Annotated in this window: 35 protein-coding genes and 1 pseudogene; 21 read left to right on the top strand and 15 right to left on the bottom strand. The window is 30.8% G+C overall.

Annotated elements, in window-relative coordinates; genetic code table 11:
• Positions 1 to 1,430: 1,430 nt before the first annotated feature.
• Positions 1,431 to 2,771: a basic amino acid/polyamine antiporter gene (locus ERCISPPS3390_RS00180; RefSeq protein ID WP_197094856.1), complete on the top strand. Its 1,341-nt coding sequence runs from the start codon at positions 1,431 to 1,433 to the stop codon at positions 2,769 to 2,771.
• Positions 2,772 to 3,080: 309 nt separating this feature from the next.
• On the opposite strand, the gene prmB is transcribed toward ERCISPPS3390_RS00180, so the two are convergent.
• The gene (gene prmB, locus ERCISPPS3390_RS00175) at positions 3,081 to 4,013 is read right to left on the bottom strand and encodes a 50S ribosomal protein L3 N(5)-glutamine methyltransferase (RefSeq protein ID WP_197094855.1); all 933 of its coding nucleotides are present in this window, start codon (positions 4,011 to 4,013) and stop codon (positions 3,081 to 3,083) included.
• A gap of 1,034 nt (positions 4,014 to 5,047) precedes the next feature.
• On the opposite strand from prmB, the gene rsxA reads away from it, so the two are divergent.
• From rsxA to rsxG, 5 genes and pseudogenes are all read left to right on the top strand, one after another.
• On the top strand, positions 5,048 to 5,629 hold the full coding sequence (gene rsxA, locus ERCISPPS3390_RS00170) for an electron transport complex subunit RsxA (RefSeq protein WP_197094854.1): 582 nt from the start codon (positions 5,048 to 5,050) through the stop codon (positions 5,627 to 5,629).
• Entirely contained in the window at positions 5,629 to 6,216 is a 588-nt protein-coding gene (gene rsxB / locus ERCISPPS3390_RS00165) for an electron transport complex subunit RsxB (protein ID WP_197095380.1), read from the top strand. Before rsxA ends, rsxB begins: the two co-directional genes overlap by 1 nt.
• Positions 6,200 to 7,615: pseudogene (rsxC, locus tag ERCISPPS3390_RS00160) on the top strand (electron transport complex subunit RsxC); the annotation flags it as partial. The gene rsxB and the pseudogene rsxC, both read left to right, overlap by 17 nt.
• A gap of 433 nt (positions 7,616 to 8,048) precedes the next feature.
• Positions 8,049 to 9,122 carry an electron transport complex subunit RsxD gene (gene rsxD, locus ERCISPPS3390_RS00155; RefSeq protein WP_197094852.1) on the top strand — a complete coding sequence of 358 codons (1,074 nt, stop codon included), beginning with the start codon at positions 8,049 to 8,051 and terminating at the stop codon, positions 9,120 to 9,122.
• Positions 9,122 to 9,757, top strand: a complete 636-nt coding sequence (gene rsxG / locus ERCISPPS3390_RS00150) for an electron transport complex subunit RsxG (RefSeq protein WP_197094851.1) — start codon at positions 9,122 to 9,124, stop codon at positions 9,755 to 9,757. The genes rsxD and rsxG overlap by 1 nt, the downstream gene beginning before the upstream one ends.
• Positions 9,758 to 10,661: 904 nt before the next feature.
• Here rsxG and gntU read toward each other — a convergent pair.
• Both gntU and gntK read right to left on the bottom strand, forming a co-directional pair.
• Positions 10,662 to 12,002 carry a gluconate transporter gene (gntU, locus tag ERCISPPS3390_RS00145; protein WP_197094850.1) on the bottom strand — a complete coding sequence of 447 codons (1,341 nt, stop codon included), beginning with the start codon at positions 12,000 to 12,002 and terminating at the stop codon, positions 10,662 to 10,664.
• A complete protein-coding gene (gntK, locus tag ERCISPPS3390_RS00140) occupies positions 11,999 to 12,550 on the bottom strand; it encodes a gluconokinase (protein WP_197095379.1) in 552 nt (183 codons plus the stop codon). Before gntK ends, gntU begins: the two co-directional genes overlap by 4 nt.
• Before the next feature lie 2,051 nt (positions 12,551 to 14,601).
• Between gntK and atpB the strand changes: the two genes are divergently transcribed.
• From atpB to ERCISPPS3390_RS00100, 8 genes are all read left to right on the top strand, one after another.
• Positions 14,602 to 15,423, top strand: a complete 822-nt coding sequence (gene atpB, locus ERCISPPS3390_RS00135) for a F0F1 ATP synthase subunit A (RefSeq protein ID WP_197094849.1) — start codon at positions 14,602 to 14,604, stop codon at positions 15,421 to 15,423.
• Between the two features lie 68 nt (positions 15,424 to 15,491).
• Positions 15,492 to 15,734, top strand: a complete 243-nt coding sequence (atpE, locus tag ERCISPPS3390_RS00130) for a F0F1 ATP synthase subunit C (RefSeq protein WP_157990130.1) — start codon at positions 15,492 to 15,494, stop codon at positions 15,732 to 15,734.
• Between the two features lie 113 nt (positions 15,735 to 15,847).
• Positions 15,848 to 16,333 (top strand): F0F1 ATP synthase subunit B, encoded by a 486-nt coding sequence (atpF, locus tag ERCISPPS3390_RS00125; RefSeq protein ID WP_197095378.1) that lies wholly within the window; start codon positions 15,848 to 15,850, stop codon positions 16,331 to 16,333.
• On the top strand, positions 16,333 to 16,878 hold the full coding sequence (locus ERCISPPS3390_RS00120; RefSeq protein ID WP_197094848.1) for a F0F1 ATP synthase subunit delta: 546 nt from the start codon (positions 16,333 to 16,335) through the stop codon (positions 16,876 to 16,878). The genes atpF and ERCISPPS3390_RS00120 overlap by 1 nt, the downstream gene beginning before the upstream one ends.
• A 2-nt stretch (positions 16,879 to 16,880) precedes the next feature.
• Positions 16,881 to 18,422 carry a F0F1 ATP synthase subunit alpha gene (gene atpA / locus ERCISPPS3390_RS00115; protein ID WP_197094847.1) on the top strand — a complete coding sequence of 514 codons (1,542 nt, stop codon included), beginning with the start codon at positions 16,881 to 16,883 and terminating at the stop codon, positions 18,420 to 18,422.
• Between the two features lie 57 nt (positions 18,423 to 18,479).
• Positions 18,480 to 19,358, top strand: a complete 879-nt coding sequence (atpG, locus tag ERCISPPS3390_RS00110) for a F0F1 ATP synthase subunit gamma (protein ID WP_197094846.1) — start codon at positions 18,480 to 18,482, stop codon at positions 19,356 to 19,358.
• A gap of 148 nt (positions 19,359 to 19,506) precedes the next feature.
• Positions 19,507 to 20,892 (top strand): F0F1 ATP synthase subunit beta, encoded by a 1,386-nt coding sequence (atpD, locus tag ERCISPPS3390_RS00105; RefSeq protein ID WP_197094845.1) that lies wholly within the window; start codon positions 19,507 to 19,509, stop codon positions 20,890 to 20,892.
• 70 nt (positions 20,893 to 20,962) lie between these two features.
• Positions 20,963 to 21,376 carry a F0F1 ATP synthase subunit epsilon gene (locus ERCISPPS3390_RS00100; RefSeq protein WP_197094844.1) on the top strand — a complete coding sequence of 138 codons (414 nt, stop codon included), beginning with the start codon at positions 20,963 to 20,965 and terminating at the stop codon, positions 21,374 to 21,376.
• Between the two features lie 2,135 nt (positions 21,377 to 23,511).
• Here ERCISPPS3390_RS00100 and ansA read toward each other — a convergent pair.
• The 7 genes from ansA to rpiA form a co-directional block, all read right to left on the bottom strand.
• A complete protein-coding gene (ansA, locus tag ERCISPPS3390_RS00095) occupies positions 23,512 to 24,537 on the bottom strand; it encodes an asparaginase (RefSeq protein ID WP_197094843.1) in 1,026 nt (341 codons plus the stop codon).
• A 123-nt stretch (positions 24,538 to 24,660) separates the two neighbouring features.
• Positions 24,661 to 26,523 carry a signal peptide peptidase SppA gene (gene sppA, locus ERCISPPS3390_RS00090; protein WP_197094842.1) on the bottom strand — a complete coding sequence of 621 codons (1,863 nt, stop codon included), beginning with the start codon at positions 26,521 to 26,523 and terminating at the stop codon, positions 24,661 to 24,663.
• A gap of 2,469 nt (positions 26,524 to 28,992) precedes the next feature.
• On the bottom strand, positions 28,993 to 29,634 hold the full coding sequence (gene purN, locus ERCISPPS3390_RS00085) for a phosphoribosylglycinamide formyltransferase (RefSeq protein ID WP_197094841.1): 642 nt from the start codon (positions 29,632 to 29,634) through the stop codon (positions 28,993 to 28,995).
• Positions 29,631 to 30,668 (bottom strand): phosphoribosylformylglycinamidine cyclo-ligase, encoded by a 1,038-nt coding sequence (gene purM, locus ERCISPPS3390_RS00080; RefSeq protein ID WP_197094840.1) that lies wholly within the window; start codon positions 30,666 to 30,668, stop codon positions 29,631 to 29,633. The genes purN and purM overlap by 4 nt, the downstream gene beginning before the upstream one ends.
• Positions 30,669 to 30,961: 293 nt before the next feature.
• Entirely contained in the window at positions 30,962 to 33,754 is a 2,793-nt protein-coding gene (gene polA, locus ERCISPPS3390_RS00075) for a DNA polymerase I (RefSeq protein WP_197094839.1), read from the bottom strand.
• Positions 33,755 to 34,762: 1,008 nt separating this feature from the next.
• Positions 34,763 to 35,653 carry a prolipoprotein diacylglyceryl transferase gene (gene lgt / locus ERCISPPS3390_RS00070; RefSeq protein ID WP_197094838.1) on the bottom strand — a complete coding sequence of 297 codons (891 nt, stop codon included), beginning with the start codon at positions 35,651 to 35,653 and terminating at the stop codon, positions 34,763 to 34,765.
• Between the two features lie 243 nt (positions 35,654 to 35,896).
• Positions 35,897 to 36,574 (bottom strand): ribose-5-phosphate isomerase RpiA, encoded by a 678-nt coding sequence (gene rpiA, locus ERCISPPS3390_RS00065; RefSeq protein ID WP_197094837.1) that lies wholly within the window; start codon positions 36,572 to 36,574, stop codon positions 35,897 to 35,899.
• A 1,378-nt stretch (positions 36,575 to 37,952) separates the two neighbouring features.
• Here rpiA and tadA point away from each other — a divergent pair.
• The 7 genes from tadA (at position 37,953) to apaH (ending at position 47,836) form a co-directional block, all read left to right on the top strand.
• Positions 37,953 to 38,483, top strand: a complete 531-nt coding sequence (gene tadA / locus ERCISPPS3390_RS00060; RefSeq protein ID WP_197094836.1) for a tRNA adenosine(34) deaminase TadA — start codon at positions 37,953 to 37,955, stop codon at positions 38,481 to 38,483.
• A gap of 1,429 nt (positions 38,484 to 39,912) precedes the next feature.
• Positions 39,913 to 43,803: a phosphoribosylformylglycinamidine synthase gene (gene purL, locus ERCISPPS3390_RS00055; protein ID WP_197094835.1), complete on the top strand. Its 3,891-nt coding sequence runs from the start codon at positions 39,913 to 39,915 to the stop codon at positions 43,801 to 43,803.
• A gap of 258 nt (positions 43,804 to 44,061) precedes the next feature.
• Positions 44,062 to 44,331, top strand: a complete 270-nt coding sequence (gene rpsP / locus ERCISPPS3390_RS00050; protein ID WP_197095377.1) for a 30S ribosomal protein S16 — start codon at positions 44,062 to 44,064, stop codon at positions 44,329 to 44,331.
• Complete coding sequence (gene rimM, locus ERCISPPS3390_RS00045) at positions 44,328 to 44,879, top strand: ribosome maturation factor RimM (protein WP_197094834.1); 552 nt, start codon at positions 44,328 to 44,330, stop codon at positions 44,877 to 44,879. Before rpsP ends, rimM begins: the two co-directional genes overlap by 4 nt.
• Positions 44,880 to 44,926: 47 nt before the next feature.
• Positions 44,927 to 45,676 carry a tRNA (guanosine(37)-N1)-methyltransferase TrmD gene (gene trmD / locus ERCISPPS3390_RS00040; protein ID WP_197094833.1) on the top strand — a complete coding sequence of 250 codons (750 nt, stop codon included), beginning with the start codon at positions 44,927 to 44,929 and terminating at the stop codon, positions 45,674 to 45,676.
• A 54-nt stretch (positions 45,677 to 45,730) separates the two neighbouring features.
• Positions 45,731 to 46,078 (top strand): 50S ribosomal protein L19, encoded by a 348-nt coding sequence (rplS, locus tag ERCISPPS3390_RS00035; protein WP_197094832.1) that lies wholly within the window; start codon positions 45,731 to 45,733, stop codon positions 46,076 to 46,078.
• Positions 46,079 to 47,017: 939 nt separating this feature from the next.
• Positions 47,018 to 47,836, top strand: a complete 819-nt coding sequence (gene apaH, locus ERCISPPS3390_RS00030; RefSeq protein WP_197095376.1) for a bis(5'-nucleosyl)-tetraphosphatase (symmetrical) ApaH — start codon at positions 47,018 to 47,020, stop codon at positions 47,834 to 47,836.
• Between the two features lie 856 nt (positions 47,837 to 48,692).
• On the opposite strand, the gene rho is transcribed toward apaH, so the two are convergent.
• The 5 genes from rho to mnmG form a co-directional block, all read right to left on the bottom strand.
• Positions 48,693 to 49,952 carry a transcription termination factor Rho gene (rho, locus tag ERCISPPS3390_RS00025; protein WP_157988849.1) on the bottom strand — a complete coding sequence of 420 codons (1,260 nt, stop codon included), beginning with the start codon at positions 49,950 to 49,952 and terminating at the stop codon, positions 48,693 to 48,695.
• A gap of 349 nt (positions 49,953 to 50,301) precedes the next feature.
• Positions 50,302 to 50,661 (bottom strand): thioredoxin TrxA, encoded by a 360-nt coding sequence (gene trxA, locus ERCISPPS3390_RS00020; RefSeq protein WP_197094831.1) that lies wholly within the window; start codon positions 50,659 to 50,661, stop codon positions 50,302 to 50,304.
• A 345-nt stretch (positions 50,662 to 51,006) separates the two neighbouring features.
• Complete coding sequence (gene eno, locus ERCISPPS3390_RS00015; protein WP_197094830.1) at positions 51,007 to 52,305, bottom strand: phosphopyruvate hydratase; 1,299 nt, start codon at positions 52,303 to 52,305, stop codon at positions 51,007 to 51,009.
• A 171-nt stretch (positions 52,306 to 52,476) separates the two neighbouring features.
• Positions 52,477 to 54,114 (bottom strand): CTP synthase, encoded by a 1,638-nt coding sequence (locus tag ERCISPPS3390_RS00010; protein ID WP_197094829.1) that lies wholly within the window; start codon positions 54,112 to 54,114, stop codon positions 52,477 to 52,479.
• 1,334 nt (positions 54,115 to 55,448) lie between these two features.
• Positions 55,449 to 57,338, bottom strand: a complete 1,890-nt coding sequence (gene mnmG / locus ERCISPPS3390_RS00005) for a tRNA uridine-5-carboxymethylaminomethyl(34) synthesis enzyme MnmG (RefSeq protein ID WP_197094828.1) — start codon at positions 57,336 to 57,338, stop codon at positions 55,449 to 55,451.
• Positions 57,339 to 57,671 lie beyond the last annotated feature (333 nt).

The raw sequence follows: 57,671 nt of genomic DNA, 5'->3' as shown, positions 1-57,671 counted from the left end.
GTAAATATCACTTAATATGTAGCATACTTTATACATCCACAAAAATATTTTTAAAAATTACTATAAGTTTTTGCATATGTAAGAGTAAATTATTTTAATTAATCAATATTTATAAAAAACTTATAGTAAAAAATCTTAAATAAATACAAAAAAAGAATTATTATAAATAATCCTATTTTATCTATCAATGATTTTCTATCTTTTGCTTAAGATGGCAATACAAATTAAATATTTAACGTTCATGCCGCATCATAAAAAAATAAAATCCTATTTCTCTAAAGAACTGGAAATAAAAAGACTGTTTAGTTTTTGTAGCGACGTGAGATTCCAGACATCTTTAATCATAACAAAAAAAATAATATACTTTTGTTTGATTGTAGAATTCTATTCTTCTGTAAAATTATCCTACGTATATTCTTAATATTAGCTACAATAAAAGTTATTTATACTGTATGATGTCATCAGCATCTTTGCACTAGATGCTTTTAGCAATGTATCAATGTTTTATATGATGCTCGTTAATGTAATTAACTTTCTAACAATAACCTATCCAGACAATAGTTTATCGAATTAGAAATACTTGGTTTAAGAGAAATTCATGAATTATAAACGCTTTTATTTAAATATCTTTTATTTATATAAGATTTTAGACAAAAACACAGATATACACGTATCCAGTAACAGTGAAAATGTATGTTTTTACTCAAAAACCAGTATATACAATATTCACTAATTTTAAGTTTTTATCTTCAAATCTCAAATAATATATACTCATTACGATCTATGATAAATGATCTTATCTTCAGGACTCACGTACTATCTAAATTTATGATCGTAAGATAACATCTTCTTTACTCAGATCTGAGATATAATGAAAACTAATAAGTAGTTTAATTTTTAAGAAACCTTTTGTATATCTCCAGAAATAAATCACTAAAATTTAAAAATTTAAATAATAATACTTAGTATCAAATATAAATTATTTGCATCTGTAGAAAAAAAATAAACAAGTTTTACGATAACCTATTAAAATATATCAGATACTATCCGGATAGTTAACATGCTTATAGCACTCATACTGATTAAGATAAAAAAATCTTACAAAGATAGTATATTTTGCGAAAAATAATATTACCTATAACACATGCTATGTTTTTTAAAAACAACGTAATGGTTCAATCAAAGTTGAATCACATTATTCAAGAATTATTCTTTAATAGAATTATTGAAATAACTATATAAATAAATTTTTTTAATACTAAGTTACGAGCCCGTACAAATGATTTTGATGAGTATAATTTTGGATGAAAATTTTAGCTTAAGCTAAATATAAGAAATATATATTTATTTTTATATCATACGTTAGTAATGATATTAAACCATTATAAATAATAATTAATTAATATTATATTCTATATTTGAGGTATTTTTTGAGTAAAAATTTAAATTTAAGTGCGCTAACTGCACTTGTTCTCAGTTCAATGTTAGGGGCTGGTATTTTTAGCTTGCCACAAAATATGGCAGAAATTGCCAGCCCTGCTGCGTTACTTATAGCGTGGGGTATTACTGGGTGCGGTGTAATGCTACTAGCATTAACATTACTATTACTGAGTAGACTAAAACCTCATTTAGACGGTGGTATTTTTATATACGCTCAAGCAGGATTTGGAAAATTTATCGGATTCTGTTCTGCCTGGGGATATTGGTTATGTGCAGTAATTGCAAATGCCTCTTATTTAGTAATTGTCTGTTCTTCTATAAGTTTTTTTATTGACTCTCCAAATCACATTATATTTGGAAACGGTAATACATGGCAAGCCATATTAGCAGCCTCTTTTTTATTATGGCTGATTCATTCATTAGTTTTGCAAGGTATTAGAACAGCAGCCAGTATTAATCTTATTGCAACATTAGCTAAACTTGTGCCTCTCGGGTTATTTATTATTTTAGCAATCAGCGCTTTTAAATATCATTGTTTTTGTTTTGATTTTACTGGTTTATCGTTACAAAAATCACTATCTCAGCAGGTAAAAGACACCATGCTGATTACTTTATGGGTCTTTATTGGAATCGAGGGAGCAGTAGTTATGTCATCCCACGCGCGCAATAAACATGACATTGGGCGCGCTACAATGTTTGCCGTGCTTATAGCGTTGGTAATCTATTTACTAGTTAGTTTACTATCTTTAGGTGTGATCCCAAGAGAAGAATTAGCAAAAATGCAAAATCCTGCCATGGCTGGAATTATGAATCATTTATTAGGGAGCTGGGGCAGTATTATTATTATCACTGGTCTTATTCTCTCGGTATGTGGCGCATACCTTAGCTGGACTATCATGGCTTCAGAAGTACCTGTGATTGCTGCACAGCATGATTTGTGCCCAGTTCGCGCACTTGCAACTCAAAATTCTCCTAAGGCATCGAAACTTTCTTTATCTCTGACAAATATATGCGTACAGCTTGCTTTAATATTAATTTGGTTAACTCATTGTAATTATAACACATTGCTCAGCATCGCATCAGAAATGATACTAATGCCATATTTGTTAGTTAGTGCTTATCTTTTTAAAGTTTCACGTGAATTACATAAACCCTTTATAACTCTTATATCAATTGGCTCAGGCGCCTACGGAACCTGGTTAATATATGCATCAGGTATCTTAAATTTACTACTGTCGATGATGCTTTATATACCTGGAGTTCTAATTTTTATCATAACCAAGAAACTAAAAAAATATAGTAATTTTGATCCTAATAAACAATCTAAATGAACAATCTATACAATCTAACTCACCTCGTATAATATATATAGATTGCATTAATTAAGAATCTGAGACTTACAAAAAAATCTTAATTATATACTCTACAAACAATCTTTTAGTTTAATTAGTATAAAAATACTATATATCATGTATTGACTCTTTTGTATCAACTTTATTTCTAAATTAGATGATATATAAATCTAACTTAAGCTATATAATACCATTCATTCATTCATTCATTCATTCATTCATTAGGGAGTTTATCGCAAAAAAACAAGACAGTATCATCATTAATATAATTAAATTAATTTAATTATATTAATTTTCTATAATTTTTTCTTTATTCTTCATATTAATTATTTGATTTCTTGTAAGAAAAAACACCCCACCACCACCATTATCTAACTCAATCCAATTAAAAGGTATATCTGGGTTACTAGTAATCAAAGCATTCATGCTATTACCAACTTCACAAACAAGAATCCCATTTATATTTAAATATTGCGCCACATTATTTAAAATACGAAACAATAATGTTAGTCCATGATCACCACCCAAAAAACCAAGTATAGGTTCATGATGATATTCTTTAGGTAACTCTTTTATAATGTCAACATCCACATATGGTGGATTGGTCACAATTAAATCATATTGTTTTATAGGTAACTCATCAAATAAATCAGAATAAATAGGTGTCACACGTTTTTTCAAATCATACATATCAATATTTTTATTAGCTACAGCTAATGCATCTCTAGAAATATCTACCGCATCAACCGTTGCATGCGGAAATACTAAAGCACAAACAATAGCTATACAGCCACTACCGGTGCACATATCAAGAACACATTCAGGCTCCTTATTAAGGATTCCAGAAAATTTCTGAGTAATTAATTCAGCAATAGGAGAACGTGGAATCAGTACACGTTCATCAACATAAAACTCATAACCACAAAACCACGCCTTATTTGTTAAATAAGCAACAGGAATATGATCATTAATGCGATGCTCTACACGATCAACAATGCTCTGTCTTTCGCTATATGTCAGTCTAGCGGAAAATACAATATCTGAAATTTCTAAGGGTAAATAAAGCGTAGGAAAAATCAGCTGAATCGCCTCATCCCAGGGGTTATCAGTACCATGACCATAATGTAAATCAGCAGCAGCAAAACAACTAACTGACCATCGCAACATATCACCAATCGTTCGTAAGTCGTTAACTGCTTCATTAAGCATGCATTTTTTCATATACTCCTCCATCAAATATGATACACGAGCTCATATTATTAATCTAATCATATGAAAAAATCTTAATAATAATTAATGTCAGTGGCGATATTAAAAATAGTTAAAATTGATACTATCAGGAAACACTAATGTTATACATTATACAATATAAAATCGAGAAATAAATCCTTAGAGAGCTATGAATAATAAATTACAATCTACATACAACACACCAAATATGCGAGACAACTTATTAATCTCGCGAATCATATATATTACCAACCAATTAAGAAAGCACGTTCTCTAAAGTTTATCTGAGCATATATAAAACTATAGTGTATAGCATGACCATTGATTAGCCTTAATTAAAGCTGTCATTGTATGAATTATTGTCGATTCTATAATTTATCTCATTTTTTATCAAAAAAAACACATATCACACCTTAAATATCTTAATAATAATATTTTTGTAAAAGATTCAATAGCAATCAGCTCACTTAAAATATTAACAATGAATAAAATTCAATAGATATTTTTTTATATATGTCTTATTATGATACATAAAATTCAACAAAATACCCTTACAAAATCCGTGGCATAAAAAATACAATCAAATCAATTTGATGCCTAATATTTATACAAATAAAATCAAGAAATAACTCCAAGACACACAACTAAAATAGAACTCGTCTATCAAAGATTGACACATTAAGAAGTAATGACTTAAAAATAATTATTATTAATTGGTGGCTTTAATATAAAACCAAACAGTTTTTATATTATATTAAAAAATATCTTACAGTTGTCTTTGTATTTTCATACCAACTATATCTTTATATAAATTCATGGGTTTTCTCAAAACTAATTAATGATATATAAATAATTCATCCGTATGAATATTAATTGGATATTAGTGCCAGAGGCGTAAATATGACTCCTTTCTATTTTAATAAAAATCTTTTTAATACCAAAAAACATAATAGTTAGCCTGAATGAATCACTTTAGAAAAATATTATCTATCTAGTTGATTTAAATTGAGAGTAAAGTATACCTCATGACTGACTACTTATTACTTTTTATTAGTACAATCTTAGTTAATAATTTTGTATTGGTGAAATTTCTTGGTTTATGCCCTTTTATGGGAGTCTCTAAACAAATAGAGACTGCAATTAGTATGGGTCTTGCTACAACATTTGTCATGACCCTCGCCTCGATTGTATCTTGGGCAGTAAATCTGTTAATCTTACTACCACTGGATTTAATCTATTTACGGACCATGACATATATTCTTATTATTGCCGTTGTTGTGCAATTTACTGAAATGGTAATGCGTAAAACAAGCCCGCACCTTTATCAACTTTTAGGTATTTTTCTCCCATTGATTACCACCAACTGCGCCGTTCTTGGTGTACCTATTTTAAGTGTCCACCTTCATCATACTTTTATGCAGGCTGCTCTATATGGATTTAGCGCTTCTATTGGATTTTCACTAGTGATGATTTTATTTTCTGGTATACGAGAACGTTTAGCTCTAGCTGATACACCATCACCATTTAAAGGGGCATCTATTACTTTGATTACCGCAGGATTAATGGCCATGGCATTTATGGGTTTTACTGGACTAATTAAAACATGATCACTTCAATCTGCATATCCGTGGCTGTTTTAAGCACAATTAGTTTTATTTGCGGCTCCTTATTAGGATACACATCCTACCGTTTTGCAATAACAGAAAATATAATTGTTAACCAAATTGATAAAATTTTACCACAAAGCCAATGCGGACAATGCGGTTACCCGGGATGCCTGCCTTATGCAAATGCTATTGCAAAACAAGATAAAATAATCAATAAATGTATCCCTGGTGGGGAATACGTTATGTTAAAAATAGCTAAAATAATTAATATTGATCCACAACCATTAGATAATTCAGCTATAAGTAAACCCGAGCATACAATTGCATGGATTAATGAAGATAACTGTATTGGTTGCACTAAATGTATTCAAGTTTGTCCAGTTGATGCTATAATTGGAGCAAAAAAAACTATGCACACAGTGTTGAGTGAAATCTGTACGGGTTGTAATCTATGCCTTGCCACATGCCCAAAACACTGCATTGATATGAATATAGCATCTAATACTCTTAACACATCTTACCGGGATCAACCTAACAGCATTGTTGAGCGAACCATTTTGGTACAAAACCATGTTACGAATATTTAAGAAGAAAATTAAAAAAAACCAACTATGGGATTTTCACGGTGGAATTCATCCATTAGATATGAAAAGTCAGTCCAGTAATACTCCGATACAAAAAATACCTTTACCACCACAATTCATTTTACCTCTTCGACAACACATAGGACCTGAAGGTGAAGTTAATGTAAAAGAAGGTGACCAGGTCTTACGTGGTCAGGCGCTCACACATGGTAATGGCAGTATGTTGCCAGTACACGCACCTACTTCTGGTGTAATAACAAAAATTACACCACATGCAACAGCTCATGCATCTTTATTAGAAACGTGTATATTTATTACTCCAGATGGGCAGGATCAATGCTACCATAAAAAAAACTTTAAATATTACCGTGATATGGATCGTTCGCAAATATTAAAAATTATTCATGAATCTGGAATAGCTGGACTAGGCGGTGCGGGATTCCCAACTGCAATTAAACTAAAATCTGGATTAAAAAAAATAAACACATTAATTATTAACGCTGTCGAATGTGAACCATATATTACAGCCGATGATCAGTTGATACAAGATCATCCTCTAGAAGTTCTAGAAGGCGTTCGTATTTTAGCTTGGATTCTCCAAGCGCATCAAATTCTAATAGGTATCGAGGATAATAAACCAAAAGCCATTTTAGCATTAAAAAAAACACTACAACATAATATGAATCCATCCATCTCTATTCGTGTTATCCCCACTAAATACCCTTCGGGTAACGCTAAACACTTAATAAAAATACTAACAGGAAAAGAGGTTCCATATAATCAGCATTCTTCTGAAATGGGCGTATTTATTCAAAATGTTAGCACTGCCTTTGCAGTAAAACGAGCTATTATTAATGGAGAACCACTTACTGAACGCGTCATTACGTTAACCGGTTCATCTCTAAGTCGTCCTGGAAATCTATGGGCAAGATTAGGTACCCCAATTAATTATCTACTAAAGCATGCTGGTTTTAATCCTAAAGGTCAACAAATTATACTAATGGGTGGTGCCTTAATGGGTCTTCCTTTGCCAACAGACGTTATACCAGTAATTAAAATTACTAATTGTATTTTAGCTCCAGATTCTGAAGAAATTAAAATAAATAAAGTAGAACAAAGCTGTATTCGTTGTGGTATATGTTCTGATGTTTGTCCAGTATCCTTATTACCGCAACAACTATACTGGTTTATTCGAGGGGGTGATCACGAAAAAGCTCGTAAACACAACGTCATTGACTGTATTGAGTGTGGCGCGTGTTCATATGTTTGCCCAAGTAATATTCCACTTGTGCGATACTATCAAAAAGAAAAAGAAATTATTCGGAACCTTGATGCGGATAGTAAACGCTCTATTATTGCTAAAACTCGTTTTGAAAAACGAAAAAAGAGATTATCACAAAAAAATAAACCAATTAAAAACAATTCCCCTCAACTATAAATCACCAACATAATCCTCTCTTTTCACAACTCTCAGCAATAGCGACTAAAGTTACGCAGAATATAAATATCTAAAAATAACAGTTAATATCTAAAAAAATAAATATTATAACTGTTCTCTATATTATCTATATTCAACTAATACAAGGCTAATTTTTGCTAGACTTTTGAGAAACTAAGAATAGAATAATAGAAAAATTATTTCACCTAATGTATTTACAAGATATATCGAGCAACGATATGTACAATCATGCACTCAAATTCACGATAATCATGTAGAAAAAATGAAATTTCTTAATTCATATGAATCATCTATCATATGAATAAAAACATCTATATTTCACAAATCGGAATCAGAAAATCTATTCTACACCTAAAATATTGGAGTAATCGGTCATATGAGTGTTTGTATTACCACTTGCCGCAGGTGGAACAAAAACCACAACACTAATCGCATTATGCTTTTAGTCTTAATTGCAACGATACCAGGTTTAATTGCACAATATTACTTATGTGGTTGGGGTAATCTCATACAAATCTTTATTTCTATCAGCGTAGCTCTAATCGCTGAATCTATAATTTTATGCCTGCGTCACTACCCGATATTAAACACTTTGCAAGATAACTCAGCGCTACTTACTGCTGTATTACTAGGTGTCAGTATACCAGCGTTATCTCCTTGGTGGGTAATAACAATTGGTACGTTATTTGCGATAATAATCGCTAAACAATTATATGGAGGACTAGGAAATAACCCATTTAATCCAGCTATGGCTGCCTATATAATGCTACTAATATCTTTTCCAGTACAAATGACCACATGGTGTTCTCTGTATGGACTGAAAAATATTCAACCTAGTTTATCCAGAACTCTAGAAATAATCATCCATCCCAAAACACAGACTAATTTAATCCAAACAAAAAAAAAATCCATATATATTGATTCTATAACGCAGGCCACCCCCCTAGATCACTTTAAAACTAGCTTACATGAAGGGTTTTCAACAAACCAGATTCTTGCACAACCGATATATAATATCATGTCAATAAATAACCCTAGCTGGCAATGCATTAATGCTAGTTTTTTACTTGGAGGAATTTTCCTATTAATCACACGTATAATTCGTTGGCACATCCCTCTGGCATTTTTAACCTCTCTAACAATCTGTTCAAGCATAGGTTGGTTTTTCTCTTCCGATCACTTACTACCACCTTTGGTGCATTTATTTTCTGGCTCTACCATGTTGGGTGCATTTTTTATTGCTACCGACCCCGTTACTTCGGCAACTACTAATCATGGACGCTTAATTTATGCCGCGCTTATTGGATTTTTAACATGGCTAATTCGAAGTTATGGTGGTTATCCGGATGGATTAGCATTTGCAGTATTATTAGCAAATATGTGTGCACCTATAATTGATTATTACACAAAACCACGTGTTTTTGGACATTATCCAAAGAGAATAATATAATGCTAAACATCATTCGGAAAAATGGAGTAATCCTTGCTATATTTGCTGCCATCACTACAGGCTTAACGGCAATTATTCATGAAGTAACAAAACCTGCAATTCAAGATCAACGATCTTTAACACGACAAAATCTATTAGATCAAGTCCTTCCGTCAAAACTATATAATAATAATCTTCAATCATCATGTTATATCATCCGAAATCCAGAGCTAGGCGATAACATAGAACATCGATTATATATAGCGAAAAAAGATGAAAAACCTGTAGCGGTAGCGCTAGAAACTACCGCATCTAATGGTTACTCTGGTAATATTAAAATAATTGTAGGAGCTAACTTTAATGGTCTAATTTACGGAGCCCGAGTACTCGAACATCACGAAACGCCAGGGCTAGGTGATAAAATTGAATTACGCCTTTCTAATTGGATAAATAGCTTTCATGATAAAATAGTAGATAAGCATCATATTGCTAACTTTGCAGTAAAAAAAGATGGAGGAGATTTTGATCAATTTACCGGTGCTACAATTACTCCAAGAGCAGTAGTAAATGCAGTAAAAAATAATACATTATTTATTAAAACTTTACCAGAGACAATACCTCACCTCAAAAAATGTAATAAAAATACTGAAGAATAAAATCAATAAAAATTTTTCATTAACAATCACTAAAAATATCAACCTAATGTATAGTAAAATCAATCATGAACTATCAAAAAAAATAGATGTGTAATTTCAATCAGAAAAAACAAAAATCACTATTACTACTACATACTAACTATAAAAACATAATGCCAATACAAAATAAAATAATAACATACTCAATAAATCAAAATTTTCCACATACCTCTGACAATTGAATCAATAAAATAAATTTTTTACTATGCACAGACATGTGCTATATCAAATATATAAAATATATATCTGATATTAGAGAAATATTAGAGAAATTAAAAATTTTTATATAAACATTATAGCATTTATGTTGCTCTTATAGAGCATCTTAACTATATACAACATAAAAAAATTACAGTGATAAAATAAAATCATGGAAATTTTTTTTAAAATCACAAAAAATTATACAATAATCAAAAAGAATTATTTAATCTTAGTTAATAACGCGCACATAAAATAAAAACCACAATGCTATAAAATATAACAAATATAATAGTCTCAGTATATTCATGATATAGATTTTAGTAAGCCTGGTTTTGTGACTATATGCTTTTTTTACGAATACTTTTAGAGATAAAACTATATACATATAGCATACCCATAATCATTCCCCAATGTATTGATATTTATTAAAATGTTTCATATGATCTAATTATTACTTTATGGTAATACTTTTATCCTCTATATCTCATAACGATCTAATAACTATCTAATAACTAAACAGATTAACACAAAATCTACAACATAAAATCATCACAAGCTAAAAAATCAAGAAACGCTATTAATTATAGTAATCTATAAATTACATCATCGAGTTTATAGAATTAAATCTTCTCCTGCGAGATTTTAGAATTATCTTTTTAAGAAATTATGATAATAACTTGAACGCTATAATCCCAACCATCCCCCCAACACTTCCTAAAATGGTCTCCATTACTGTCCATGTCCTTAATGTTTGAGATTCTGTAGCAGAAGTAAAACGACTAAATAACCAAAAACCCGCATCATTCACATGGCTTAAAATAATTGAACCACCAGAAATACACATTGATAATGCTGCTAATTGCGCCCCGGAATAATGCAATGGATCAATAACAGGGGTTACTAAACTAACCACTGTTAAACAAGAAATAGTAGCAGACCCCTGAATGATCCTTATCACGCCAGCCAACACAAAACAGGCTACTGCAATTGGTAAATCTGATCCTATTAAGACACGCCCCAAAGTTGAACCAATACCGGAATCTACTAGAACCTGCTTAAACACGCCACCAGCACCAATAACTAGGAGAATAATACCTGCTGGATGAAGTGATGAGGTACAGATCTGCATAATTTTATCTTTATCGATACCACAAGGACGCGCTATACCATAAATAACTAGTAAACATGCAACAAGAATAGAAATAAATGGATGACCAATTAACTCTAAAAAATTATAAATACTCTCATTTGGGGAGACAAAACACTCTCCAATTGTTTTAACGCATACTAAAATTAGCGGACATAAAATTAACAACAAACTTATAGGAAACGATGGCAGATGATTACTTTTCAATTGAGTGACAGTCTCTTCATGAATTTTTTGAAATTGAACATATTTACTAATAAAACCACCAAACATAGGGCCTGCAATTAACATTCCTGGGATAGCTGCGCAGACTCCTAATAATATCATCCACCCAAAATCTGCATGCATTTGCAAAGCTAGCAGCATAGGCGCTGGACCAGGCAATAAAAAAGCAGAAGCAGCAGCCATCCCGGAAAATAAAGACAAAAGTAGTTTTGCTAAATTTTCTCCAGTGCGATGCCCAACCGCAAAAGCAATACCAATCAATAGAACTACTGCCACCTCAAAAAATAAAGGTAGAGCGCAAATTAATCCAGCAACACCTAATGCATAAGAAGCACTACGTTCACTAAAGATTTTTAATATAAAAAAAGCAATCTGATTTACTATACCCACTTCCTGAAGTATTTTTCCAAACATTGCCCCAAGCGCCACAATAATAGCAAGAAATCCGAGTGTGCCCCCCATTCCCTTTTGCATAGTGGCAGTAATATGTTCTAGTGGCATGCCAGAAGCAACACCTGCAAAGATAGAAACTAAGATTAGCGCTATAAAGGCATGCATGCGTTCTTTCATAACTAAAAATAACAAAAGAAATACCGAGCCAACTGCTGTTAATATCAGCGTTATTGTATTCATGAAGACTCTCCTATGTGAGATTGAATCACATTATCAATAATTTTGATAGTGGCATCTATAACACACTGCAATGATTGATTAACATTAACCAACCACACATCTTTTTCATCATTACCGGGATCTTCTAAAATCGCAAATTGTGTTATCAACATTTGAGACTGAAAAAAATGTCCTTTACGCGACTGAAGACGTTCTTGTATAGTCTCAAAATCCCCTTTAAGGTAAATAAATGATAGATTAGGATGATCCATTCGTAATATATTTCGATAACTCTTCTTAAGCGCAGAACATACAATAAGTGACAGTTTATTAGTACGTTGCATAGCAAATATCGCATGATTAATAGCTTTTAGCCATGGGTAACGATCTCTATCACTTAACGCATGCCCAGATGACATTTTTTCAATATTATCACGCGGATGCAAGAAATCTCCGTCTAAAACAGCAGCATGTAAATGATACGCAACTGCGTTAGCAATAGTAGACTTACCGCTACCGGATACACCCATGAATACAAAAACATGGTAAAAAGGAACAGAGTAATTCATCATTGTTACTCCATCATAAATTAGTAATGCATGGTTTTATGACTATAAAAATACAGTTATAATAAACATTAATACGCTTATAACGATCTAAAACGGTACCGCATAAATAAATTACTTACTATTATCTCTTGTATTATATAGTTATTCATGTTAAAAATTTTATTTTTAACATGAAACTAAAATTGCTTGAAATAATATATAATTTTTGCAGGTATTATTTTGATCTTAAAAAGTCACTAAAGCTGACAATATACAAAATTTTAGCGTTTTAATATTCAATAAACTTTATATGTTGTAATAATTAAAATAAAACCACTTCACTTCGATATCTTTCTCTCAACCATTAGCATTTTTGGCGATAATTAGTTTAGCGTCGAAAATTTTGAAAAAAAAAGATTCGGTAAATTTATCAATAGACTCAACTGATCTAATCTATTGAGATTTTTAAAAAATTAAAAACAAAAAATCTTTATAAAAAGTTATTTTATATAAAAATTTTAAAAGCCTCTCTCTCATAATATGATCTTACTCATAATATGATCTTACTCATAATATGATCTTAAAATTTAACACTCTACATAATGGTTTTATGTGTCATCTAGTGCTGATCAAGACCCTTGAAAATATAATATCACTGATAAATTAAAATTTATTGACAAATTAAGCCCTTTTAGTATTAATATAAATATATTTAGTATATTATACTCAAACTATATCATGTAAAATAAAAACCTGTTGGAATGTATTCCTTATTCATTCTAAATATTAAATATCTAAATACTAGTAGATTATTTTAATACCATTGTATATAATATACTTACATTTCATATGTTAATAATGTCGCATGTTAATATTATATTACATATATTTTATTTATCTAAAATCATCTAAAATCTAAATATATTTAGATTTTAGAATCTACATTTAAAACTTAATTTTTACGCTAATACTGTTTATACTAAACTTTGCTTAAGTTTTACTAAATAATTTTAAAAATCATTCAAAAACAAAGTAATAAAAACATATCTCAAGAAAAATAAAAGTTAATTGAGATCAAAATTGATACAAGTCATGTTACAATCAGTTTATATTTAAAATTTTAAAATAATAGATCTCATATTCTAATAACTTATAACAAATAACAAATTTAGATTTTAAACTGTCATCAATTCAGATTAAATAATTTGTAGCATTCATTTTACCTTAAAACTTTACCTTAAAACTTAAAGTTTTAAAAATTTTAATAGCAATCTAAATATCAAGATATCAAGATTCTGTTTTAATATTAAAGATATTTAGAAATATTAAAGATATTTAGAAAAATAGGATTATGTAATTTTAGATAAAAAATATAGTTTATTTAAATTCTTATTAAAGAAGAGAATTTTGTATAAAAGAGCATCTTGAATATTCTATATATTTAAATATTAAATATAACCAAATACCATTTACTATTTACTTGATGGCTGCAAATCTATAAAGAAAAAATCTAAAAAAATAAAAATATTATTTTTAATTAAAGATTAAAGTACATTAAGTTAAACTCAAAATAATAACACTAATAACAAATTAAATAGTTGACGGTATAATAATACCACATCTAAAAATCGTAAAAGTGCTCATACTAATCTAATATGAGTATATAAAAATATTAGTATATATTAGTATATAAAATTTAGTATATAAAATTATAAAATATTAAATATATACATTATCTTTAATAAAAACGTATAACACTAAGTAGTTTTTTAAATTATTTTCTATCAATTTTTTTCTATAAAACTAGTCAAAGAGGGTGTTATTTAATATTTAAGTTACTATCAAATATAAAATAAAAAATACTAAAACAGAAACAGATAATTTTTATCTAAAAGACATCCTCAAAAGACTACTGGTTATAGTAGTAATCTATTAAAATTTTTTCTATACTTTTAGGATTTTATAATTCCTGTAATTTTTAAACGGCGTATTATAACTATCAACAATAGTGCGCGCATCAATTATATACCTGTTATTTTATTATTTTTAATATATTAAGGATGGTATATACTATGGCCGTAGACGCAACATCGACACCACAAGAGTATATTTCTCATCATCTGCATAATCTTCAGATTGATCTAAAAACTCTTAAGTTAGTAAATCCAAATAATTACCCAGAAACATTTTGGATTTTAAATATTGACTCTATATTTTTTTCTATCGTACTAGGCTTCGCTTTTTTAATATTATTTCGATTAGTTGCGCAATCAATAACTCATGGTACACCTGGAAAATTACAGACCGCTATTGAATTAGTGATTCAATTAGTAGATAACAATGTTCGTAACATGTATCATGGGAAAAGTAAAATCATCGCACCTCTAGCCTTGACTATTTTTGTATGGGTTTTTCTCATGAATCTAATGGATATTCTTCCTATTGATTTTTTGCCATATATTGGAGAAAATTATTTATTTAAATTGCCATCATTAAGAGTAGTCCCGTCTACTGACATAAACATCACGCTCTCTCTAGCGCTTGGAGTATTTTTTTTAATACTTTTTTATAGTATAAAAATTAAAGGTATAAGCGTATTTAGCAAGGAACTTATACTAAAACCATTTAATAACCCTATATTGATTCCAATTAATTTTATTCTCGAAAGTGTTAACCTATTATCTAAACCCATTTCCCTCAGTCTAAGATTATTCGGAAATATGTATGCAGGTGAATTAATTTTTATCCTTATTGCTGGTCTCTTACCATGGTGGTCACAATGGATACTCAGCGTTCCGTGGGCGATTTTTCATATTTTAATTATCTCTCTACAGGCATTTCTTTTTATGGTATTAACAATTGTCTATCTATCGATGGCATCTGAAAAACATTAAAATTTCTTATGATTATTATTAAATAACTTTTATTTGTGCTTTTATACTATTCTAAAACGGAGGCAATAATGGGGCACCTAAATATGGATATACTGTACATGTCTGCCGCGATAATGATGGGATTAGCGGCGATTGGTGCAGCAATTGGAATTGGAATTTTAGGCGGGAAATTCTTAGAAGGTGCTGCACGTCAGCCAGATCTAGTACCTCTGTTAAGGACACAGTTTTTTGTTGTCATGGGTCTGGTCGATGCAATTCCTATGATTGCTGTCGGGTTAGGTCTATATCTCATGTTTGCTGTTGCATTATAAATAACTGCTAACTAGTTATTTATAAAAATTTAAAAAATGAGATCAAACAGTGTCTATATCTTTATCTATTAAGTAAGAGTAGTGCACGTTATATCATAATGAGGTATCGTGTTATGAGCATTAATGCAACCATTCTTGGACAAGCTATTGCTTTTATTCTTTTTGTTTGGTTTTGTATGCATTATATATGGCCGCCACTGATGGCCGCCATTGAAGATCGTCAGAAAGAAATTACAGATAGCCTTGTTTTTGCAGAAAACGCCCGTAAAGAAAGTGAGATAACAAAATTTAATGCGAATACTGTTTTACAAGACGCAAAAAAAGATGCTCAAGCTATTATCGAGATGGCTAACACCCGCTACTCTCAAATTTTAGAAAAAGCAATAATCGAGGCCGAAAAAGAACGAAAGAAAATAGTAACTCAAGCTATTACTCACATGAATATTGAACGTCAAAAAATAAAAGAAGAGTTATGCCAACATTTAGCGCTGTTAACTATAGAAGGTGCCGAAAAAATTCTTAAGCGCTCCATCAATGATGCTGACCACAAAAATGTAATTAATACATTGATCGCTAAACTCTCGAAAGGCATAGTCTAATGTTTGCAGATATAACCATTGCACGTCCATATGCACGAGCGGCTTTTAATTTTGCTATTGAACAACAAAACGTAGACTACTGGAAAAAAATGTTAACAGTTGCTACTTTAGTATCATGTGATGAAAAAATAAAACATTTAATTAAAAGACCTATCTCACCAGCATTGCTTTCTGAAAGATTGATGACAATATTTGACTCTCAGCTTGACTATAAAACAAAAAATTTTATTAAAGTAATAATTTACAATAGGCGTTTATCTATATTACCCACTATTCTAGATCAATTTATGAAATTATGTGCCATGCATGAAAATGTGATAAAAGTAGAGGTAATTTCTTCCATAACACTAAATCAGAACCAGCTTACTGAGATCAAAATCGTTCTAGAAACGCGCTTCTCATGCCATGTTAAACTTCATTGTAAAATTGATCCATCTATAATAGCAGGTGTTATTCTTAAAGCAGGAGATACAATCATTGATGGAAGCATACGAGGCCGAATTAAACAACTGACCGGTGCTATATTATCTCAAGGATCAAAATGATTATGCAACTAAATTCCACTGAAATTAGCGAAATCATTAAGCAACGAATTGCTCAATTTGATGTGAGCTATACAACTGATAATCAAGGCACCATAATTTCTGTAAGTGATGGCATCATTCGAATATATGGGTTATCTGATGTCATGCAAGGTGAAATGATTTCCTTACCTGATAATCGTTACGCTATCGCATTGAATCTAGAACGTGACTCCGTTAGCGCAGTTGTAATGGGCCCATATACAGATCTTACAGAAGGAATGACAGTAAAATGTACTGGCCGTATTCTTGAAGTTCCAGTGGGTCAATCTTTACTAGGTCGCGTAGTGAATACTTTAGGTACCCCAATTGATGGTAAGGGTATAATAAAGCATGAGAACTTCTCTCCTATTGAAGTCATTGCACCAGGCGTTATTGACCGACAATCGGTCAATCAACCTATTCAAACAGGTTATAAATCTATCGACGCAATGATCCCTATCGGTCGAGGTCAACGTGAATTAATTATTGGTGATCGTCAAACCGGAAAAACAACTTTAGCAATAGATACCATTATTAATCAAAAAAATTCTGGTATTAAATGTATTTATGTAGCTATTGGACAAAAAGCATCTACTATCGCTAATGTTGTTTTAAAATTAGAAGAGCACAATGCGTTATGCAATACTATCGTAGTTGCTGCTACTGCCTCTGAACCAGCAGCTCTGCAGTATCTAGCGCCTTACGCTGGATGTACAATGGGAGAATATTTTCGAGATCGCGGAGAGGATGCATTAATTGTATACGATGATTTATCTAAGCAAGCTGTGGCATATCGACAGGTTTCTCTATTATTACGTCGACCACCAGGTAGAGAAGCATTTCCTGGTGATATTTTTTATCTGCATTCTAGGTTACTAGAACGTGCTTCTCGTGTAAATGCGAATTATGTAGAACGCATTACCAAAGGAAAAGTAAAAGGAAGAAGTGGATCACTGACGGTGTTACCCATTATCGAAACTCAAGCAGGTGATGTTTCTGCATTTGTCCCAACCAACGTGATTTCAATTACTGATGGCCAAATTTTTTTAGAAACCAATCTATTTAATTCTGGCATGCGACCAGCGGTAAACCCAGGAATTTCTGTATCTCGAGTAGGAAGTGCAGCGCAAACAAAAATCATTAAAAAATTATCTAGCGGACTCCGTACCGCCTTAGCACAATATCGCGAGTTAGAAGCATTTGCTCAATTTTCTTCTGACTTAGATGAAAACACGCGAAAACAATTAAATTATGGTGCAAAAATTACTGAAATTCTCAAACAAAAACAAAATAAACCAATGTCTGTTGCAGAGCAAAGTATCATGTTATTTTCTGCTGAAAATGGCTTTTTAAATGATATTGAGCTAATTAATATTGATGCTTTTGAATCAACGCTATTAGATTATGCTAATCACAATTATTTACCGCTTTTAACTATGATCAACAATTCGGGAGATTATAATAATAAAATTGAAAAAGAACTTAACGAACTTCTAGAAAATTTTAAAGCTACACAATCTTGGTAATATTTGTGTACTAATAGTTATTAAGCTATCAAGAGATATGATAGTATAGGAAGGTTTATGACCAATGAAAAAGGGATACGTAGAAAAATTACCTGCATAAATAATACACAAAAAATCACTAAAGCTATGGAAATGGTATCTGCTTCTAAGTTGCGAAAATCTCAAGATCGCCTCGAAGTTGGTCAACCGTATACAGATACTCTTCGTCAAGTCATTAATCACATAGCCAAAGGTAACTTAGAATACAAACATCCTTATTTAAATCAGAATCATGTGCATAATATTGGATGTCTAATAATCTCAACTGATCGGGGATTATGCGGAGGTTTAAATTTTAATTTATTTAGAAAAATTTTGCAAAATATGCAAATCTGGTCTAAATCAGGAATTAAAATTGATCTAGGAATTATCGGATATCAGGGTATTTTGTTTTTTAATTCTATAAAAAGCAATATAGTGGCACAAATACATGGTATTAAAAATCAACCAACCTTATCTGACTTAATAGGGCCAATTCAAGTGATGTTACGAGCATATGATGAACATCATATCAACAAACTGTACATTGCTAGTAATAAATTTATTAATACCATGTCTCAATGTCCTCAAATTAAACAACTTCTGCCTTTTATACCTGAAAATGACTCCTCAAAGGCTACTACACTCCATAAGTGGGACTATTTATATGAACCGGATCCAAAAACAATTTTAGACTTAGCGTTAAAACGCTATATTGAATCTCAAGTATATCAAAGTGTTATAGAAAACTTAGCAAGTGAGCAAGCCGCTCGCATGTTGGCAATGAAAACGGCTACTGATAATGCCGGTAATTTAATCACAGAACTTCAGTTAGCATATAATAAAGCTCGACAGGCTGGCATTACTAGAGAATTAACTGAAATAGTCACAGGTGCATCCGCAATTGAATTATTATAAATAAGCTATATGAATAAATTGTAGATAAAAAATACGAACATAAAGAATTAATCTCAAGATAATTAATTATTATTGGATACTAATAGGTAAACACACATCATTAAAGGATTTTTAGTAAAAAATCTCAGACGGCAATAGAGGAGTAAAAATGACTAGTGGAAAAATTATTCAAATTATTGGCGCTATTATTGATGTTGAATTCCCTCAGCATGCTGTACCAAAAATCTATCATGCTCTTGAGGTAAACAATAAAAATAGCACTCTTATACTAGAAGTACAACAACAAATAGGTGGAGGTGTAGTACGTACTATCGCAATGGGTTCTTCAGATGGTTTAAAACGTGGTTTAACGGTACATAACTTACAACGCCCTATTACAGTACCAGTAGGTATTGAAACACTCGGTCGAATGATGAATGTTCTAGGTGATCCAATTGACATGAAAGGTGAAATTGGCGAGAAAGAACGCTGGGCAATTCATCGTCCCTCTCCTTCTTATGAAGAACAATCAAACTCCAAAGAATTGCTAGAAACTGGTATTAAAGTTATAGATCTCATATGCCCATTTTCTAAAGGAGGTAAAATTGGATTATTTGGTGGAGCTGGTGTAGGTAAAACCGTTAACATGATGGAGCTTATTCGTAATATTGCCGCTGAACATTCTGGTTTTTCAGTTTTTTCTGGTGTAGGTGAGCGCACTCGTGAAGGTAATGACTTATACCATGAAATGATCGAGTCAGGTGTTATTGATAAAGTTTCTTTGATATACGGACAAATGAATGAACCACCTGGAAATCGCTTACGTGTTGCATTAACTGGTCTCACAATAGCTGAAAAATTTCGTGATGAAGGACGAGAAGTCTTATTATTTATTGACAATATTTATCGCTATACTCTCGCAGGAACAGAAGTATCAGCTCTTTTAGGTCGTATGCCTTCTGCAGTAGGATACCAGCCAACTCTTGCAGAAGAGATGGGTGCTCTACAAGAACGAATTACTTCTACCAAAACAGGCTCTATTACTTCTGTGCAAGCCGTGTATGTTCCTGCTGATGATTTATCTGATCCATCTCCAGCAACTACTTTTGCTCACTTAGATGCAACTATCGTACTTAGTCGTCACATTGCTGCTCTTGGTATTTACCCTTCAGTAGATCCTCTAGCGTCTACAAGTCGTCAATTAGATCCAATTATAGTTGGGCAGTGTCATTATACTACCGCAAGAGCAGTACAATCTACTCTACAACGTTATCAAGAACTAAAAGATATCATTGCTATTCTTGGTATAGATGAGTTAGCAGAAGAAGATAAACTAGTCGTTACTCGAGCTCGAAAAATACAGCGTTTTCTTTCTCAACCGTTTTTTGTCGCAGAAGTATTTACGGGATCTCCTGGAAAATACGTACCATTAGCTGATACTATCCGTGGTTTTAAAGGAATAATTGATGGTGAATTTGACAAAATTCCAGAACAAGCCTTCTACATGACGGGCTCTATTCAAGAAGTAATAACAAAATCTAAACAACTGAAATAAAATTCCAGGACAAACACAATAACTTATAGGGTCATACAGTGTCAAACTATAAACAAAAGGTAATTATACTATGACTTTTTATTTAAATGTTGTTAGTTCTGAACTTAAAATATTTTCTGGAAATGTAAAAAGTATTCAAGTATCAGGTAACGAAGGAGAATTAGGTATCTATCCAAATCATGCGCCTCTTTTAACTGCTATTAAACCTGGTATGGTGCGTATACTAAAAACAAATAACGAAGATGAAATTATTTATCTTTCTGGTGGTATCCTAGAAGTGCAACCTTTATTAGTTTCCATTTTAGCTGACACTGCAATTCGTGGTAAAGATCTTGACGAAAAGCATATTTTACAAGCAAAGAGCAAAATTATGGAACGAGTTAGCAAAAAGGAAAATAAAATAGATTTTGCACAAGCATCTGCAGAGTTAAAAGAAATACTTGCTAAATTACGTGTCCTTGAATTAATACGAAACAAAAGATAATGTCTTATATGACATATAAAGATATTCTTGACAAGAACATAATCAAATTTTAAAAATTTTAAATATATTTATAAATAAATAAAAAGTATAGTAATTGTCAGTCTACATTAGTAGATACTTAAAAATATAGATTTAACAATAAAAACATTAAGATAACGAAAAATATTAATAAAATAAAAATAGTATATAAATACTATAAAATATTTTTCAAAATAATAAATTTTTCCTATAGTACAGCTAAACTATTTAGCTACAAAATATCATTAAATTTATATCGCTATTATGTATAATAAATAACTAATAATACACTTAAGAATATAAATTAGAAAATAGAAAAAATAGTGATCTCTAAAGTTGGTAATATGTTAAACAAAAATTAAACTACTTTTATCATATGTATTTTATCTATCATAAATAATAGTCTAAAAATTATTTATCCTAAAAACATTTTTACAGATCTTAAATATTTCTATCAATAACAACTTCTTCTAATTTTTAGATTAAATAAATATACAAATTTTAATCTAGTGTCTTATATAAGAATATCGTTTATCTTCAGTAATATCCGAAAAAAAATCTCAATAAACTATAAGATTATTTTAATAGAATTAATAAACACATTATCTTTTTCTAAAGAATTAAATTTTATTTAAGATGAATTTGTAATTTATCCATTGTATAATTTTTACTAAATTACGTGTCTTCATTCATTTATTCAACTACAAAAATCTCTAATATACATATATTATACTTGACCTAAAAAAATATAAACCTCAGTCATGATGACATGATAAATAGTTTTAATCTCTGTAAAAGAGCACTAAAATAGTTAATATTTTAGTAAAAACATATACTATATTTTATGATAATTATCATTAAAATAATTAAATACTAAAAATAATTCAAAACAAAACAATACTTTCTCAAACAAGAATCGTACTTACATTCACTAATGTTGTCTTATGAAAAAATAAAAATATAAATAAAAAAACTATTAGAAGCATAAATAAATCAGAAAATATTTACTTAGTAAAGTACTAAAACTATTTATAATAGTTTTAGTACAATATCTTTCTGTACTGCATAAATAAAATTTCTTAAAAATTAAAAAATCTCATTTAAATGATAACCTGAGCAATCTAAACAGATAAAGAATTAGTAAACATTACGATTCTAAAAAATATAACACCTAAAATACAATCAAATAAAAGATTATATATCAAAAATAATTTTAATTATACGCATAATCTAATTATAGAATAGATTATATTATAATTTTACTTTTATATTTAGATTTTGTAAAATTCTTTAAGTAAAAAAAAATAAAATGAAAGTATTTAAATAACCTTGTAACTATAAATATACAAAATTTTAATTTTTAATTATTTTTATTTATAAATATTTTAAAATCTCTAATAACTAACATCATATAAATACAGAACATATATATATGACAATATAATTGTTACAGTAAAACTAAAGAATAAAAAATATTTTAAAATTTTTAATTACTAACTTTACTAAAGTGGATTATATCTACTTTTCAATAAATTTTTATTCTATTAAAAATTCTTATATATATAGTAGCAAATCTAACAAACGACATTACATATTAAACTATATATAAAATATACGATAAAAGATTTAAAATAAAATTCAGTATATAAATATAACTAAAAATAATTTGCTTATCAAAATAAAAAGGTTACACAATCCCTCACTTAAGCACACTAAAAAAGAAAAATAGATATGCTTAATCAATAATTAATATGTATTATTTTAGTTAACAGATTAAATTAAATAATTAATATTACTAATAAATAATATTAAAAGAATTAACTTTGCATTTTAAAAAAAACATAAAAAATGAATAATATCTTTAAATTTAGTTTAAAATCAGCCAAATATTTAAGAATTTTATAAAACACAATAGAATCATGCTTTTATTTTAATAACAAAAAAAATCTTATCAAAAACAGTTAAAAATTGAATATTTTATCTTTTTAAAATAACACAATATTAAATAACTAATACTACAGTAATATACTTAATATAAATTTAAATATTTTATATTTTTATTTTTAATAATGAATTATACTATAATAATAAATTATATTATGTCTAATAAATAAACATTAATTTCCTTCATCAATAGTCAATTCACCACGTAAATTTTGCTGCATAAAATAACGTATATCTTGAGTACTAAAATTTTTACTCAGCAAATAATATAACTTAGTTAGAGCTGCCTCAAGACTAAGATCAAAACCACTAATTACACCTGCATCTTCTAACGCATGACCAGTAGTATAACCAGCCATATTTACCTTTCCAAACATACACTGTGTTAAATTAACTACTATAATATCTTGCTTTATAGCTAATCTAATCTCTTTTAAAAAATTTTGATTCTGTGGTGCATTTCCAACTCCATAAGAACGAAGAATAAGAGCTTTAACAGGATCTTGAGTAAAATTACGAAAGATTTTAGATGAAATACCTGGATAAATTGTTACTAATCCTATAGACTGAGGACTAAGATTATGAACGACTAATCGTTCTCCGTCTCCAGTAGGCGCTGACTGTGTATTTAAGAATCGAATATGCGTTCCTACTTCTAATAAAGGAGATAAATTAGGTGAAGCAAAAGCATTTAATCCATTTGCATGAACTTTTGTGGTACGGTTTCCACGATACAAAACATTATTAAAAAATAAAGTAACTTCATTAATCGGATACTGAGCCGCAATGAAAAGTGCATTTAGTAAATTTTGCTGACCATCTGAACGCATCTGTTCCAGTGGGATTTGTGATCCTGTCACAATAACAGGCTTTGCTAAATTTTCTAACATAAAAGAAAGAGCTGAAGCGGTAAACGCCATAGTATCTGTGCCATGTAAAATCACAAAACCATCATAAAAATCATAATTTTTTCCAATATCATCTGCGATAATTTGCCAATCATCTGGTGTCATATCTGCAGAGTCAATCAGCGGTTTATATTCATGAAGAGTAAAATTAGGCATTTCTTCTCTATGAAACTCTAATATAGTAGCTAACTGATTTTGTAAATAACCTGAAATAGGAATAAAACCATTACAGGATCTTTGCATTCCAATTGTCCCACCAGTATACGCAACATAAATAGATTTTTTTTGCATGAATAAACTCAAAATATGTACAAAACCATCATGATAGTCAAGAAACTTTAGACTAAGTTTAATAACTATATAACCGCACCTACAAAATACGGCTATATAGTGTATACACTGCATAGGTTTAAATTATAAAATATCACCGCAACTAAAACATAATGCATAAATATTTTGAGGATCATTCATAAGAAGTTCTAAACCTGGCTGTTTTTTTATATCTACTATTGTATTCAATATAGATTTTGGTAAAAATCCATGAGAAACCATTTGTAATAAAGCGATATTCATAGAACCACTTGCTTGGTTATATAAAAGATCTAAAAAATAAGGCTCATGATCATACCATTTAAGCTGTATCTTTTTAATATGCCCTAACTCCACAGCTTTCGCTAATGCATCATCAAAATCACCTAAAGCATCTACTAAATCATATTTCTTAGCATCAAAGCCAGTCCATACACGCCCTTGAGCTATCTTGTCAATCTGATCTTTAGTTTTATGACGTGCGCTAGCTACTAAATTAATAAAATCCTGATAACTATGATTAATATTTAATTGAATGATTTTCTGCATATCTTCTGAAAGTGCCTGAGTATGAGAAATTCCGGATAAATTAGAACTTTTAACACTATCGGAATGAATACCAATCATACCTAATGAATCTTCTATAGTATTATATGTACTAAATACACCAATTGAACCTGTTAAAGTATTTCGATTAGCAATAATATAATTTGCCGGCATTGAAATCCAATAAGCACCTGATGCCGCCATACCCCCCATAGAAACCACTATAGGTTTTCCTGAAACTCTAACAGCTTCTAGTTCTGAGCGAATAATCTCAGAAGCTGTCACACTACCTCCAGGACTGTTAACACGAAGAATAATGGCTTTAATTGCAGGATCAAGACGAGCAGATCGAATATCTAAAATTGTAGAATCAACAGAGAATCCACCAGAAGAAATTTGATCATCTACAAGAGCACCGTTAACCGTAATTACCGCTATATTTCCTGAACTATTATTTGTATTTTTTAGTGGATAATCATAAATACTAATACCATAATAATTTTTATTAGTTGCATCCCATCCAAAAACATCAATTAAATCTTTTTCCACTAAAGCTGAAGAAGATAATATGTCAACTAACCCATTTTCTTTAGCGTATTGTGCAGAATCTCCATGCAATGTCTCTAATTTTTCTATAATTTTCTTCATACTTGGAAAAATTTGTGTAGCCTGAACTCTTCGATTCTCCGCTAATGTATTTAAATAATTATTCCATAACTCCGTAACCCAAAGACGATTAGCTTCGCGCGCTTCTGGGGACATATTGTCTCTGAGTAAAGGCTCTACAGCAGACTTATAAGCACCAACACGAAATATATGAGAGTGTACTTTTAATTTTTGCAAAAAACTTTTATAATAAATACTATTAAATGAACATCCTCGAAAATTTACAGACCCATAAGGAGAGAGATAAATTTTATTAGCAAAACTGGCTAAATAATATTGTGTTTGGCTATAATTTAATCCAAATGCAAAAATCGGTTTACCACTCTTACGAAATTCACCTAACGCTTTGCCAATATACTCTAAAGATGATTGGTTTGCACTTATAAAATTAGCTAAATCCAATACCATTCCAGTAATTTTTGGATCATCTTTAGCTTGACGTATAGAATTGACCACCTGAAATAAAGATGTTTCTTTTACATAATCTCCATGATAACCCAATATTTGATGATACATTTTCATTAAAAAATGATCATCAATAGCAGGTTTATCTACTATAGTTCCTTGTAAGTTAACAATTAAAGCCCCCTTATGCCTTTCACCTCCAGTATGAACTCGTTCATTTTGAAGCCAAACCCCAGCACAAATAAAAACTAATAAAATAAAAATAATATTTAAAATAAATTGACGAATAAAAGTTAATGTTCGCCATGTACCGTGTAAAACTGTAGTAATAACTTGCCATAATACGTGCATAGATTCTCCATAAATAATATAATACCTAAAATCCGAGCTATAATGATTAATGATTAAAATCTAGTCTCTCAAATTAATAGTACTATATAAAATAATCTTTATCTAAAGACAAAAACTTTAAATTAAAATAAGTACTGTATTACTACTTAATATCTAACCATGGTAATTTTTTAAAACTGAATCCTAAATTTTTTAAAACTGAATCCTAATTGAAACAAAAAATAAATAAAATAAAAACTAAAAATATCTTAATTATTAAAAATTCAACTAAAATAATTTGATAATCTAAAAACCTGCTATAAAAATTTATGCAAATCTAAAATAATTTAATAGAATATAACATTCTTATGGTTTAATGATTTTTTATAACTCTAATGATTTATTTAACTCTAAACTAAATATGACAAAATATAAAGTTCTATAATCCAAAATAAAATTTTAAAATCAAAAAAAAACAATCTAATGAATATAACTCAATATAAATAAATCCAATCTGACTTAATTCTTACCTTATTTTAGAAATTTTTATAAATATACAGCTAATATAAACTATACAACTAATATAAATAAAATTAAGAATATCTTTTAAGAATATCTTATATTTTATTCATATTTTACTCAAAATCCAATTTTATTTTATTAATTATTAATATATACTTTAATTAAACTTAAATTACACAAATTTATACTAATAACCTTAAAATTAATATCTTCATATATTTTAATATTTTAATATTATAAAATATTATAAATTTAATATTATAAAATTAAAATCTAAACCAATTGTATAGTTACAATTACCTATATAAATATATAATATCATCTCTAAAAATTTCTAATCATATAACTTCTAGTCATATATAAATATGACATAATTTATATTAAATCATCAAATCAAGAATAAGTATATATATAAAAGTTTTTACTAAAACCAGAAATTCAAAATTTTATATGAAATTTTGATAATTAATAAAATCACAATTTCCCATAAATCTCGAATAAATTTTACATTTGAGTATATCCTGCATAAAACATACTATCAACAAATACTACACTAATAAAAATTAAATCAAAAAATAAATAACCCTATAACCTATATAAACTATAAACCTAAAAATTAAGCTGTAATAATATATATATATTATTTACACACAATAAAACTTTCAAAACTCTTTCTTTATATAAATAAAAGTTACCTTAAGTACATAGTAAAATATGGTAATACCATTGAATTTTAAAACTTCCTAAAAAATACAAATAAACTTTAAAAATAAAAATTACTTAAAAATCTAAGTAAATCTCCTTTCTCCTTTTTAAAAACTAAAATACAAACAAATAATCAAATAACCTAAACAAAGACAATAGACCAACAATAATAACCGATCTAAATAAATAACAAAAGACATTATAGTGCAATAGTTAACAAAGAAACTACAGAACCAGAACATACTGTATGTAAATACAGAACTAGAAGTTAGTAACTAATGTTCTTATTATCCTAGACAAGCTAGGTATATTTTAGCATTTATTTTTCATAAAAGCAATAAAATTTTATATTTTATCGTACTTATTAAAGCATATGTAAAAATTAAAATTTAGTATATGTATATATATATTGATTATATGTTATATGATTGTTATTGGTTACATGTATATGTATGTATAAGTTATACAGAATAATATAGGTTTTCTATATATAAAGTATAGGTTTAAATAGGATTTTGTATGGAATGTTTAATTTTGACTGTTACGCATATTATGTATGTGTTAATTAATTATTAATTATTAGAAATTTATATAGAATAGATTCTAGGTGTGTTTATCTCAAGTATGTATTTAGGAACTAAAATTTTTCTGATTAATACTTTTATATATAATAACTTGTAGTATTTTTATTTACTATTTTAGATTATTATAGAATAATACTTTTTTAAAAAAAATAGCACCTAATATTTCATATTTATAATGTTATGTGGGTATATTAGCAATAAATTTTTATTATTAGATTTAATTAATCTAATAGGTGATCTTTTAATATAAATTAATAGGAGATTTTTAGTTCATGTGTCATATAAAGAATAGTTTTGTATTTAATTAACTAATATATAAGAATTTTAAAAATTAATATTTAATTGATATTTAATTTATATTAAATTAATTTAATATTAAATATATTGCTTTGTAAATAGTAGCTATCAAGTAAATGTCCTATTCTTTGGAAGAACTTGTAAAATAATTTTTTTGTACTATATTATACTATGCAGTTTTTTAAAAATCTTAAGTAAGGTATTTGATATTATGTAGAACAGATGAATATGTACAATTAATATGAAATTTATTTTTGTTTTAGTATTTTTTTAATAAAATTAACTCTATCATATACATGATATTTTGTTTTTGTTAATTAGACAAATATAGTTGTAATGTTGATTTTTAATTGTCTAATTTTTATAGTATTTTATGTTTTTATTAATTTGATTTTTTATAACCTGTATTAGGTAATTTTTTTCCATCCAACCAAGCTGAATTTTCACGCATTTCTAGACGACCATCAATAAACCATTTTATGACACGTGGGTAGATGATATTTTCTTGATATTTTACTCGCATTTTGAGGGTATATTCAGTGTCAGTATAAAATATTGGGACTGCTACTTGTAAAACAATCGGTCCATTGTCTACTTGTTCAGTAACAAAATGTATAGAGGTTCCATGCTGTTTTTCACCATTTTCTATTGCACGCTGATGTGTTTTAAGACCCGGGTATTTTGGCAGTAAGGAAGGGTGAATATTAAGTATTTTTCCGGAATAATATGTAACAAATTCTGTATTTAAAATACGCATGTAACCAGCTAGTATTATTAAATCTGGATTATAAGTTTTTATTGTTTTGATTAATATTTTATTGAATAATTTTGATTTCTTGTATTGTTTATCTGTTATTACATGAGTAGTAACGTGAGCGAGTTGTGCTCGTTTTATAGCAAAAGCGTTAGAATTATTACTAATAACAGCTGCTATCTTGCTAGAGATTTTTGTAGTAAGATGGGCATCTAATATAGCTTGTAAGTTAGTACCATTTCCAGATACTAGTATGACTATTTGTTTCATGGGTTAATTACTACACGAGTACTGGAGGATGAGGCTTTAATAACTCCGATTTTCCAAGCTGTTTCACCATAATCAGTCATTTTTTTTAATGCTTTATTTGCCACTGATGGATGTAATGCAATTATCATACCAACACCACAGTTAAAAGTATGATACATATCAAAACGACTAATATTTCCAGATTTTTGAATCCATTTAAATATTTCAGGCCATTCCCAGGCAGATTCATTTAGAATTGCTTGAGTATGATCTGGTAGCACTCGAGGGATATTATCCCAAAATCCACCTCCAGTGATATGAACAATAGCATTCAATTCTATTTCTTCGATTAAGGTTAAGATGTTTTTTACATAAATTCGAGTTGGTTGTAATAAGTCATCTATTAGAGGTTTGTTTCTTATGTAGGTTTTTTGTATATCAATATTATTATCATTGATAATTTTATTAATAAGAGAGTATCCATTTGCATGTGGACCGCTGGAGCTAAGTGCAATTAATATATCACCATCCTTTATCTTTTTTCCATTAATAATTTTTTCTTTTTCTACTATTCCAACACAAAAACCTGCTATATCATAATCTTCCCCCTTATATATACCTGGCATTTCAGCTGTTTCACCGCCAATTAAAGAGCAACCTGATTTTAAACAACCTTTAGTAATACCATCTATAATAGAAGAAATGGTGTTAATTTTAATATGATTAGTTGCATAGTAATCTAAGAAAAAGAGTGGTTCAGCACCTAATACGATTATATCATTTACACACATAGCAACTACGTCAATACCAATTGTCTCGTAGAATTTAAATTGCATTGCTAATTTTATTTTAGTGCCCACACCGTCTGTGCTGGATACTAAGATTGGTTCGCGATAATTTTTTGGTATAGCGCATAAAGCTGCAAAGCCACCTGGTCCTTGTATTACTTCTGGACGAGAAGTTTTTTTTGCAATCTTTTTAAGATGTTTTACAAAAATATTACTTTTATGGATGTCTACCCCTGAATCTTTATAGTTAAGAGGATTTTTATTCATAACAGATTTTCCTCATTCTAGATATGTAATAGATTTCTTAATTTAATATAAAATTCGCATAATTATGTTTTTTATTATAGTAATATCCGTGTGTGCTATTTACTGATTATGTTTTAATAGAGTATCGGGATTTAATTATTTTTATTTTATCAAGTTTATATTTTAATTTACACTAAAGAAAAGATATTTTCATGATGCATTGATTAATATATTATTGTTAGAGCACCTATATAAAGATTTATTTTAGATGTTAAGTTAGTTATGGTGGTTTACCAGTTTGACTGGTAATAATTTTAATGGGCTTGGTCCCAATTTTTACCTATTCCAATATCTACACGTAGTGGTACATCAAGATTTTCACTATTCTCCATTATGGAGCAAATTTTTATAGAAGCTTCTTTTGCAGTATCTATTTGTGCCTCGAAAACTAATTCGTCATGTACTTGCATAATCATTTTAAATGCTGGATGTTTTTGTTGTGAGAGCCATTGATCGATATTAATCATAGTGCGTTTAATTATATCGGCCGCTGTTCCTTGCATTGGCGCATTAATAGCTGCGCGTTCTGCGGCTTTGCGACGCATAATGTTTTTATCTTGAATATTTGGCAAATACAAGCGGCGACCATATAGTGTTGAAACATAACCATTTTCTAAAGCTTGCTCACGAGTGTTTTTCATGTATTGGAAAACTCCAGGATATCGATCGAAATAACAATCTACATAGATTTTAGCTTCTTTGACACTAATATGTAGCTGACGTGCCAAACCAAAAGGACTCATGCCGTATATTAAACCGAAATTAATTGTTTTAGCGCGCTGTCTTTGTTCTTTGCTAACTTTTGAAAAATTAATTCCGAACACTTCTGAAGCTGTAACGCAATGAATATCTTGTTCTTTAGAAAATGCTGATAGTAGCCCTCTGTCTTGTGAGAAATGCGCCATAATGCGTAATTCGATTTGTGAGTAATCCGCAGCTATAAGACAGTTGCCTTGAGCGGCTGTAAATGCTTGTCTAATGCGACGTCCTTCACTACTTCGAGCTGGGATGCTTTGTAGGTTTGGATTACTAGAAGAGAGACGTCCGGTTACCGTAACTGCTTGGTGATAAGATGTATGTACTCGCCGAGTTTCTGGGTGGATCATGCGGGGTAGTTTATCTGTATAAGCTGATTTGATTTTAGATAAACTACGGTATTCTAAGATTACTTCGGGTAGTGGATGTTCTATTGCTAGTTTAGAAAGCACTTCTTCACTGGTAGATAAATTACCATTAGACGTTTTTTTAAGTGATTTTAAACCATTTTTATAAAATAAAATATTTTTTAATTGTTTTGGTGAGGCTAGGTTAAATGATTCTCCAGCTATCTTGTGTGCCTTTAATTCTAATTTAATTAAACGGTCTCCAATTTCTTGGGAGCACTTAGATAATAAATGTTGGTTAATTAAGACTCCATGCTGTTCTATACGTGACAGTACAGGAACTAGTGGCATTTCAATTTGTTCAAATATATGTTTAGGACCTTGTTTTTTTTCTAGTTCTTTCCACATTTTATAATGTAACTGTAATGTAATATCTGCACAGCTCGCTGCGTAATGAGTTGCCTTTGTAAGAGATAACTTATTAAAGGTTAGTTGGTTTTTACCTTCTTGAGTAATTTTAGTGAGTAATGTTAAATCATAGCCTAACCATCTGTGTGCTAAGGTATATATATCATGTCCATTGTTTATACTATTTAATGCGTAAGATTCTAATTTTGTATCAAAGCACATACCTTGTAATTCAATATTGTGTCTTTTTAAAACTCCGCGATCAAATTTGAGGTTTTTTCCAATTTTTGCAATTTTTGCATTTTCTAATAGTGGCTTGAGGGCCACGAGGACATCCTCGTAGGCTAATTGAGTAGGAGCATTTGGATAATCATGTAGTATTGGTAAATAGGCTGCTTCACCTGGTATTACTGCGAAAGAGAATCCAATAATACTAGTCGTTAGAGCATCCACTGAATTGGTTTCTAAATTTAATGCAAAACATTTACTGTGTTTTAATTTATTCAACCAAAGAGAAAAAGTTATTTGGTCTAAAATAGTAAAATAGGTATTTAAAACCTTTGGGTTGTATATCTCTGATCTTATTATAGGATTGTTTGAGGTAATTTCTTTTGTTTTTTTTAAGTTCATTCTTTTATGTGAGCGCCATAATTTTTCATCATCTAAGTGAGCTATCCATTTATTTAATTCAAGATTTTTAAATAATAATCGAAGATCCTCTATATTTGGATCTTTTGGGATTAACTGATTACTAGTAATATTAAGTGTAACATTAGTTTTAATCATAGCTAATTGATAAGAAAGGAAAGCGTCATCTTTATATTTTTTTAATTTTTTTATTATATTTTGAGAATTATGAATATTAAGAGATGATATTGTCTCTAAATTTTTATAGATATCCTTAATACCATCAAATTTTTGTAGTAATGTAATAGCAGTCTTGCGGCCAATTCCCTGGACTCCTGGGATATTATCAGATGCATCACCCATTAAGGCAAGTAGGTCGATTATTAGAATAGGTGGGACGCCATATTTTTTTATTATCTCTTCTGGTCCAAATACGGTATTATTCATTGTATTGATTAAATGAATTTTACGTGTTACTAACTGAGCCATATCTTTATCACTTGTGCTAATTAATACGGTTTGACCTAATATTTCCGCTTCTAATGCTAGAGTACCTATTACGTCATCTGCTTCAACGCCAGAGATGGCTAGTATTGGTAAACCCATAGCTCTAATAATTTCTTTTAAAGGTTTCAATTGAATACATAGATCATCCGGCATTAATGGACGATGATTTTTATATCTTGCAAAGATATCATCGCGAAATGTTTTTCCCTTTACATCAAATATAATAGCAATATGGGTAGGTTGATATTTAAACATTAAAGCACGGAGCATGTTTAACGTGCCGTAGATAGCCCCGGTTGGAAAACCAGATGATGTACTTAAATGAGGGCAAGCATAATAAGCACGATAGAAATATGAAAAAGCATCAACTAGAATAAGAGAATTGTCTAAAAGATTAGCCATAAGTAGTGCTCACGCTATTTGGAGCGTTTAATTTGATATTAATCACGTTACACCAAGTAATTAGAATTAGTTGTAAAGTATTATTGGTGTCGTAGTTGCTGATAATGGATTTTTATTTACTTAGTATTTGTAAGATTTATCGTTTACTTCCAGTGAGGTTAGTATATCCTGAATTTTTTGGTGAGACGTAATATATCTTTTAAAAAAGAATTAATTTTCAAATTTTTTCTTAAAAAGAAGTGCGTCACTCATAATTAACAAAATTATAGCATAATATAAAATATTCCATGCTATAGTTTTATAGTTATGTTTAATGGAGTAAATTGTTTACGATTTTTATCTCTTTCCATGTCTTCATGGCAAGATGTGCATAACTTAAATATTATTTTGTATAATATTTTTATATTAAAATCATAATAGCATTGAACTTATTTTTTAAAATAAAGGGGTTGTTTTTATTAAATAAGTTTACGTTTAATTTCGTAATTTGTTAGAGAAGAGATCATATAACCAACAGCTTTGAGTTTATTGATTAACTTATATGTGTATTAGCAGTATGTTTTAGAAAACTAAGGTATAAAATATATTTTTTATTCTAAAAAATTTAAATAATCTTTAACTATATATTAAAGAAATGGACTTTCATATACCAGTGGTTTTTAATATAAAAATATTTTTATAGTTAAAACTAATTCACATTTTAGGTAGAATTTTTTTATGATATGAAAATTTTGAGTAAGAATGTGTTCAAAATAGCAGAATTGTCTCTAGATAGAGAGGTAGGTAAATAATTAAAAACAAGATTTTTTCTATTATAAGCTTTAAAAATTAGATATAGAAATGAATATTAATTATATGTTAAATTTTTTTTTATATCTCTTATAATCTCTTATAATTTTTGAACGATAACAATAAGCGTACATGTATTTAATTACACTATTTATATATTTATATAATATATATTTATATAATAATTTATATAATATACATGTTATGTATGAAAGAGTATTAGTGTGGCGGATGCTTAGTGGTTATTATATTTATATGATGGTTGTAATAAGCCCAGATTATGATTAGAACCCCTGAAATTATCATTGGGATAGATAGAATTTGACCCATGCTAATACCATAAAATAAACCAATCTGTGGATCAGGTTGCCGAAATAGTTCTACAGTAATTCTAGAAATACTGTAACTAATTAAAAATAATCCAGACATAGCGCCTAGAGGACGATTTTTAATTGAAATAAACAAATTTAGAATGATAAATAAAATAAGACCCTCTAAGATAGCCTCATATAACTGAGAGGGATGACGTGGTAGCACTCCATAATTTAGAAGTAGTTGTTGCCATTCTGGATGAATAGCTGCTATTTTAATATCTTCACTATAGGATCCAGGAAATAGTGTAGCCCATGGCAAATGAGTGTTTACTCTTCCCCATAATTCACCATTAATATAGTTCCCAAGTCGTCCTGCACCTAAACCAATAGGAATAAGAGGGGCTATGAAATCAGATACTTGAAAAAAATGACGTTGTATCTGACGAGAAAATACCCATATTCCTATGATAACCCCTATTAAACCGCCATGAAACGACATCCCTCCATTCCATATTTTAAAAATAGATAAAGGATCGTTTAGCAACACAGGAAGATTATAGAAAAGCATATATCCTAGGCGACCTCCAATAAATACCCCGAAAAAGCCAATGGATAGTAGATCGTTCACATTTTCTTTAGATAAAAAATTTTTGTATTGACTAGCTCTTCTAACTGCTATCCACCGAATCAACATAAAGCTTATTAAATACATAAGCCCATACCAGTGAAGTGACACTGGTCCAAGGGAGATAATGATTGGATCGATATTAGGAAAAATTAAATAAGGATTATTCATCTTTAATTACTTAGATAGTTGTTTTATAAATTTTTTATAACTTTCTAGTTTTAATACTAAACATTATGCATTGTTTTAAGAACGTATTATTATAATAATATATAATACCTTAAATAGTTATTAATGATAAGTAGTAATATTATATAGTATATAATATCTGTATTTAATTATAGATGCTCAAAAGATTGTATCTAAAATAACAGGATTGTGTTTTTTTATCCCATTGTAAAATTATATGAGTTTTTAGTATTCTGTGCAGTGATCTTTTTGGAGTATTTGTGTTCCACGTGTAGTACCGATAATGGCTATATCAGCTCCACGTTCAGCAAATAATCCGACTGTAACCACACCTGTTAAAGAATTGATGATTTTTTCTAATTGAATTGGGTTTTTCATGTTTAAATGATATACATCAAGAATAATATTACCATTATCAGTTATGACGTTCTGTCGTTGCTTTGGCCATCCGCCAAGCTTAATTAATTGACGAGATACATAAGAACGTGCCATTGGAATTACTTCTATTGGAAGAGGGGCATGACCAAGTATTTTCACTTTTTTTGAAGAATCTACAACACAAATAAAACAGTCAGCAACAGCTGCAATAATCTTCTCTCGTGTTAATGCTGCTCCGCCCCCTTTAATCATTTGTAACTGATCATTAATTTCATCCGCGCCATCAACATATAAGGGGAGCAGACTAACTTCATTAAGATCAAAGACAGGAATACCATATGCTTTGAGTTTGGCGCTTGAAGTTTCTGAACTAGATACTGTACCAGCAATCTGATTTTTGATAGATGCTAAAGCATCAATAAAGTGTGCAGTAGTTGAGCCAGTTCCTACGCCAATGATAGTTCCGGACCTAACGTATTTTAGCGCAGCCCAGCTAGCAGTCTTTTTTAGTTCATCAGGCGCCATGGTATGAATGTCCCATTTCTGCTACTACACGTGTATGTTTTTCCCCTTAATAAAAGGAATATTATGAAATTTAAAGCGTCGCCAATAAAATTTAACTAATGTGTAATATAATTACAGTATTTAGCTTTATTGATCGAGAAAATAATAATATATTTTAATATTATTATATAAACAATACATTCAACATTTATATCTTGAATTTTATTCAATATATACATGTTATCTTTGAAACATGTAAAAAACACTACTGAACTTACATTAATAAAAGTGATTATTTTGTCTTAATTAATCTGAATTATACTGAGTGATAGCATGTAATATACATGTTTAATCTAAGTTAAATATGTATAAAATTTATCCTGAATTTGTTGTGTTTTATTTATATGTATTATCTATACATGTTTTATAGAATTTAGCTTAATATATGTTAATTTAATTATATTTTTAGGTTCTTGCTAAATATTATATATTGAGTATGACCTATGGGGGTTATGTTTTTTAGTGTAGAAGATCTTGTAAATTTTAACATGTGAGTTTTGAAAAATAGAAAATATAGAATACGATAAAAAATTAGATAAAATACTTGCTGATTAGGTGGGATATATGATGTCATATAGGTCAATAACTGATATAAAAAATTATTTAAGTTTTGATTTGTTTCTAATAGTTGATACTTATATCTGATAACAATAAGGGAAATTACATATATTCATTAGATCATGTGTCATTCACTAAAATGAAATACTTTATTTTTATAATCAATCAACATGAGAATATTTTCACGAAATAATTATCTGGTTGTGCGTTTAGTTTTGGTGTAGATATAGACAATTTCGAGGTTTTGTGGCCTATACTATATAATATAAATAGGTGCTAATTATTTATTAGTGGTTTTTTTTGTTTAGTTTTTAATATCTATTATCTACTATCTCAGATAGTAGATATTTTTTATTAACCTTTTTTCTGATTCGTTAATAATAAAGATTGTTTAACTATTGTATAATGTTTACACCAAGATTCTTAGTGAATATGTTATTTTGGTTTAATTTTTTATTTTCATAATGACACTAAGTTTGTTCTGAGAAGAGGCTGCCTACTATAAATCACTTTTATAGAATTATTTTATAGTTGTGTAGATGCTTTTATTGTTATGCTAATGATAGCATTGTTTAGGCACATTTAATATTTTTATAGAACTTACATGATATCATAAAATAATACATATTATGCTATGTATAGCCTAGAAGAATTTTTAAAATTTACCAATGCAATGCTGAATAAAGAGTGTATGCATTGAATGAAATTACATTAACAGTACTTTACTTAGATCAAAGGTATCTAATCATTAGATTATATAGAAATTTCTGGAGAATTAAAATTGACCAACTATCCTGATGAATATTGGATGAAACGTGCTATTTTTTTAGCAACTGAGGCTAAGCATCAAGGTGAAGTTCCAATTGGCGCTGTATTAGTTCTTTATGATCAGGTTATTGGCGAGGGATACAATCAATCTATTGGGTCTAATGATCCTACGGCGCATGCTGAAATAATCGCACTGCGACGCGGAGGCCAAACGGTAAAAAATTATCGACTCTTACAATCCACTCTATATGTTACTCTTGAGCCTTGTATGATGTGTATTGGTGCGATAATTTGTAGTCGAATTAGCCGATTAGTATATGGAGCTTATGACACAAAAATAAGTTCAGCTGGTTCCTGTCTGAATTTTTTTTTATATCCTGTAGTTAATCATTATGTACAAATTACTTATGGTGTATTATCAGAACAATGCTCAAGTATTCTGAATGATTTTTTTAGTAAAAAAAGAGCAGAACAGAAGCTAAGAAAGAAAAATTTATGTAGTTTTAAAGATTCTCTTGCTGCAGTAGGCAGAAAAGATGCATAAAATTATCAGAGGTATATTTTAGATTTAGAGCATTTGTATTTCAATCATTTTAATTGTTAAGATAGTTTTGACATTGTAGTGAACTGACTCAATATAGGACGCATTAATGATTGTTTATAGAGGTTTTATATGAAGACATTCCTTAGTAACCAGCAGTAAAAATCTAATTTTTTTTTGATTGAGATATTACGGAAGAGAAATATTGTACATGTAATTTTTATCATTACCTCATATCTAAAAAATTATTTTCAAAGCATGCACAGTGATTACTTTCTTAATTATTACATGCTAACTTATATCTAATTCAGAGATGTGTCTGCTTTTATTTATACTATATTAATAACGATCTTAAGCAAAATATATTTTGCGAAAAACGCTTATAAAAAGAGCAGAAATGATATTTTAATCTGAGATTATTTAAAATACTTGAGTGTATGATTTATACTGAAAAAATGATATTTGTTATATGTACATTTACAATGAAAATCTTTACAGCCATTATCAGATCAATACTAAAAATTAACATCTATAATATATTACAGATAAGATTAATATACAAATGCAAAAATATAAAGGATTTATACCGTTTTGATTAATAATGTGATAAAAATCATACGGTAAAATTATATAAGAATATTACTATTATGCTTTTGCTTCATCAAGATGTTATGTGATCTTATATACCTATACCTATACCTATACCTATACCTATACCTATACCTATACCTATACCTCCTATACCTATACCTATACCTATATATCTATATCTATATACCTGATAACTTCCTCAAGGTGTATCTCTTATTACTACTTAATGTAGTAATAATTTAATAAATTTTATAAAATTATCAGAAGGTAATAGGTGATAATTATTTTGCGTGCCATAAAGTTCGAACTTCCAGAACCGGATAATGATCCTGTATTTATTCGTATTGTATTAGATGTTTACCTAAAATACTACTTTGACATTAATTTAAAAAAAATTTAGTCATAGTTATCTGATGGTGTACTCTAGTATAGGATTTACTGTAAGGATTTTAATATTATTAGTTATTTATTTTCATCAGAATATCTATGTGCATGAAGTTGTGAGAGTTATGCAATAATTGAGTAAATTATGCTAATCTAAAATGATTTAAAATCATCATGATACTATCATCAATATGATATATATAATTCTATAAAATATAAAAACTAGAGAGTAAAGAATCTTCAAGAGTTAATTCAAATTGTTACTACTGGCGGTCATGCCGTAAAAGATAACTAAAAAATATTTTTACAGTTTTTGTATGCATAATTTGACGGTTATGTTTCAGTAGTTAAAAATGTTTTTAGCCGAGCCAAAAAAATCTATTAATATGGCATGTTTTATGCTTTATAATAGACAGATAGATACTAAACAGATCTGCGAAAAAAGAGAGCGTTCACTATGATGGAAATTCTACGCGGTCCTCCGGCTCTATCGGTAAGCGGGGTAAAGAAATTACTTCGAGACTGTCAGAAGGCTAACTTTCCGATTAAAGAAATTTATGTTGAATATGTTCATTTTATTTATTTAAGCGAAGCGCTTACTATAGATCAAAAAAAACTTCTTCAACGTCTTTTATGTTACGGACCTTCTGTAATGCAGAATATTCCAGAGGGACATATGTTTCTAGTCACTCCGCGATTAGGAACTATCTCAGCATGGTCTTCAAAAGCAACTGATCTTGTTAAAAACTGCTCTTTAACTCAGATTATGCGTTTAGAACGTGGCAAGGTTTTTTATATAAATTCTCCTGAATTGGAAAAATATCAGTGGGAAGAGCTAAAAATATTATTGCATGACCGTATGATAGAAACTGTTTTGACTAATCTTGATGAAGCTGAATTTTTATTTTCACATCCTACTGAAGCTTCTGCAAAAATTATCGACATACTACATATAGGGCGAGATGAATTAGTGAAGATTAATGCTAGGCTTGGTCTGGCTTTATCAAACAGTGACATTAATTATTTAATGACTTCGTTTACTAAGCTTGGGAGAAACCCGACAGATATTGAGCTATATATGTTTGCGCAAGCTAATTCTGAACACTGTCGTCATAAGATCTTTAATGCAGAATGGATTATTAATGGTAAAAAACAGGCTAAATCATTATTTCAAATGATACAATATACTCTCAAGAAAACTCCAGATTATGTTATATCTGCTTACGATGATAATGCAGCAGTTATGCAAGGATATAATATTAGTCAATTTTATGCTGATCTAGAGGGTATATATCGTTTTCATCAAGAATGCACACATATTGTAATGAAAGTAGAAACACATAATCATCCTACAGCAATCTCTCCATGGCCGGGCGCTGCAACTGGCTCAGGTGGTGAAATTCGTGATGAAGGTGCTACTGGGCGCGGGGCAAAACCTAAAGCTGGACTTTTAGGGTTTTCAGTATCCAATTTACGAATTCCAGGGTTTGAGCAGCCATGGGAGGAAAATTTTGGTAAGCCAAATACTATTTTTAGCGCACTAGATATTATGATTGAAGCCCCATTGGGCGGAGCAGGTTTTAACAATGAATTTGGTCGACCTATACTTAATGGTTACTTTCGAACTTATGAGGAGCGGGTTGATAGCCATAATGGTAATGAGGTGCGTGGTTATCACAAGCCTATTATGTTGGCAGGGGGTATGGGGAGTATTCGTGAAGATCATGTTTCAAAACATATAATTAAGACGGGCGCTAAGATTATCGTTTTGGGTGGACCGGCGATGAATATTGGATTAGGTGGCGGTACAACCTCTTCAGTGATCGCCGGGCAATCTAACGCAGATCATGATTTTTCATCCGTACAACGTGCCAATCCTGAGATGGGGCGTCGATGTCAAGAAGTTATTGATCGTTGCTGGCAGCTAGGCTTGCAAAACCCAATTTTATCTATTCATGATGTAGGAGCTGGTGGGCTCTCTAATGCCGTTCCAGAAATGATGCGTGATGGTCGATGTGGTGGAAAATTTGATTTACGCACAATCCCAAATAATGATCCGGGTATGAGCCCATTAGAAATCTGGTGTAATGAATCACAAGAGCGTTACCTGATAGCTATTGATGCTAAAAGTATCTCACTTTTTAATGCTATATGTCAGCGTGAACGTGCACCATATGCAGTGATTGGAGAGACAATCAAGGAGATGCATATATCACTGTTTGACAGTTATTTTGGAACTACTGTTATTGATATGCCTCTTGATCTTTTATTAGGTCATGTGCCAATGATGATGCGTAATGTTTTGAGTTTGCAAGCAGCGGGCAAAAAACTCATTCTAGATCATATATCTATTTCTGACGCAGTATACCGTATATTACATTTACCTGCAGTAGCAGAAAAGACTTTTTTGATTACAATTTGTGATCGTTCTATTGGTGGCATGGTGATTCGTGATCAAATGATTGGGCCATGGCAGATTCCAGTGGCTAATTGTGCGGTGACGAGTGCTAGTTTATCACGAGATTGTTATTATGGTGAAGCAATGGCGATTGGTGAACGCGCTCCGGTTTCTTTGTTGAATTTTTCAGCCTCTGCTCGGTTAGCCGTTGGTGAAGCGATCACGAATATTGCGACAACATGGATTGGCTCTATAGCCCGTATAAAACTATCAGCTAACTGGATGGTTGCAGCTGGTCATCCAGGTGAGGAATCGGGTCTTTACTCTGCAGTACAAGAAATTAGTGAGAAATTATGTCCAGAGTTAGGGATTACTATTCCAGTAGGTAAAGACTCAATGTCTATGAAAACGTACTGGAATCAGGATAGTACAGCATATGAGGTTACCGCTCCTTTATCCCTAGTGATTACCGCTTTTGCTCGTGTAGAGGATATACGAAAAACGGTAACGCCAGAACTAAAGACTTGTGATAATGTGCTATTACTTATTGATCTAGGAAATGGCTATAATGCCCTGGGAGCTACAGCTTTATCACAAGTTTACCGTCAGTTAGGAGATCAAACTGCAGATATACGAAATGTACCACAATTAGCAAATTTTTGGTCTGCTATTCAGGCACTGCTTTTAAAAGGGTATCTCCTTGCTTATCATGATCGCTCAGATGGTGGGTTGTTAATTACACTTGCAGAAATGACTTTTGCTGGACATTGTGGGGTCGAGGTTGATCTTAAAAGCCTCAGTCATGATAATTTGGCAGTTTTGTTTAATGAAGAACTTGGAGCGGTAATTCAGATAGCTACTGCTGATTTATATTCTGTGAGAAAAATTTTGAATGAGTATGAGTTGAATTCTTCTGTGCATTTACTAGGTAGGGCCACAAGCGGTGATTGTTTTAGAATTTCTCGAGGCTCATCAATACTATACAGTTATAGCCGAACTGCCTTGCGCGCCTGGTGGGCGGAAACTACCTGGAAAATTCAGCGTCTTCGTGATAACCCGGACTGTGCTGATGAAGAGCATGTAGGTAAACTTAATAGTCATGATCCAGGATTAAACGTCTCACTTACCTTTGACCCACAAGAAGATATTGTTTCTTCGTTAATTACTTTTGGGGTTAAACCAAAAGTAGCAGTTTTACGTGAGCAGGGTGTTAATGCTCATGTTGAGATGGCTGCTGCTTTTCATGAGGCTGGTTTTGAAGCAATTGATGTCCACATGAGTGATCTTTTATTAGGTCGTTATTATTTACAGGATTTTCATGTTTTAGTCGCGTGTGGAGGTTTTTCATATGGCGATGTACTAGGGGCAGGTGAAGGGTGGGCTAAGTCTATTTTATTTAATAATTTCTTGAGAGATGAATTTACAAAATTCTTTCAGCGCAAGCAAACGTTGACGCTAGGTGTATGTAATGGTTGCCAAATGCTTTCTAATCTTCGTGAGCTTATACCTGGTAGCGTAGACTGGCCTCGTTTTGTACGTAATCAATCAGAACGTTTTGAAAGTCGATTTAGTTTAGTAGAGGTTGCGAGTACTGTATCACTTGTATTAGATGGTATGATTGGTTCTCGTATTCCAATTGCAGTAGCGCATGCCGAAGGTTATGCAGAGATGCGTAGTGCTATGCATCTAAAAAATTTAGAAAATAAAAGGTTAGTAGCACTGCGTTTTATTGATAATTTTGGTAATATAACAGAGAGATACCCAGCTAATCCAAATGGTTCACCAAGCGGAATCACTGCGGTAACGAATGAAAGTGGTTGCGTTACAATTATGATGCCCCATCCGGAGCGTGTATACCGCAGTATTACTAATTCTTGGCATCCGGAAGAATGGGGGGTTGATGGACCTTGGATGCGAATTTTTCGTAATGCTCGAAAGCAGTTAGGTTAAGTAAATTACATATGTAAAATGCTTATTGCGATTGATTTTAGAGTGATATGTTATGTGAAATGTATTTCGTACAGGTAAGTATTATTTAGTTTTTTATTAAGACTAAATTATACTGATTTTTATGAAAAAATACATAGGAACTTTTATAAGATCAGATTAGATGTAAAGTGCTAATTACATAAAAATTTACATGAGTAGCATATAGTTCTATCCATTATAATAATTAAGAAGTTTTGTTGTCTTCATATGGAGAGTTTTATGGTAACAATCCGTTTAGCACGTCATGGGGCTAAAAAGCGTCCATTTTATCAAGTTATTGTTACAGACAATCGTAATGCGCGTGACGGTCGTTTTATTGAGCGTGTGGGTTTTTTTAATCCTCTTGCATCAGGTCACGCTCAGTCTCTACATTTAGATTTAGAACGCATTAATCTTTGGGTTAATCAGGGTGCATCATTATCTAATAGGGTGCATAAACTAATAAAAAAAATAAAAAAACAAAATAATCTCACAGAGCAAATAAAATGAGAGAACCTATAAGTACCCAGTGTCCTGTTCACCCATTAATCATGGGGATGATGGGTTCTGCGTATGGTATTTATGGTTGGTTAAAAGTTTTTTCCTACACTGAAGAAGTTACAAATATTGTCTATTATCAACCTTGGTTTACTCAGAAAGAAGGCCAATGGTATCTTCTAGAGTTAGAAAAATGGAAGAAGTATAAAAATCAATTAATTATAAAAATAAAAGGGGTTGATAATCGTAATCATGTAACAGAAAGACTAACTAACCGCGAGGTGATTGTAGACTCAAAATATTTGCCAGTACTTGGGAATAATGATTTTTACTGGAAAGATCTTTTAGGTTGTCAAGTTATCAATATAGAACATTATGTTTTAGGTAAAGTTGTACAGATTCTTGAAACTGGTGCAAATGATGTACTCATTGTTCATGCAAATTTAGAGGATGCAAGCCATACAAGAGAAAGGCTCATTCCATTTATTGAGAAAATAGTAATTAAGAACGTTAATATTATGACTCGTATAATTTTTGTAGATTGGAGTATAGAGTTTTAATAATATGATTTTTATCATCTTATATAGATTTCACTCTAGAGAAAAATATGTGGATTAGTGTGATTAGTCTTTTTCCTACAATGTTTCGTGCTATTACCGATCATGGAGTAACCGGACGAGCAATTAAAAATGGTATTATTAGATTTTACAGTTGGAATCCACGTAATTTTACACACGACAGGCACTGTACTGTAGATAAACGTGTTTATGGTGGCGGTCCAGGTATGCTACTGATAGCGCAGCCATTAAGAGATGCCATTCGAACTGCTAAGGTAGCAGCAGGTTCAGGTGTAAAGGTAATTTATTTATCACCTCAAGGGCAAAAGTTAGACCAGAAAGGGGTTTCAAAATTAGCAAAGTATCAAAAATTAATTTTAGTTTGTGGTCGATATGAAGGGATTGATGAGCGTATTATTGAAAGTGATATTGATGAGGAATGGTCTGTTGGAGATTACGTTCTCAGTGGAGGAGAACTTCCAGCTATGATACTTATTGATGCAATTTCTCGCCTATTACCTGGTGTTTTAGGTAAAAAATCTTCAGTTATGCAGGATTCTTTTGTTAATGGTCTATTAGACCACCCACACTATACTAGACCAAAAACATCAGAAGGGGTGCAAGTGCCGTCTGTTTTATTATCAGGAGATCATGCTACTATTAAGCGCTGGCGGATGAAACAGTCAATGGCTCGTACTTGGCTTCGAAGACCTGAGTTACTGGCTAATTTAGAATTAACTCAAGAGCAAGAGTGTTTGCTTACTGAGTTCAAAGATGAGTATATAAAATCAAAAATATAGCACAAAAACTAACTGTTTTGAAATTATTAACTAACATATAATTATGGTGACATAATGAGTAATATCCTGAAGCAGATTGAAAAAGAGCAACTTAAAAAAAATATACCTTCCTTCCGTTCTGGTGATTCTGTAGAAGTAACGGTATGGGTGTTTGAAGGTATAAAAAAACGTTTGCAAGCTTTTGAAGGTGTTGTAATCGCTATTCGTAATCGCGGACTGAATTCTGCATTTACAGTGCGTAAGATAGCTAATGGAGAAGGTGTAGAGCGGGTTTTTCAAACTCATTCTTCTATGATTGATAGAATTATCATTAAACGTCATGGTGCCGTGCGTAAGGCAAAATTATATTATCTTCGTAATCGTACTGGCAAGGCGGCTCGCATCAAGGAGCGTCTCAATTGATTACTATAGATTGTTAATTTTTTGCGATTTTAGTTTATTTCTATGGGGTACGTAAATAAGATTGATTGATTTTATATGATTAGTCAAATAAAATTTAAGTGTGATCAGAGTCACATCAGAAACGCTTGTTTTTAGGAATCAGAGGGTTTTCTATTATCAGGGTTTGTATATATCTTTTTAATTTTTATTACTTGAAAGCGATATAGTGTGATGCATTTTAGAATTAAAAATCTAGATATTAAGAATAAATAACAGATATAAAATATAATCGTAATATTTTTTCTATCACTCGGCTATTATCAACATCCGGTATTCAGATAATGCCAGATATAAATTGTTATCCTTCTCAGATTAAAATCATAGGAAGTAATTTTTTATATAACAACTAGGTGCTATCGTTTTTTCTGTGACATTTGCATTATAGATACATCAATATATATTTCCATTTTATATTATCAAAGTTTAATATTTTTCTTAAGGATTGGTTGTTGAGTACTCATGGTTTTATGATGATATACTGGTACTATCAGCCATGACTTATCGTAATGCATAAATCAATGTTATTCAACAATGCACGCATGAGAGTGATATTAAAAAGCTTAATTTTCTCTAGTAAAGGAGAGGTTTTCTCTATTATTTTCCGTTAGGAGAACTGACAATTTACCATCACTCTAGATACAACATTAAAATTTTTTGTTTTTAAAAATTTAAAAATCTAATATAATATTAAACTTTTTAAAGAAAGCTGTAATATAAAAAATAACGTAGTGTTTTCAAAAGTTTTTATGGATGATGTATTCACATATATTATGTATATAGTATAAAATTAGAGGGATAAGCTGAGACTAATATGATCCCTGGTAATTTTTTTTTATGTTTTATGTTAATAAAAAATCATAACCTCTCTATTCACATATGCTTCATTCTTCTGGTTTATATATGAGCACTTACTTCATCGGCGATATTCATGGTTGTTATAATGAGTTACAGCTATTATTATCTCAAGTAAAATTCAATCCTAACACTGATCAGTTATGGTTAACTGGCGATTTAGTTGCTCGTGGTCCTCATTCTCTTGAGGTGTTGTGTTTTTTACAAAGATTAGGAAAGTGCGTTAAACTAGTTTTGGGAAATCATGATTTACATCTTTTAGCGATTTATGCAGGAAAACGTCGCAATAAACCAAAGGATCTTCTTAATAAATTACTAGCATCGAATAAGATTGAATCACTTATTGATTGGTTACGATGTCAACCTTTAGTCCAGATTGATGAAGCACGCAAGATTATAATGTCTCATGCAGGAATTACTCCTCAGTGGGATATCCAAACAGTTAGAATGTGTGCAAATGAGATTGAATCAATGCTTAGTTCTAATAGTTATCAGTTATTTCTTTATGCAATGTACGGGGATTTGCCAAATTATTGGTCACCGCAGTTAACTGGAATTGCACGCTTACGTTTTAGCACTAATGCTTTAACACGTATGAGATATTGCTTACCTAGTGGTGAATTAGATATGACTTCAAAAGAATTGCCTGATCGGGTAGCGCCTTCTTTGCAGCCATGGTTCAGGATGCCAAGAAATATTTCAAATGAATATACTATTATATTTGGACACTGGGCGGCACTGGCTGGTGGATGGGTACCTAAAGGCGTTATTGCATTAGACACTGGCTGTTGTTGGGGGGGGTGTCTAACAATGTTGCGCTGGGAGGATAAAGAGATGTTTGTGCAACCTGCTCTTAACTTGGAATAATTAGATTTTTAATTTTAGAAGAGTGTCTCTACAGGTATTTCTTGCTTGTATAATTAGATATCTTTATTAAAGATAACCAGACAGAATAATCTAATTTTATAGGTATAGATATATTTTTTATAACTGGATTTAATTTAGTATTTTATATATACAATATAAACTGATTGTAATTAATTCTTTTAAGATAATTGATCTAAATTAATAAATTTGCGGGGTATATTCAATGGAATTAATTTAAATCTGTCGATTATATGTCAATGAACTTTCTTGAAAAACTATCTATTCATATAACATGATTAAATATCAAATACTCATAGAGCTAAAATCTAAAATTGTTTCTATCTATAATAATAATTTTTGTATATTATAATCTATAATTTTAGATAGATTAAGGGTTTTATTTTAATTTAATCTATGATAAGGGGTATCATATAACCTTTAATAAGAAGATAAGTATCAGTGAGAGAGAAGTTTAATGATGTTAATTTATATTTTTATATATATTTTTTATTTACTTATGCATCAGGTAATAAAATTTAATACAAGAAGAAGTAATAATTTTTATTATCTAAATAGGATCTAATATAGAGTTGACCCTAATATTTATTAAAAATAAACAGATGCTCTTTTATAGAGTGATATATGTATAAAATGATATCCGTCCATTAGAAATATTTTATATTTAGCAAATATATTATTAGTTAAGATGCATATTGATTGATCATGTATAATCCTACTTACTATGCGGTGTGTTTTATGAATAAAACTTAGAGATAGCTTTTGAACTTTTATTGAGTAGATTATTTTAGATTATTTACCTGAAATATTATTATCTAGAATTTAAAGTGTCAATATATTATGAACGCTTCATCATATCAAAAAACTCATCATTAGTTTTACTCATGGCTAATTTATTCATCAAAAACTCCATAGCATCAATCTCTCCCATTGGGTGAATAATTTTACGTAATATCCACATTTTCTGCAACTCTTCAGCAACCGTGAGTAACTCTTCCTTTCTCGTTCCGGAACGATTATAATCAATCGCTGGAAAGACACGTTTTTCGGCAATTTTACGTGCTAAATGTAATTCCATATTACCAGTACCTTTAAATTCTTCATAGATAACTTCATCCATTTTAGAACCAGTATCTACTAAAGCGGTTGCAATAATAGTCAGACTACCACCTTCTTCTACATTACGCGCAGCACCAAAAAAACGTTTGGGTCTATGTAGGGCATTGGCATCCACACCTCCAGTTAACACTTTACCAGAGGCGGGAACTATAGTGTTATAGGCACGCGCTAGGCGTGTGATCGAATCAAGTAAAATTATAACATCTTTTTTGTGTTCTACTAAACGTTTTGCTTTTTCAGTGACCATTTCTGATACTTGTACATGACGTGATGCCGGTTCATCAAAAGTAGATGCTATCACTTCGCCTTTAACTAAGCGTTGCATTTCAGTTACTTCTTCTGGACGCTCATCAATAAGCAGAACCATCAAAACACATTCAGGGTGATTATAAGCAATACTTTGCGCGATGTTTTGGAGCAATATTGTTTTTCCGGCTTTAGGTGGGGCAACAATTAAACCACGCTGGCCGCGACCAATAGGAGCGGCCAGGTCGAGTACACGAGCAGTTAAGTCTTCAGTAGATCCGTTGCCACGCTCCATTCGCAAACGAGAATTAGCATGTAATGGTGTTAAATTTTCAAATAAAATTTTATTACGTGCGTTTTCTGGTTTTTCATAATTAACTTCATTTACTTTTAATAGCGCAAAGTAGCGTTCTCCTTCTTTTGGTGGTCGAATTTTTCCGGAGATTGTATCACCAGTACGAAGATTAAAACGTCTAATTTGACTAGGGGAAACATAGATATCATCGGGCCCAGCAAGATAAGAGCTGTCGCTAGAACGTAAAAAACCGAATCCATCCTGCAATATTTCAAGGACTCCGTTTCCGAAGATATCTTCACCACTTTTTGCGTGCTGCTTAAGTATAGAAAAAATAATATCTTGTTTACGCATACGGGCTAGGTTTTCGAGACCTATATTCTCACCGAGAATGATGAGATCGGAAACCAAAGTGTTCTTTAAGTTGGTAAGATTCATAATTTTTGGTTCTTAGTTCTTAATCTTGGGGTAGATATCGAATAATTAGCAATAAAGCAACATAAGGATTAAAAATCTCTTCCTGTTTATATGAGTGCCTAGATTTGAAGTTCGCCCAAAGATGGAATGTAGAAAAGTACATATATAAAATGAGGCAACGGTCAGAAAATAAAAATCTAATCAACCCTAACCGTCAATCTTCTGAATGTTAGTGAAAACTTAGATGGATGTTTTCTAAAACTAAAGCGTATTCTATATGTGGAATAAGGATAAGGGTACAATTATATTGTATGATTAACCATAACACGCTTCGCTTTGACCGTCCAGCGGTAAGAGAAAAATTTATATTTTAGCTACAGTGTGGATTTAAAAATTCGTTAAGGTTACCCTTAGATAATACCCCCACTTTGGTATCAAGTAAAAGACCATTTTTAAAAAGTAGTAAAGTGGGAATGCTACGAATACCATATTTTAGTGTAGTATTAGGGTTCTGATCAACATTAAATTTTGAAACTATCAGTTTTTCTTTATATTCCACAGCTATTTCATCCAGTATGGGTGCAATCATTTTACAGGGGCGGCACCACTCTGCCCAGAAATCAACTAGTATTAAACCCTCTGTATTTAAAATAATACTGTCAAAATTTTCATCAGTTAAATGAATCATTGTATCTATCCTGTAAGTTTTAAAAGTATCTTGTTTAATCATAATACATAAGTAATATTAGGCGCGATACATATTATTCATGATATTGTCAATTACATGAGTCAGTGATTATGAAGAATCTTTATAGTGAATATGTTTTATCTATTTTTATCAGGTGCACCATAAAAATATTTTTTATTGTAAATTAAAAAATCAGTGAATTACCTATTTATTAAATATTTATCAGTAGATATAATATCTATAAAAGTCATATGGTGTAAACTATCTCTTTAAATAAAATTTGTCTTGTAAAGTAAGATAGTAAATATCTAATATACTAATATTTAGTTGATATTTTCTATAGGGAAATAGGTTATATATAAAATATTACAACAATAATAATAATTATTATTGTTGATTTTTTATTTCTTTTCGGCCATGAAATGGTGCACTATTACCTAAAGCTTCTTCAATGCGTATGAGCTGATTATACTTAGCAACGCGATCAGATCGACTCATAGAACCAGTTTTAATTTGGCCCGCAGAAGTTCCAACTGCAAGATCTGCAATAGTGACATCTTCAGTTTCGCCAGAGCGATGAGAAATGATTGTACTATACCCTGCATCTTGAGCCATCTTAATAGTAGATAACGTTTCGGTTAATGAACCAATCTGGTTTAATTTTATAAGAATAGAGTTTGCAATTCCTTGGTTAATACCTTTTTTCAATCTTTTAGTATTAGTTGTAAATAAGTCATCACCTACGAGTTGAATTTTATCGCCTAATACTTGCGTTTGATAGATGAATCCAGACCAATCAGATTCATCCAGACCGTCTTCAATAGAAAGAATGGGATATTGTCTAGTAAGGTCAGTTAAGAAGTGTGTAAATTCTGCGGCAGAAAACAGTGCATTATTTTCTCCAGTTAAGCGATATTTACCATCCTGATATAACTCAGAAGCAGCACAATCTAATGCCAAAGTAACATCTTGACCTAATTTATAACCTGCTCTTTGCACTGCTTCAGTGATCAAATCTAGTGCATCTACAGTAGTTTTTATATTAGGAGCATAACCACCTTCATCACCAACTGTGGTGCTCATATTTTTTGCACACAGTATGTTTCCAAGTGCGTGAAAAATTTCAGAACCAATACGAACTGCTTCTTTTAATGTTTTTGCGCCAACGGGTTGAATCATAAATTCCTGTATGTCTAGATTATTATTAGCATGCTTACCGCCATTAATGATATTTATCATAGGTAAAGGCATGGAGAATTTTCCTGGAGTACCATGTAGATCTGATATATGTTCATATAAAGGGACTCCCTTGGAGGCAGCTGCGGCTTTAGCAGTGGCTAAGGAAACAGCTAAAATTGCGTTGGCACCAAACTGAGATTTGTTCTCTGTACCATCTAGATTGATCATTATCTGATCTATATTAGCCTGATCTTTAGCATCATGACCTTTGATAGCTGCAGTAATCACACTATTAATCGAATCTACAGCTTTTCTTACACCTTTTCCAAAAAAACGTAATGCATCACCATCACGTAGTTCTAGTGCTTCATAAGAGCCAGTGGAAGCTCCGGAGGGTGCAGCCGCGAGACCAACAAAGCCTCCAGCTAGGTGAGCTTCTACCTCTACTGTTGGGTTTCCACGAGAGTCAATAATTTCTCTAGCTAGTAGTTTAATAATCTTCGACATTCTTAAGTTCCTTATTGGTTTTTTATATTTCTTCTACAAACGATAGATTATAAATAAATAATTAACACGACTGTAATTGCAAGTATGAATCATATTCTAATTATTTATATAATCTATACGGATGGCATCTGTAGTATAGTAAAATAAGCTTTAGTGTACTCTTAGTGGATTTTATTTTTTAAAATTTTTTTGATATCGAGCAGCTGCTTGTATAAAACCTATAAATAGTGGATGACCATCTCTTGGGGTAGAGGTGAATTCTGGATGAAATTGACATGCTAAAAACCAAGGATGACTCGGAATTTCAACAATCTCAACTAGTTCGTTATCTCCTGAATGACCAGTCACATGTAAACCGGCGCTTTGAATTTGCTTTAAAAAAATCTTATTCACCTCATAGCGATGGCGATGACGTTCAATAATAATTTCAGAGCCGTATAAGCTATGTGCTAAGCTATCATGGGCTAATTGGCATTGCTGGCTGCCTAGTCGCATAGTACCACCCAGGTTGCTTTTTTCGGTGCGTTGTATGATATTGCCTTGTGAGTCACGCCATTCGGTGATCAAAGCAACTACTGGATGTTTACATTCAGGTGCAAATTCCGTTGAATGTGCGTCTTCCATGTGTACTACATTTCGAGCAAATTCGATTACCGCCACTTGCATACCTAGGCATATTCCTAGATAAGGCACTTGATTTTCACGAGCATACTGCGCTGTCAGTAGTTTACCATTTACGCCTCGCAAACCAAAACCACCAGGGATTAAGATAGCATCTACATTTTTTAAGCGATCTATACCGCGAGATTCAATATCCTGTGAATCAATGAGATCAATATTTACTGTTATACGACTTTTTAATCCAGCATGTTTTAGAGCCTCAATAACTGATTTGTACGCATCTGGCAGTGCTACATATTTACCCACCATTCCTATATGCAGTTCACCACAAGGATTAGCTTCTTGATATACAACTTTCTCCCACTCTTCTAAATCCGCTTCTGGCGCATGTAAATTAAAACGTTTACAGATATAATCATCTAGTCCTTGTGATTTTAACATTCCAGGGATCTTATAAATAGAATCAACATCTTTAAGAGATATGACTGCTTTTTCAGAGACATTACAAAATCTTGCAATTTTTTTACATTCATTTATTGGTACACTAAAAGTAGATCTACAAATGAGAACATCTGGTTGAATACCAATTGATAGTAGTTCTTTGACTGAATGCTGTGTTGGTTTAGTCTTTACCTCACCTGCTACCGCTAAATATGGAACTAGCGTTAAGTGAATATACATAGTATGTATGCGCTCGACATCTACTGCCATTTGGCGAATAGCTTCTAAGAATGGTAATGATTCAATATCACCAACAGTGCCTCCAATTTCTACTAAAACTACACCGTAACCGAGACCTCCTTCAGTAATTTTTTCCTTTATGGCATTAGTAATATGTGGGATGACTTGCACAGTAACCCCCTGATAATCCCCTCGTCGTTCTTTATGTAGAACATCTGCATAAATGCGACCAGTTGTACAGTTATTTCGACGACCCATTCGGGTTCTAATAAAACGCTCGTAGTGTCCAAGATCTAGATCAGTTTCGGCGCCATCACCGGTTACGAATACTTCGCCATGTTGTGTGGGACTGATTGTTCCTGGATCAACGTTAATATATGGATCTAGCTTGATAATAGTTACAGATAAACCACGCGCTTCTAGAATAGAAGCTAAAGAACCCGCAACAATACCTTTACCTAGAGAAGAAACCACTCCGCCAGTGATAAATATATAATTTGTTGTCATGCTTAACCTTAACCTGAGAATAATAATAATGAGATTTATATCTAGACAAGATTAAAAGTATCTATAAAACTATTGGCATTCTCAGAACTGCTGTCTAGGTCTGGCGTTATCGTATGTCAAGTTTTTAATGTTAAAATAAGACAATATATTATAGATATAATCTAAGTGTAAGTGTTATGGTTAATAACCACACTACTTCAACACTGATATTATAGTAATAATTATGGTTGGTGGAAGATAAAAATACATGAGATTCTATAGATGATCTATATCATACGATACATGTCAGTTTATCGCACTACTGTATATTCTAGTAATACAAATAGAAGATTACATCTAGTTGTGATATAAGTCATTAGAAGTTTATCTTATGAATTTTTAGAATTTTTTTACCATTCTTGTAAAATATTTATGTCACTAATATATTGTCACTAATATATTGTCACTAATATATTATTATGGTGCTTCTGATTTGTATATTATGATAACATAATACGAGGTTTTTAGATTTAAATATTTTACTTTATGCGATGGCATAAAATGATTATTTTGAATGCTTAGGGGAATTATATGGTGGCAATTTTTTATAATCTGCCAGTATATAACATTTATAGTTTTTTATAAAAATGCTTTATAAAAGAAGTATATACAATTCAAAATAGTATCGTAGAGTACAGTTGATTTTTATGAGAATAAAGTGAATTATGTAATAGATATTTTTTTAAAAAGAATTTTCTTGATAATAGTATCTACTTTAGAAGTAATTTTCTTTTAATAAAGTAGTAGCTTTACTGATAAAATTATTAAGATATTTATAGTAAAAATACTAAAATACTAAACTGGTATGTAAATATATCACTTTAGTATAAAAAATATTTTATAATATAAATTATTCTAGATCTTAGATAGACATCAAATAATTTTATAAGTAGTATTCTACTATAGAGTAATTAAATTATATTACAATTTTTTTGAGTAAGATCAATATGTTTTTATAAAATTTCACTAGTAGGTTGCTCGAAAATAGTAACTTCAAAAATAAATAAAATACATATAAAATCATAATATATATAATATATATTATGATTTTATATGTATTTTAAGTAATGCACCTGTTAAAAGCTCAATGTGATTATTTCAGTTTTTCACTTGTGATATGTAAAAATTTTTTAACTAATTATTTTAGTCGCTTTTATTATAGATGTCAATAAAAGAGGTAACTTAATTAAAAATAAGTAATATAATAGATGTTTCTGGTATCAATATAAGTAATTATTAATCATTATTCTCTTTTGGTAACTAGTTTGTTCCAGTCACTGAGTCTTTAAATTTTTTTAATTAATAGACTTCAATAGACCCCTTTTTTTTAAAAAAATAAGTAAAATAGAAATGATCGCTGGAGTAATTCCAGATATACGTGACGCTTGACCAATTGATTCTGGTTTGTGGTGTTTAAGCTTAACTAGCGCCTCATTAGATAATCCTTTTATTTGATTATAATCTATATGAATTGGAATAGGGGTGTTTTCGTTTTTTATCTGCTTCTCAATTTCTTGCTGTTGGCGAAAGATGTATCCTTCATATTTTATCTGAATCTCCACTTGTTCAGCAGCCTGAGCATCAGATAACAAAAGACCAGATTGATTTAATTGCATAAGTTTTTGATATGTAACTCCTGGGCGTCGTAATAGCTCTTCATAATTAGTTTCTTTTATGACTTCCCCATCAATAATGGCATTGATTTTAGATATGTCTTTTGCGTTAGGAAAGACTCGTGTTTCTCTTAGTCTCTGGCGTTCTTTTTCAATGTTTTCTAGCTTTTTATTTAAATGCGACCAACGGATATCGTCAACTAAACCAAATTCGCGCCCAATGGCGGTTAGCCTTAAATCAGCGTTATCTTCTCGTAAAATAAGGCGATATTCGGCGCGGGCTGTAAACATGCGATAAGGTTCAGTAGTCCCTCTAGTGCATAAATCATCTACTAGAACGCCTAAATAAGCCTGATCACGCCTTGGCGCCCAGCCATTGCGACCGTCTATAAATTGTCCTGCATTTAGACCAGCGAGGAGTCCTTGTGCTGCGGCCTCTTCATAACCAGTCGTGCCATTAATTTGACCAGCTAAAAATAGTCCATGAATATACTTGCTTTCTAGAGTTTTTTTAAGATCACATGGATTAAAAAAATCATACTCAACAGCATAACCAGGGCGAATAATTACCGCATTATGCATACCCTGTATAGATCGAATCATATCAATTTGAACATCAAAAGGCAGGCTAGTAGAAATACCATTTGGGTAAATTTCATTACTATTTAACCCTTCTGGTTCTAAAAAGATCTGATGTGCATGACGATCAGAAAAACGTATAATTTTATCCTCTATTGATGGGCAGTAGCGCGGCCCAATGCTTTCAATAGAACCATTATATATCGGGCTACGATGAAGATTACGGCGAATAATATCATGAGTTTTTTCATTAGTATGCGTAATATAACAAGGTACTTGTCGCGGATGTTGAGATACTTTTCCTAAAAATGAAAAAATAGGTAGAGGAACGTGACCGTGTTGTGATTGCATGATATTAACGTTGATACTTTTGATATCAATTCGAGGCGGTGTTCCTGTTTTCAGGCGACTGACACGTAGCGCTAATTCTCGTAAACGGTATGCTAATATGTTAGAAGAGGGGTCTCCTGCGCGTCCCCCTTTATAATTTTTCCTGCCTATATGAATCTTAGCATCTAAAAAAGTACCAGCAGTTAGAACTACAGCTTTAGCTCGAAATTTAATTCCTATTTCTGTGAGTACACCAATAATGTGATTATTTTCAATTAATAAATCTTCTACAGCTTGTTGTAGCACTAATAAATTTGGTTGATCTTTTAATGCAGTATGAATGACCTGACGATATAATAAGCGATCAGCTTGAGCTCGAGTGGCGCGTACCGCTGGCCCTTTGCTAGAATTCAGGATTCTAAATTGAATACCGGCTTTGTCAATGGCTGTTGCCATTAAACCTCCTAATGCATCTATCTCTTTTACTAAGTGGCCTTTTCCAATTCCACCAATTGCAGGATTACACGATAGTTGACCTAATGTTTCGATATTATGAGTAAGTAATAATGTTCGTTTCCTCATGCGAGCAGCAGCCATAGAAGCTTCAGTTCCGGCATGGCCGCCACCAATAACAATAATGTCAAAAATGTCTGGATAAAACATGATATTGTATCTCGTGGTTTATAGCGAAAATAGATAGATTATACCAGTTTTGTATGTGCATGCATCTTTAATAGCCTGCATGGTAAAATGCTTATCTAAAGGATAAATTGCTAATAAATACTCAGTCTAGTTGTTTTAGAGTGATAATATTTAGTTCGTATATCATAATGTCAGGTTACTGGTAAAATTATTAATATATTCTACTGTATGGGTATGAATATTATGGTTGAATTTAATCACTTAATAATGTTATTGCGCTTATTAAGTTACCGGTTGATCTTATATTAATAAAATAAAAATTTATTAATAACATAATTCTATTTTTGTAGATAA

Origin of the sequence: Candidatus Erwinia haradaeae (assembly GCF_900698885.1) — a bacterium.
In the GTDB taxonomy this organism is placed as follows: domain Bacteria; phylum Pseudomonadota; class Gammaproteobacteria; order Enterobacterales; family Enterobacteriaceae; genus Erwinia_E; species Erwinia_E haradaeae_H.
The sequence above is the reverse complement of the archived record's forward strand: the minus strand, read 5'-3'. Positions and strand labels throughout refer to the sequence as shown.

Excerpts from the sequence above, each read along its gene's own strand:
- ERCISPPS3390_RS00010 (WP_197094829.1), bottom strand. The coding sequence starts at position 54,114 with ATGACAACAAATTATATATTTATCACTGGCGGAGTGGTTTCTTCTCTA.
- rpsP (WP_197095377.1), top strand. The coding sequence starts at position 44,062 with ATGGTAACAATCCGTTTAGCACGTCATGGGGCTAAAAAGCGTCCATTT.
- rsxG (WP_197094851.1), top strand. The coding sequence starts at position 9,122 with ATGCTAAACATCATTCGGAAAAATGGAGTAATCCTTGCTATATTTGCT.
- gntK (WP_197095379.1), bottom strand. The coding sequence starts at position 12,550 with ATGAATTACTCTGTTCCTTTTTACCATGTTTTTGTATTCATGGGTGTA.
- ansA (WP_197094843.1), bottom strand. The coding sequence starts at position 24,537 with ATGCAAAAAAAATCTATTTATGTTGCGTATACTGGTGGGACAATTGGA.
- rsxA (WP_197094854.1), top strand. The coding sequence starts at position 5,048 with ATGACTGACTACTTATTACTTTTTATTAGTACAATCTTAGTTAATAAT.
- atpB (WP_197094849.1), top strand. The coding sequence starts at position 14,602 with ATGGCCGTAGACGCAACATCGACACCACAAGAGTATATTTCTCATCAT.
- eno (WP_197094830.1), bottom strand. The coding sequence starts at position 52,305 with ATGTCGAAGATTATTAAACTACTAGCTAGAGAAATTATTGACTCTCGT.
- polA (WP_197094839.1), bottom strand. The coding sequence starts at position 33,754 with ATGGCTAATCTTTTAGACAATTCTCTTATTCTAGTTGATGCTTTTTCA.
- trmD (WP_197094833.1), top strand. The coding sequence starts at position 44,927 with ATGTGGATTAGTGTGATTAGTCTTTTTCCTACAATGTTTCGTGCTATT.
- apaH (WP_197095376.1), top strand. The coding sequence starts at position 47,018 with ATGAGCACTTACTTCATCGGCGATATTCATGGTTGTTATAATGAGTTA.
- rpiA (WP_197094837.1), bottom strand. The coding sequence starts at position 36,574 with ATGGCGCCTGATGAACTAAAAAAGACTGCTAGCTGGGCTGCGCTAAAA.
- ERCISPPS3390_RS00100 (WP_197094844.1), top strand. The coding sequence starts at position 20,963 with ATGACTTTTTATTTAAATGTTGTTAGTTCTGAACTTAAAATATTTTCT.
- ERCISPPS3390_RS00120 (WP_197094848.1), top strand. The coding sequence starts at position 16,333 with ATGTTTGCAGATATAACCATTGCACGTCCATATGCACGAGCGGCTTTT.
- purN (WP_197094841.1), bottom strand. The coding sequence starts at position 29,634 with ATGAAACAAATAGTCATACTAGTATCTGGAAATGGTACTAACTTACAA.
- atpF (WP_197095378.1), top strand. The coding sequence starts at position 15,848 with ATGAGCATTAATGCAACCATTCTTGGACAAGCTATTGCTTTTATTCTT.
- lgt (WP_197094838.1), bottom strand. The coding sequence starts at position 35,653 with ATGAATAATCCTTATTTAATTTTTCCTAATATCGATCCAATCATTATC.
- atpG (WP_197094846.1), top strand. The coding sequence starts at position 18,480 with ATGACCAATGAAAAAGGGATACGTAGAAAAATTACCTGCATAAATAAT.
- rho (WP_157988849.1), bottom strand. The coding sequence starts at position 49,952 with ATGAATCTTACCAACTTAAAGAACACTTTGGTTTCCGATCTCATCATT.
- rsxD (WP_197094852.1), top strand. The coding sequence starts at position 8,049 with ATGAGTGTTTGTATTACCACTTGCCGCAGGTGGAACAAAAACCACAAC.
- trxA (WP_197094831.1), bottom strand. The coding sequence starts at position 50,661 with ATGATTAAACAAGATACTTTTAAAACTTACAGGATAGATACAATGATT.
- rplS (WP_197094832.1), top strand. The coding sequence starts at position 45,731 with ATGAGTAATATCCTGAAGCAGATTGAAAAAGAGCAACTTAAAAAAAAT.
- atpA (WP_197094847.1), top strand. The coding sequence starts at position 16,881 with ATGCAACTAAATTCCACTGAAATTAGCGAAATCATTAAGCAACGAATT.
- atpD (WP_197094845.1), top strand. The coding sequence starts at position 19,507 with ATGACTAGTGGAAAAATTATTCAAATTATTGGCGCTATTATTGATGTT.
- mnmG (WP_197094828.1), bottom strand. The coding sequence starts at position 57,338 with ATGTTTTATCCAGACATTTTTGACATTATTGTTATTGGTGGCGGCCAT.
- prmB (WP_197094855.1), bottom strand. The coding sequence starts at position 4,013 with ATGAAAAAATGCATGCTTAATGAAGCAGTTAACGACTTACGAACGATT.
- gntU (WP_197094850.1), bottom strand. The coding sequence starts at position 12,002 with ATGAATACAATAACGCTGATATTAACAGCAGTTGGCTCGGTATTTCTT.
- rimM (WP_197094834.1), top strand. The coding sequence starts at position 44,328 with ATGAGAGAACCTATAAGTACCCAGTGTCCTGTTCACCCATTAATCATG.
- atpE (WP_157990130.1), top strand. The coding sequence starts at position 15,492 with ATGGGGCACCTAAATATGGATATACTGTACATGTCTGCCGCGATAATG.
- sppA (WP_197094842.1), bottom strand. The coding sequence starts at position 26,523 with ATGCACGTATTATGGCAAGTTATTACTACAGTTTTACACGGTACATGG.
- purM (WP_197094840.1), bottom strand. The coding sequence starts at position 30,668 with ATGAATAAAAATCCTCTTAACTATAAAGATTCAGGGGTAGACATCCAT.
- purL (WP_197094835.1), top strand. The coding sequence starts at position 39,913 with ATGATGGAAATTCTACGCGGTCCTCCGGCTCTATCGGTAAGCGGGGTA.